This is a genomic window from Rhizobium leucaenae USDA 9039 (assembly GCF_000426285.1).
Lineage (GTDB): Bacteria > Pseudomonadota > Alphaproteobacteria > Rhizobiales > Rhizobiaceae > Rhizobium > Rhizobium leucaenae.
Genome location: NZ_AUFB01000031.1, coordinates 1 through 45440 on the forward strand (window position 1 = coordinate 1; position 45440 = coordinate 45440).

The following is a 45440-nucleotide window of genomic DNA, read 5'->3' on the forward strand; positions in this document are numbered from 1 at the left end:
GTCTCTGAATCGACGAGAACTCACACTCGTCTCTAAGTGCATCGCTGCACCAAAACGAGGTGTTCTCTTGATAAACGTGACCGTCAAAGTCTCTTTCAAAGGATCCAAATCTCTTCAGATCCCGCAAGCTCCGCCGCCCACGTTTCTCTTTCTTCCATTCTTCAATTGTCAAATAACAGACCAGTCATCCCGGTCGAATACCGCTCCCTCAAGCCCAAGCACCTAAGCTCAGAACCACCAATCAGCATCGCAGCCAATCCAGGAAACTCTAGAGCGAGAGACTTCGTCGCCAGCAGCGCCGCCGCCCTCGTCAGTGATCGGGCTTATAGACCCCACACCCGAACATAGTCAACAGAGGATTTTGAAAAAAATCAAAAAACATGCAAATGCTTGATTCTTATGAGAGTTTTGTGAAGGCCGTCAAAGATCGGCCAGACCGGGCCACAAAATCTCCCGGTATCGCCATTCGCGCGTGCCGGTGCGGCAGGAATACACGCAGAAAGTCAGAAAGATGACAGGTTCGGCTCTTGAACCCACGTCTATCGACACCAGATATCGCCCACCTCGGCTGCAAACAGGGCACTTATAGCAGTCAGACACCTCACAGGCGAAGTGCGCGCGATTTGACTCCCCCGTCATAAATATGCACATCTTCGCCCCCAGCCATACGGCTCGCATAAAGGAACCGGATCTCGATTGGCATGATGACGGACAAAATAATGCTCCGATCGCTCGGCAACGAGCCGCCAATCCTGGCCGACGGCAGGCGAGCGCCGGACCGGCGCGAAGTTTCCATCCGTTGGCTCTCGGGCACCTTCCTTACCGGTATCACCTCCAGCATCTTGATGGGCGTCGCCTTGTTTGCGGCCCTCGACGGACGCCAGCAGCTCGCCATTCCCGCCGAAGCCTATGCCATGTCCGACAGCGGCAAGCATGACAGCGCCGAGGATCAGGTGACGCGCGGCGGCCGCCTTGTGCCCACAGCGATCGCATCCAAGCCTTCCGACCGCAATGTCCTGGAAGTCTCGACCGTGGTGCGTGACGGCGACAAGGAAGTGGTCCGCCGCCAGCCCTTCGCACATGTGAAGATCGCACTCGCCACCAAGCGCGTCGCCACCGAGAGCTATCCCGCCTTCGATCCGCTGGCGATCTTTTCCGCCGACGAGAATATCCAGCCGGCGGCCAATCGCACCGGTGCGATCTATGGGTCCGACGTGGAATCCGAGGTCAGCCTGAAGACCGTGCCGTTTCCGGCCAAGGACGTGCCCTTCGCGCTTGCCGGTTCGATGTCGCTCGATGAAGTCGAGGCGAATGTTCGCTCCAACGGCTCCGTGCTGATTGACGGCAATACCCAGCTTTCCGCGCTCTATTATGTCGATCCGCGCCGTTTCGCGACCGATGACACCGATGTCGACCTGACGGCCGGGCTTGCCGCCCGCATCGTCGAGGAGAACATGTCGGTATCGGCTCCCGAAGCGGTCACGCCGCAGACGCAGGAATTCGCCGATGACATCATTCCGGTGCGCGAAGACACGCCGATCACGACGGCGCTCATCAATGCCGGGTATCTCAAAGCGGATGCCGGCGATATTGCGGCCAAGATCGAGCCGCTGTTCGGCTCTTCCGATCTTTCCGCCGGCGACGTGCTGCGCATCGGCATTCTGCAGAAGGGCGAGCAAGCAAAGATCATCCGCGCCAGCATCTACCGCGGCACCAAGCATGTGCTGACAGTCGCCGAAAACGACCATGGCGATTTCGTCGCCGGTAGCGAGCCTCCGATGCTCGACGCCATCGCCACCGCCTTTGACAATGACGCGCCTATAACAGCGGCCGGCCGCGATTTGCCGAGCGTTTATGACGGCATCTACCGGGCTGCCCTTTCCTACGGCATGACCCAGGAGATGGTGGCGCAGATCATCAAGCTGCTTGCCAGCAACGTCGATTTCCAGGCGCAGTTGAAGCCGACGGATTCTCTCGAAGCCTTCTTCTCCGTCGCGGACGAAAACGGCCAGGCGACGGCGGATTCCGAACTGCTCTACGTCAACGCCAAATTCGGCGACACCGTCACCCGTTTTTATCGTTTCGAAGATCCGGACGATCATTCGATCGATTACTTCGACGAAAGCGGCAAGAGCATCCGCCAGTTCCTGCTGCGCAATCCTGTTCCGACCGGCATCTTCAAATCCGGCTTCGGCATGCGCCGTCACCCGATCCTCGGATTTGCACGCATGCATACCGGCGTCGATTGGGCAGCCCCCCGCGGCACGCCGATCATTGCCGCCGGCAATGGCATCGTCGAAAAGGCCGGCTGGGATTCAGGCGGCTTCGGCAATCAGACATTGATCCGCCACGCCAATGGCTATGTCTCCTCCTACAATCACCAGAGCGCGATCGTCAAAGGCATCGTGCCTGGCGCGAAGGTGGTGCAGGGCCAAGTCATCGGCTTCATCGGCTCGACCGGTCTCGCAACCGGACCGCATCTGCATTACGAACTGATCGTCAACGGCACCAAGGTCGATCCCCTGCGCATCCGCCTGCCCGGCGGCAAGACGCTGGATGGCGACGCGCTCGCCAAATTCGAGGAGGAGCGCAAGCGTATCGACACGCTTCTGAGCGACGACAAGTCCAAGCAGGTCGCGAGCAAGGATTGATATCCTGACGAGGATTTTCTAGAGGACCTCGCGCTCCAGCAGAGCGACCAGCTCGGCAACGGCATCATCCGCGCTTTTGTAGGCGGTATCGACGACGATCTGTCGTCCGCCCCAATCCTCATAGGTTCGGTTGGCGATCTCATCCCAGGACGGCTTTACGAGACCTTCGACATCCGTCACGCGGGTTTCGGCACGTCGGCGATGCTCGACCTTGTCGGAACAGACAACCTCCACTTCGATCGCGCGCGTTCCGGCCCGTCTTGCGACCTGCAGCCAGGCATTGCGCGTTATGCCGATCGGATTGACCGAATCGGCGATCACCGTTCTTCCCAGACGCAGATTGTCTTCAGCGATCCCATAGGCCGCCATGTAACCCGCCGGCCCTACCTCGGCCTTTAGCATGTCCGAATCTCGCAATGCCTGCTCGATCGTGTCCACCCGAACATGCACGGCTTGCAGCCGCTTCGCGAGCGAGAGCGCCGTCGTGGTTTTCCCGCTGCCCGGCAAACCACCGAAGATGACGAGCATGATCCCTTCTCCGAACATCCTTTAACGTCTACCGCAACATCACAGAAGCGGACCGCCGCGGCAAGGCCGTTGCGAATAGGTCTGAAAAACGAAATGGCGGCCCGAAAGCCGCCATCTCATGGATCGCTGTGCTGGCCAGCCATTTATGCCGCTGCGCTGACCGGCTGGCGCGGGCGGAACAGCAGCCTGTCCGTACCGCTGGTGACCTTGACCACCGATCCATCCGGCACCTGACCGGAAAGAATCTGCTCGGCGAGCGGGTCCTGGACATATTTCTGGATCACCCGCTTCAGAGGCCGTGCGCCATAGACCGGATCGTAACCCTTGTTGGCGAGCCAGTTGCGGGCATCGTCGTCGAGCTCGAGCGTAATCTTGCGTTCGGACAACAGCTTCAACAGCCGCTCCAATTGGATGTCGACGATGGCACCCATCTCTTCGCGCTTCAGGCGATGGAACAGGATGATTTCGTCGACACGGTTCAGGAATTCCGGCCGGAAGTGCGACCGGACGACATCCATCACCTGCTCGCGCACCAGGTCACTGTCATCCCCTTCCTTCAATTGGGTCAGGTATTCGGCGCCCAAATTCGAGGTCATGATGATCATCGTGTTGCGGAAATCGACCGTGCGGCCCTGGCCGTCCGTCAAGCGCCCGTCATCCAGAACCTGGAGCAGGACGTTGAAGACATCGGGATGCGCCTTCTCGATCTCGTCGAACAGCACGACCTGATAAGGCCGGCGGCGGACGGCTTCGGTCAGCGCGCCGCCTTCCTCGTAGCCGACATAGCCGGGAGGAGCGCCGATCAGCCGGGCGACGGAGTGCTTCTCCATGTACTCAGACATGTCCATGCGCACCATCGCCGTCTCGTCGTCGAAGAGGAAGCGGGCGAGCGCCTTGGTGAGCTCCGTCTTGCCCACACCGGTCGGGCCGAGGAAGATGAACGAGCCGATCGGGCGGTTTGGATCCTGCAGACCTGCGCGCGAGCGGCGAACGGCGCGCGATACCGCCTGTACGGCATCGCCCTGTCCGACGACCCATTTCGCGAGTTCGTCCTCCATCCGGAGCAGCTTGTCGCGCTCGCCTTCCAGCATCTTGTCGACGGGAATCCCGGTCCAGCGGGAGACGACATGGGCGATATTGTCGGCGGTGACGACTTCCTGCACCATGGAATCGCGACCGCCATCCTGCTCCTCGGCAGCCTGGAGATCCTTCTCCAAATTCGGGATCACGCCATAGGCAAGTTCGCCGGCGCGCTGGAATTCACCCTTGCGCTGGGCGATCGCCAGTTCGTTGCGGGCTTCGTCTAGCTTTTTCTTCAGATCGGCGGCAAGGCCCAGCTTCTGCTTCTCGGCCTGCCAACGCGCGGTCAGCGCATCGGCTTCCTCTTCCAGTGCGGTAAGGTCGGTCTCCAGCCGCTTCAGCCGGTCGGCCGAGGACTGGTCGGTTTCCTTCTTCAGCGCTTCGCGTTCGATCTTGAGCTGGATAATGCGGCGATCGAGTTCGTCGAGTTCTTCCGGCTTCGAATCGACCTGCATGCGCAGACGTGCGGCGGCTTCGTCCATCAGGTCGATGGCCTTATCCGGCAGGAAGCGGTCGGTGATGTAGCGGTTCGACAAGGTCGCGGCGGCCACCAGGGCGGCATCGGCGATGCGGACCTTATGATGCTGCTCGTATTTTTCCTTCAAGCCGCGCAGGATCGAGATCGTGTCCTCGACCGTCGGCTCTTCGACCATGACCGGCTGGAAACGGCGGGCGAGCGCCGGATCCTTCTCGACATGCTTGCGGTATTCGTCGAGCGTGGTTGCGCCGACGCAATGCAGCTCGCCGCGGGCAAGCGCGGGCTTCAAAAGGTTCGAGGCATCCATGGCGCCATCGGCCTTGCCGGCGCCGACCAAGGTATGCATTTCGTCGATGAAGAGGATGATCTCGCCATTTTCCGACTGCACTTCGTTGAGCACGGCCTTCAGCCGCTCTTCGAACTCGCCGCGGAATTTCGCGCCGGCAATCAAGGCACCCATGTCGAGCGCCATCAGCTTCTTGTCCTTCAGCGATTCCGGCACGTCGCCATTGACGATGCGCAGCGCCAGACCTTCGACGATCGCCGTCTTGCCGACGCCGGGTTCACCAATCAGAACCGGATTGTTCTTCGTGCGGCGAGACAGAACCTGGATGGTGCGGCGGATTTCGTCGTCGCGGCCGATCACCGGATCGAGCTTGCCCTCGCGAGCCTCGGCGGTGAGGTCTCGGGCATATTTCTTCAAGGAGTCGAAGCCCTGTTCCGCATTGGCGGAATCAGCGGTGCGGCCCTTGCGAATGTCATTGATGACCTGATTGAGGGCAACAGGCGTGACGCCGGCCTTCTTCAAGGTGGCTGATGTCGATGCCGAGGGCTCCATCGCCAGGGCCTGCAGCAGGCGTTCGACAGTGACGAAGCTATCGCCGGCCTTTTTGGCGGCCTCTTCGGCCGTGGTAAACACCTTGGCGAGCGGCTGCGCAAGATAGACCTGGCCGTCACCCCCGGAGACTTTCGGCAACTTGGCAAGTACAGCGTCATTGGCAAGGCGTGCTGCCTTGGCATCGCCGCCGGCGCGTTCGATCAACGATGCCGCCATGCCCTGATCGTCATCCAGAAGCACCTTCAGCACATGCTCGGGAGTGAATTGCTGATGACCCTGCGCCAGCGCATTGGTCTGAGCGGATTGCAAAAAGCCGCGCACCCGCTCGGAGTATTTTTCAATATTCATATCGGACCTCCATGAATCGAACTGCCCATATTGGCGCAGACCGATGACTGAGATTGAGCCCCCTGAAAAGGCAGGCCCCGCCCGCCGCTTATGAGATTTGCGGCGAAGCAACTGGGGAGAATATGGGAGGAGTTTTGAAAAGTTTAAAGGGTCGCGAAAATGAAAAACCCCGGCGTCGTTCGTGCCGGGGTTTGCAGAAATTGTATTGATGCTCCGCATTACCGCGGCCACCCTTCACTCGAAGCAGTTCTTACTCCGAACCGGCTTCCGCCAAGGCGGGCGCTTCGCCCGATGCAGCCTCACCCTTGTCTTCGCCATCGGCATTGCGGCGCGGCTGGCGGCGGGGGCGGTTGCCGGCGTTGCGGCGGCGCGGCTGGCGCTCGGTCGCAGCGGCTGGCGTCTCTTCTTCGATCGCCACCTCGGCCGGAATACCCTCGATCACCGGCTGCGGGCCGGTGCCATCGATGACTTCCGGCTCCAGAGCGGGCGCTGCCGCGGCTACAGCAGGAGCGGGCTGCTGACGTGCCTGAGGCGCCGCCATCTGCGGCTGGTCGTCCATCTCGTTTGCATCGATATCATCGATGTCGCGATCGGCGTTGTCACGATCATTGTAGTTATGATGCTCGTCGCGCTGATAGCGTTCCTGCATCTGCGCCTGGGCGCTGGCAATGATCCGATTGTAGTGTTCAGCGTGCTGGAGATAGTTTTCCGCCATGACGCGGTCGCCGGAGCTTTGCGCGTCGCGGGCGAGAGCCGAATACTTCTCGGCAATATGCTGCGCGGTTCCGCGAATTTTCACATCCGGACCGGAGCTGTCGTAGGTCCTGGTCAGCGGGTTCGAGCCCTTGCGGTTAAAATTGTTGTTATTGTTATTTCCGCCGCCGCCGTTGTTGTTACCACGCCCCCGACCGCGCTTATTCTGCTGTCCTGGCCTCATAGATCCTTCACCTGAATTCTCTTAGTTGGGATGAAATTATGCACGGCACCTGCCGCCGTGGCCGGAACCTTCCAAGCCAGGGCCTGCGTGCCGCAAGCAAACAGCGCCTTAAGCGCCCGTCTGCCGCTCGACTACGTCAGATTAACTGATCACGCATTGGGTTATCTTCAACCTTTGTCACTCTTATCAGAGAGTGGTTCCCCGAGGCTGTCCAAGACAGGCGAATCGTCTCGCCTATTCCCAGCCGCCCAACGCGTGAGCGCAACCTATATTGCTTCCTCAGGAAATCCAAGCCTTTTCTTTGCGATAACAACAGCGTCCCTTGGACCTGCAGCAAATTGTCGCGTCAATCATGATGTTTAAACACGAGAACTCGGTCGTTATGGCCGTAGTCCCGAACTGCATCGATGAGAAAAAATCCTGCTCCTTCAAAAACCGAAGTCACCGTTTTGCGCTGATCATGGCCGATCTCCACTCCGACGATACCATCTCGGTGTAGAAATCGCGCCGCATCCTTTGCGATTGCTCTGTATGCATCCAGCCCATCTAGGCCACCGTCGAGAGCCGCCGGAGGATCGAAATTCTTTACTTCTGGAGCGAGGGTGGAAATGATCCTGGACTCAATATAGGGCGGATTTGAGACAATCACGTGAAATCGACCGTGGATGGCTTCAAACCAACTTCCCTGCACAGTTTCAAACCGTGCCGCCAAGCCATTGCGCACTGCATTCGCCCGCGCCGTTTCCAAAGCTTCGCCAGAAATATCGGAACCTATGCCTGTCGCTTGCGGACATTCGTGGAGCAAAGCAAGGCAGATGGCCCCTGTTCCGGTTCCGATATCGAGTATATGGATATTCCCGAACTCTAATACAAGACGTCGCGCATGCGGAAGTACGGTATCGACCAAGATTTCCGTATCCGGCCGCGGCTCCAGCGTCGCCGGCGAGAGCTTCAACGGCAAGCCGTAGAACTCACGCTCACCCAGGATACGATGCACCGGCTCGTGATTGAGCCGCCGTATCATCGCCGCACGGGCCGTTTCCACACGCTCCGGCGCCACCCTCTCGGAACCGCGGGTGACGAGCTCCGTCGAAGACAAATCGAGAAGGCGGCCGACGAGGATGCGGGCTTCGGTGGCCGGATCATCCAGATCGGCCTCGACAAAGCGGGCGCGCACCTCCTGGAAAAGCTCCGCAACGGTCGGCCCCTGCCCGCTCATAATGCCTGTTCGCCGAGTTGAGCGAGCTGGCTCGCCTGATAATCCGCCAGAAGCGCATCGACCACCTCGTCGATCTCGCCTTCCATCATCCGGTCGAGCTTATAGAGCGTCAGGTTGATGCGATGGTCGGTAATCCGGCCCTGCGGGAAATTGTAGGTGCGGATACGCTCGGAGCGGTCGCCGGAACCGACCTGGCTCTTGCGGTCGGCGGATCGTTCGCTGTCGGCGCGCTGGCGCTCCATGTCGAAGAGGCGCGATCGCAGCACCTGCATTGCCTTTGCGCGGTTTTGATGCTGCGATTTTTCCGAGCTCGTCACCACGATCCCCGATGGGAGATGGGTGATGCGTACGGCCGAGTCTGTTGTGTTGACGTGCTGGCCGCCGGCGCCGGAGGAGCGCATCGTATCGATGCGAATATCCTCGGGACGGATTTCGATATCGATTTCCTCGGCTTCCGGCAGCACGGCAACAGTCGCCGCCGAGGTGTGGATACGCCCGCCCGCTTCCGTTTCCGGCACGCGCTGGACGCGATGTACGCCGGATTCGAATTTCAGCCGCGAGAACACGCCCTTGCCGCTGATCGTCGCGATGATTTCCTTGTAGCCGCCTGCTTCACCGTCGCTCGCCGAGAGGATTTCGACCTTCCAGCCGTTGTTGGCCGCGAAGCGCTCATACATGCGGAAGAGATCGCCGGCGAAAAGCGCCGCTTCCGAACCGCCGGTGCCGGCGCGAATTTCCAGGATCGCGCTCTTCTCGTCGGCCGCATCCTTCGGCAGCAGCAGGATCTGGATATCCTTCTCCAGCGTCTCGATCCGCTCCTTGACCTCCGGCAATTCCATCTCGGCGAGATCCCGCATCTCGCGGTCGACCGACTTGTCGTTGAGCATGGTTTCTAGATCCGAAGCCTCGGCGATCGCCTTTTCATAGTCCCGGATCTTGGTGACGACGGGCTGCAGTTCGGAATATTCGGAAGCAAGCTTCACATAGACATCCGCCGACGGACCCGCCGACATACGCGCTTCGATCTCGCCGAACCGGCGCTCCAATTCGCGCATTTTTTCAATGGGAAGATTCGCCACCCCACGCTCCGATTCTTCTTATTCGTTCTGTTCTACAATGGAATATTGTGGCTTTCGGCGAAGCGGACAAGGATATCGCGCATCGAGGTCGTCGGGCGCGTGTCGTTCAGCGCTTCTTCCATGACCGCCGACAAAGCTTGCAGGTCAAGGCCCAGCAGCATCGCCTTGACCGGACCGATGGCGGCTGGCGACATCGACACCGAGCGGAAACCGACACCCAGCAGCGCCATGGCCGAAATCGTCTTGCCCGCAAGTTCGCCGCAAAGCGTCACCGGCGTCTTGTTGCGCTCGCCGGCGCGCACGATGTCCCTGAGGATACGCAGGAACGGCCGTCCGAGCGGATCGAAACGATCGGCGACGCGCGCATTGCCGCGATCGACCGCCATCGAAAACTGGAAGAGATCGTTGGAGCCGACCGAGACGAAGTCCACCGCCGCCATCAACTCATCCAACTGCCACAGCAATGCCGGCACCTCCAGCATCGCGCCGAACTGCAGCTTCCGCGGCAGGCTATGGCCGAAGCGCGACAGGTGCTGCACTTCCTTCTGGACGAGTTCGCGCACCGCCTCGATCTCGGAGACCTCCGTGACCATCGGTACCATCATCTTCAATTCGCTGTCCGCCGCGGCCTTCAGCATGGCGCGCAACTGCGTGCGCAGCAGGCCGGGCCGATCAAGCGATAGGCGAATGGCGCGCCAGCCGAGCGCCGGGTTTTCTTCCTCATGGGCGCGAAAATAGGGCACGACCTTGTCGCCGCCGATATCGAGCGTCCTGAAGGTCACGACGCGGCCACCCGCCTGCTTCATGACATTGCGGTAAAAGGCTTCCTGCTCTTCCGCCTTCGGCATGGTCGAGGCGATCATGAACTGCAGCTCGGTGCGGAACAGGCCGATGCCCTCCGCGCCGGATTCGGCAAGCTGCGGCAGATCGACCAACAGACCGGCATTCATCAGCAGTGAAATCCGCTGGCCATCCCTGGTGACGGGTTCGACGGAGCGCAGTGCCCGGAACTGTTCCTGCCGGCGGGCGCGAAAGCGCACCTTTTCCTCATAGGAACGCTGGTGATCGGCCATAGGCCGCAGATGCACATGGCCACCATCGCCATCGATGATCACGGGATCGCCGTTTTCAGCGAGCGCTACGATCCCCGCCGCCTGGCCGACGACCGGAATGCCCATGGCACGGGCAACGATAACGACATGGCTGGTGATTGCGCCTTCTTCCAGCACCAGACCGCGAATATTGGCGCGCGGATAATCGAGCAGCTCGGCAGCACCCATGGCGCGCGCAAAGATGATCGCATCGTTCGGGAAACCCTCGGCGGCGGTGCGGCCGGAATAGCCGATCAACTGCCGGAGCAGCCGGTTCGCCAAATCCTCGAAGTCATGCATGCGCTCGCGCAGATAAGGGTCGGTCAGGCGCATCATCCGCGCCTTCGTGTCGCTCTGCACCTTCTCGACCGCAGCTTCCGCGGTCAGGCCGTTGCGGACTGCCTCCTCCAGCTTGCGTACCCAGCCCTGGTCATGGGCGAACATGCGGTAGGTTTCCAGAACCTCGCGATGCTCGCCTTCCATGGAAACGTCGCGGCGCGACAGCATGTCATCGATGGAAATGCGGAGCGAACCCAGCGCATCGGCCAGCCGGCGGATTTCCTTCTCGGTATCCTCGTTCAGAAGATTGGTGACGACAATGCGAGGCTCGTGCAGCACGACGTAACCGAGGCCGATTCCTTCATTGTAGCTGTCGCCGTCGATGGTGACCGAGCGCGTAAGATCGAGTTCGAGGCCCGGCTTGGTGATCTTCTTCAGCTCACCGGTAGCGATCATCTCGGCCAGGACCATCGCCGTCGTTTCGAGCGCCTCCAGCTCCTCCTCGCGATAGTTGCGGCTCGCCTTGTTCTGTACGACGAGAACGCCGAGCGAGCGGCCGGTGCGCAGGATCGGCACGCCGAGGAAGGAGTGGTAGACCTCTTCACCGGTTTCCGGCAGGTAGCGGAAGGCGGGATGCGACTGCGCGTCGGAGAGATTGAGCGGCTGGGCGGAAGCGGCGATCGTGCCGACCAGGCCCTGGCCCATCTTCAGTTGCGACAGATGGACGGCTTCTTTTTTCAGACCTTCGGTGGCGTAGAGCTCGAGCACGCCGTCCGCGCGCAACACGTAGACCGAGCAAACTTCGGCGACCATATTGCTGGCGATCTGGCGGACGATCCGGTCAAGACGCTCTTGCGGCTCCAGCGGCTCCGCCATGAGTTCGCGCAGCCGCTTGAGCAGAACGCGTGGACCGCCGGATAGGTCTCTCATTGCGTCTCTAGCTCCCGAAATCAAGATATTACGCCAGTCTTGCCCGCGTCAGGGCCGGCCGAAACTCACCTCCGTCGCGGTCCGTCGCAAGCAGTCCTGAATCAACTCTTATCCAGACCGTAGCAGGAATGCAAAGTCCTGACTGCCAGTTCTGCATAAGGACCGTCGATCAGGATGGAAATCTTGATTTCCGACGTCGTAATAGCCTTGATGTTGATGCCTTTTTCGGCAAGTGCCCGGAAAGCAGTCGCAGCAACGCCGGCGTGCGAACGCATACCGATGCCGATGACGGAGACTTTGACGAGACCTGATTCGTTCTGGATGACGTCGTAACCGATCTTGTCCCTGTTTTCGCCGAGAACGCGCAGCGCCTTTTCGACATCGCCCGAAGGAACCGTGAAGGTCATATCGGTCTTGGAACCGTCCTCGGAAATGTTCTGGACGATCATGTCGACGTTGATGTGGCTTTCGGCCAACGGCCCGAAGATCGCAGCGGAGACGCCCGGCCGGTCGGCGAGACGGCGCAGCGAGATCTGGGCTTCATCCTTGGCATAGGCAATGCCGGTGACTACTTCCTGTTCCACGATTTCTTCCTCGTCACAAATCAGCGTTCCGGGCGGGTTGAGCAGATCGCCCATGCCCGGAGCATCGGGATCTTCGAAAGAGGAGCGCACGAAGGTGCGAACCTTAAAGACCATGGCCAACTCGACCGAGCGCACCTGCAGCACCTTGGCGCCGAGCGAAGCCATTTCCAGCATTTCTTCGAAGGCGATCTTCTTCAAACGCCGCGCCTTCGGCTCGATGCGCGGATCGGTCGTGTAGACGCCGTCGACGTCGGTATAGATATCGCAGCGATCAGCCTTCACGGCCGCGGCGATCGCCACTGCCGAAGTATCGGAACCACCGCGGCCGAGCGTCGACACGCGGTTGTCGGGGCCGAGGCCCTGGAAGCCGGCGATCACGGCCACCTGGCCCTCTTGCATGCGGCGGACCATTTCGCCGCCGTCGATTTCGAGAATGCGCGCCGCGCCATGGGCGTTGTCGGTTCTGATCGGAATCTGCCAGCCCTGCCAAGAGCGGGCGTTGATGCCCATCGCCTGCAGCGCGATCGCCAGCAATCCGGAGGTCACCTGCTCGCCGGAAGCGACGACGGCATCATATTCGCGGGCATCGTAAATCGAGTGATCGGCGCCGGCGACCTTCGGCGTGTTCTGCACCCAGCCGACCAGCTCGTTGGTCTTGCCGGACATGGCGGAGACGACGACTGCGACCTCATGGCCCGCGTCGACCTCGCGTTTCACATGGCGGGCGACATTCTTGATCCGGTCCAGATCCGCGACGGATGTCCCGCCGAATTTCATAACGATACGTGCCATGTGCCTCTACCAGTACCAGTACCAGCGCCGGGCGGCCGATACGCTACGAGCCCGGCATGCAAAATCGCCCCTCCGGTACATTAGCCGGAAAAGCTTGATCTCAATGGGGGCGTCTCTTAACGAGTTTGGAAGGCGGGTGCAATAGCAGGGTCAGTCGCCTTGCCGGCCTCCACTCCCAATACTCTACTTTCAGGCTCGGCCTGCGCCTGTTTCGGAGTGCGCTCTCGTTGGTAATCAAGGATAGCCGATCTACTTGCGATATTAGAGCGGATGCTCTATATCTTGTTTTGGAGCGAACGCTCCATAATTATTTGCCTCCGAGCAGGTTGCGAGAATTCTCCCATGGCAAGACCCCGGCAATTCGATGAGGACAGCGTTCTGGAAGCAGCGGGCGAGATATTCTGGTCAAAGGGTTATGAGGCAACCTCCACCCGTGATCTGACCGACCGTATGGGGCTGACGCATGCGAGCCTCTACAATGCTTTCGGTGACAAGCGCCGCCTCTATTTGAAGGTGCTGAAGCATTATCTCGACCGGAACCTGCGCAGCCGCATCGCGCGGATGGAGGCAGCCTATTCGCCGGGCCTCACCATTGTCGGCTACTTCCAGGAAGTTGTCGAGCGTTCCCTGGCCGATACCGAACATCGCGGCTGCATGCTGGTCAACACGGTCCTTGAGGCGCGTTCCGATGATCCGGAAATGCGGCGCGTCGTCGCTGACGAGACGGCCGAGATCGAGGCCTTTTTCCTTCGGTCGGTCGTTGCCGCTCAGGCAAGCGGTGAAATTCCGGCAAATCTGCCGCCTGACGACATCGCCAAATTGCTGCTCTCGGTACAGTTCGGTTTGCGCGCCCTTGTCCGCGTCCGTCCCGAGCGCGAATTGCTGAACGGTATCCTGCGACCGGCAATGGCCATGCTGACCTTGCCCTGGCCGCTGCCCGAAAGCAGGCCGGACGGGTAAGCCTCCGTCACAAAACCCTCTCTCCACGAAACACCGAGCCGGACGCGGCAAGCCCGCTCCGAACAGAGAAGCTGCACCATGTCTGCCCCTCTACGCCATTCGAACGCCTCTCATTCCGTTGCCGAACCGGCGCCGCTAAGCGCCGCCACCTGGTATGCCACCATCGCCGGTCTCTGCGGGAGCCTCGTCGCGATCGGTCTTGCCCGCTTCGCCTATACGCCGCTGATCCCGCCGCTCATCAGTGCGCACTGGTTTTCGGCTGGCGATACAGTGACGCTGGGTGCGGCCAATTTTGCCGGATATCTCGCCGGCGCGCTGCTCGGCCGGCCGCTGGCTGCGGGTCTCGGAAACCGTCTGGCATTACGGCTGCTGATGGTCGCCGCAACGGCCGCCTTCTTCGCCTGCGCCTTTCCGCTTTCTGTCACCTGGTTCTTTGTCTGGCGCTTCCTTTCCGGTCTTGCCGGCGGCTCGATCATGGTGCTCGTCGCGACCAGCATCTTGCCGCACATCCCCATCGCCCGCCGCGGCTTCGTCAGCGGCATGATTTTCCTCGGCCTCGGTCTCGGCATCGCCGCCTCGGGAACACTGGTGCCCGCACTTCTGCGCCTCGGTCTGCGTGAAACCTGGATTGGCCTGGGAGTCCTGTCGCTCATCCTGACTGCCGTCAGTTGGTTCGGCTGGCCGGCGGCCAATCCGCCGCCAGTGACACACACCGCCACCCACCACCTTCCCGCCACAAAGAGCGAATGGTCGCTGCGCATTCTCTATGGCCAATATGCCGCCAATGCCCTCGGCCTCGTGCCCGCCATGGTGCTGCTGGTCGACTACGTCGCCCGTGGTCTCGGCCGCGGCACCGACATCGGAGCGGCCTGCTGGGTGCTCTACGGTGTTGCCGCCATCACTGGTCCGGTGCTCACCGGCTATGCTGCCGACCGCATCGGCTTTGCCTCAGCATATCGCGGCGCCTTGCTGCTTCAGGCGGTCGCCGACGCCATTTTGGCCGCATCCGGCAATCCTTGGCTGATCGGCTTTGCCACGGTGCTGCTCGGCATTTTTACGCCAGGCATCGTGCCATTGGCGCTCGGTCGCATTCAGGAAATTCTGCCGCACAGCCACGTCGCTCAACGCGCCGCCTGGAGCCGGGCAACGACGGCCTTCGCTCTTTTCCAGGCGCTCGGCGGCTATGGCTATTCCTATCTCTTCATCCAAACCGGCGAAAACTACGGCATCATCTTCCTCTGCGGTGCGGTAGCGCTTGTCCTCGCTTTGCTGGCTGATGTCTTGAACAGCGTGAAACGTCCGAAACACCGGGCGTAGTGAAATTGAACCAGGCAATGCCTGCTTCAGGCCAATGTCAGATGCGGAAAGGATAGTCCGGGCACGTCAACTTCAAAGAGCGCTCCTCATGGCTTCAAACCGTACCCTTGGCTATTCCACCACCCAGATCTCCCTGCATTGGATCATTGCAGCGCTGGTTCTATTTCAGCTCCTGTTCGGGGAAAGCATGACGAGGGTGATCCGCGCGCAGGCAAGGGGAACCGCTGTCTCGTCGGCGGATGGTTCCATGGGGACGGCGCATTATTGGGTGGGGATCGCAGTCATGTTGCTCGTTCTTTTGCGCCTTGCCTTGCGCGTCGCGTTCGGAGCCCCCAGGCCAGCCGGGGCCTCCGCACTGTTGGTAAGACTTGCCGGCGCGGCACATTGGCTATTCTATGCGCTTTTGCTGCTCGTTCCCCTGACCGGCCTGCTCGCCTATTATTTCTCCGATCCCTTTGGCGATATTCATGACCTGGGCAAGCCCGCATTCATTATCCTCATCGGCCTGCATGCCGCCGGCGCCCTCTGCCATCAGTTCCTGTTGAAAGACGGAACGCTACGCCGGATGCTCGTTCCGGCGCGATGAACGCAGTGGCCTATAGCCGCTGAGAGGGGATCCGACCCTTGACATCGGCTTCCGATCGTCCGACTTCACACCTACCAGGGCGTCATCTGTCCAATCATACACGCGGGTGACGCAGCGTAGAGCAAGGAGCGAGACCATGACCGAAGCGGCGAAAAGCACGATCGACCAGAGCGAAGTGGATCGTTTCTCCGCAATGGCGGCGGAATGGTGGAGCCCGACCGGCAAGTTCAAGCCGCTGCACAAGTTCAATCCGGTGCGGCTTGCCTATATACGCGACCGTGCCTGCGAGAATTTTGGGCGCGACCCAAAGAGCGCACGGCCGCTGGACGGCCTGCGCGTACTCGATATCGGCTGCGGCGGCGGATTGCTGTCGGAGCCGGTGGCGCGGATGGGTGCCTCGGTCGTCGGCGCCGATCCTTCCGAAAAGAACATCGGCATCGCCTCGACACATTCGAAAGCCTCCGGCGTTCCTGTCGACTATCGAGCCGTCACCGCCGAGCAATTGGCGGAAGCCGGCGAAACCTTCGATATCGTGCTGAATATGGAAGTGGTCGAGCACGTTGCCGATGTCGAATTTTTCCTTTCGACCTGCGCCAAGATGGTGCGACCCGGCGGCCTGATGTTCGTCGCCACCATCAACCGGACGATGAAAGCCGCCGCGCTCGCCATCTTCGCCGCCGAAAACCTCCTGCGCTGGCTGCCGCGCGGCACGCATCAATATGAAAAGCTTGTCCGTCCGGAAGAGATCGAAAATCCGCTCGCCGCAAACGGCCTGGATATCATCGCCCGCACCGGCGTCTTCTATTCACCGCTGCAGGACCGATGGAACCTCTCGAAGGACATGGACGTGAACTATATGCTGCTGGCGAAACGGGCGGGATGAAATCTTCTTCGCCGGTGGCTGGAGGTGTCCGTTAGGCTTTCAGCGCCAGGACATGCGCCAGCAAATCGCTCTGGCCCGTCGCATTCAACGCCGCGATTTCCCTCACCCTGCCGCGATCAATCGTCGCCGGCTGGCCAGTGGCGGCATAGGGCTGCTTGAATGAAAACGCCGCCGCGCTCAGCCCCTCGTCGTGAAGCCGCTCCAGCCGATCGGCGCCGTCTTTCCATTCCGGAATGACATCGGCATCCACCCACCACAGAACGAGCGCCGGCCAACGTTGTTTCACGTTCCACTGCCGCGCATGCTTCAGCGCATCGGCATGAACACCATTATAGGTAAAGGCCATCAGCGATTCGATGTCGGTCCATAGCGACAAAGAAGACGGCGCTGTGGCAAAACCGCTGCCCTCGATGAAACGCGGGAAAACCTGTTTGCCCCAACATGCCGGTCCCGGATCGCCATCGTAACCGGAGCGGCCGATGAACCCATGGGCGCGGGCAGCAGCCTCGAAATTCGCCGCTTCCCGCAGGCGAAACCCTTCGACCGCAGGGCTATCATAGGGCGCGACATGCAGCCCGAAATTATACATTGCAAGATGCTTGCCGTTCCGCGGCATCAGTTGATATCGTCCGGCAATACCGGGATAGCTGCAATCTCGATGCCCTCTTCGACCAGCGCCTGCGCCTCGTCAGGCGTCGCCTTGCCGATGATGCCCCTCGCGTCCGCCTCGCCGTAGTGAATCTTGCGGGCCTCTTCCGGAAATTTCGTGCCGACGTCCTCAGTATTCGCCTTGATGGCGTCGACGGCTTCCTTGAGCTTATTCAAGGCTTCCTTGCGGGCGGTGTCCATGGCAAGCGTCTGCAACTCCTCCTTCTTGCGCCCGGTGGAAACCGACGGCGCCATCAGGAGTTTCGAGATCGCACCCGAATTGCAGACGGGGCAGGTCAGGAAACCGCTTGCGACCTGACGGTCGAAATCGGCGCTTTCCGAAAACCAGCCCTCGAACTCGTGGGCACTGTCACATCTCAGCGAATAGCGGATCAAGCAGCGACGCCTCCAGCCGCCGGCGTCGCGATCTTCTCCAGCGAAAACTCGCGCGCATTCTTAAGATTTGGGATCTTGTCGTGAGCGGATTTGACCGCTGCGACATCGATCTCGGCAATGACAACTGCTTCGCCCGTGCCGCCGGCCGATGCCAGGACCTTACCCCAGGGATCGATGATCATCGAATGGCCGAAAGTCTCGCGGCCGTCCTCGTGCCTGCCCGCCTGAGCAGCTGCGACGACGAACATGCCATTTTCGATGGCCCGTGCCCTGAGCAGGATTTCCCAATGCGCCTCGCCCGTCTGTCTTGTGAAGGCGGCCGGCACCGTCATCACCTCGGCGCCGGCAACGGCCTGGGCGCGGAAGAGCTGCGGAAAGCGCACGTCGTAGCAAATGGAAAAGCCAAGTTCGGCAAAGGGCAGCGACACGATGCGCGCCTCGGAGCCGGGACGATAAACCGCGCTTTCGCGCCAGCTCTCGCCATTGTCGAGATCGACGTCGAACATGTGGATCTTGTCGTAACGGCTGAGCAGCTTGCCGTCCGGGCCGAAGAGAAAGCCGCGATTGGCGATCTTGCCATCGTCAAGCGCGATCGCCGTCGAACCGACATGTACGTGGATGCCGAGCTCCTGAGCGAGCTCCGCTGCCGTCTTGACGACGACATCATTGGCTTCGTCGCGCAGCACCGCGCGCAGACCCGGCCGATCCTTCTGCACCGCTCCGGTCATTTCCGGCGTCTGCACATAGACCGCACCTTTTGCCGCTGCTTCGCGAACCAGCCGCGCCATGTCGGCGGCGTTCCTCACCGGATTGACACCGGAGCACATCTGAATGGCGGCGGCCTTGAAGGTCATTGTTCTCTCCCCATTTTGTCCGGCTCAGGCAGCAAGCAGCAGATCGAGCTTGCCCGCCTGGTCGAGCGCATGAATATCATCACATCCGCCGACATGCTCGCCATTGATGAAGATTTGCGGAAAGGTCGAACGACCCTTGGCCTTCGAAATCATCTCCTGGCGCAGCTCGGGCGAATAAGTGGCATTGTGCTCGACATACTCGACGCCCTTGGAGTCGAGCAGCGATTTTGCCCGGGTACAATAGCTGCAGAATTCACGCGTATAAATGACGACGGATGCCATGATCCACTCCGAAAAAAGACAGGTTTACTGTCATATAGGATCGCCGACAGCCCTTGCAAAGGTTAAAACGGTTACGTCCGCCACGCCGGCTTTTTTCAACACGCGTGTCGCCGCGGTAACCGTGGCGCCGGTCGTATAGACGTCATCGACCAGCACGATCCGACCGCCGAAGACATCGCCAGCCCTGCCTTCCGGGATCGCGAAAGCGCCGCGCACATTGTCCTCGCGCGCCCTTGCCCCGAGGCCGACCTGCTGGGTCGTCCGCTTGGTGCGCAGCAATGTCGCCGCCAGCAGCGGTTTGCCCGAAAGCCGCGCCAAGTGGCGGGCAAGTTCCGCCGCCTGATTGTATTTGCGCGAAAAGAGCCGCGTCCGGTGTAGCGGCACCGGAATGATGGCGTCGCAGGCGGCAATCGTGCCGTCGCTGGCGCGCAGCATCCAGCCGGCCATCATCGGCGCCAGATCGGTGCGGTCGCGATATTTCAATCCAAGCACGAGATCGCGGACTACCCCGTCGTGAATAGCCGCCGAGCGCAGCCGGTCGAAGACGGGCGGATCGGCGATCGCCTCGGCGCTCAAAATCCCCATGCCGAGATCATGGGAAAACGGGCTTCCCAGCACCTCGCAATAGGGCCGCTCGATGAACCGGATGCCGGACCAGCAGGCGGGGCAAAGGCTGCGATGCGCGCCCGTCCAGGTGCCGCAGCCGGCGCAAGCCGGCGGATAGATGAGATCGGCGAGCACAGACCACGGCTTTATCAAGCCGGCCCGCAGCATCGACATCGTGATTTCGCGTCCCATCATCCCCATATGATTGACACTAGCTTTTTCCTGGCGCCTTTGCGAAGGAAAACGCGCATGGCCGCTATGCCCCATTCAATGAAATAATGATCGCAGGAAACCGTTATGGAAATCGTCTTCGACCAATCGCTCCTCGCCGCCCGCAGGCACCGCGCGCTTGCCCAGGGAGACCACAAGGCAGCTTTCCTGCTGGAGATCGCCGCCCGCGAGTTGGCCGAACGGCTTGCCGTCATTGAGCGACATTTCGACGAGGCGGTTGAGCTGCACGGCGCCGCCGGGATCGCCGCGCGTGAAGCCTTCGCGACCGGAAAGATCGGCCATATCAGGCGCATCGAAAGCGAGGCCAGTTTCGCCGCGCCCGGCGAAGAGTTGATCGAAGCTCCATTGGAGGAGCTGCCGCTGGAAGCGGAATCGGTCAATCTCGTCCTGTCGCCGCTTAGCCTGCATCTCACCAACGACACGCCCGGCGTCTTCATCCAGATCCGCCGTGCCCTGAAGGCCGACGGTCTGTTTCTGGCCGCGATCCCCGGCTCCGGCACGCTGCAGGAATTGCGCGAGGTGCTGCTCGCAACAGAGATCGAGCTGACCGGCGGCGCCAGCCCGCGCGTCATTCCTTTTGCCGATGTTCGCGATGTCGGCGGGCTGCTCCAGCGTGCCGGCTTCACTTTGCCGGTGATCGACGCCGAGACATATACGGTGCGCTACGACAATCTCTTTGCACTGATGCGCGATCTGCGGGCCATGGGGATGACCAATCCGTTGGCCGACCGCAGCAGCAAGCCGCTGACGCGCACCTTCTTTCTGCGCGCCGCCGAACTTTATGCCGAACGCTATTCCGATCCCGACGGCAGAATAAGGGCGACCTTCTCGATCATTTACGCGTCCGGCTGGACGCCCCATGAAAGCCAGCAGAAACCGCTGCAGCCTGGCTCGGCCAAGGCACGGCTAGCCGATGCGCTGAAGGTCGAGGAGCACAAGCTGAAACAGTGAATGGATCGAATCTGGCTCACTCGCCTGGGCGAGCCGCGTCAATTGGCAGGCGAGTTGGTGACCGTGTTCGAGATGTAATTGAACATCGACGACAGGCTGTCGCCGAAAGCGCCGACGCCGCTGATGATCGCCACCGACATCAATGCGGCGATCAGGCCATATTCGATGACCGTGGCACCGGTCTTGTCACGAAAAAAACGCCGCACGGAACGCATACGCTTCAAACTCCCAACATCTGAAAACGAGCGTATCCGGCGCCTTCATGCACCCGATAGGCTTTACCTAAATGGTCAGCAGCCGCTGTCGGCGCCATAGCCTTGAACGATGCAGACCGAACCGGGCTCCTGCTGCAGCACGCTACGGCGGATCGTGTAACGCTTGCCGTTTTCCGTCTGCGGAATGGAGCCAGTCGTAATATTGTCGAAATCGGGTGCGCTGGCGAGCACACTGGACTTGGATTTGTCTGAAAGCATTGGCGTCAGGATAAGCGAAAGCGCGACCGCCGCCGTTCCGAACAGCAAGGCGATATTCAACGCGCCCGTCTTGCGCGACGAGGAATAGGACTGCTCTTTTTCCTGAACAGCTTTCCAGAAATCGTCGTCCATAATGTCAAGCCTTCTTTAACGCACACACCAACCGCTTGATTGAGATCATTCAATGCCAGAAGGTCATAAACGATCCCTTAATATCCACATGTAAATTAGATATGCGTTGAGTCGCAGGACAAGGCTTGACGGAAGATAAGTATTTGATATTATCAAATTAATTGCAATTAGCCACATTTAGCTGGTTGTGATTTCGCAAACGGCACCTGTAGTAACGATCCCGTTATGAGATGAGATACTGCACGGCCTACCCAGTACTCGCTTTGCGAGTGCCATGCGAGGGCTTTCGCTACCTCAGCTCACACAGCCCTTCAGATGCGGTTTGCCGTCGCCGAAATGCTCGGAGACATCAGCAACCGACGCGCCGATCGAAGAATGCTGAAGTCGCCACCGGCCAGCTTCGAAGGCATGTTCATTGGCAGAGGCCGTAGCCGCGCCATCGCTCAAGGATACCTCAGAGCAGATCCTGCAGGAATGGGATCAATGGCTCATCGGCCGGCGGCATTGGATAATCGCGCAGCGCCTGCGGCCGCACCCATTTGATTGCTTGGCCCTCACGGCCATGCGGAATGCCTTCATAGCGACGGCAGATATAAAGCGGCATCAGCAGGTGGAAGGTTTCGTAGGTATGGCTGGCGAATGTCAGCGGCGCCAAGCATGCGATCTTCGTCTGGATTCCAAGCTCTTCCTGAAGCTCGCGCACCAAAGTCTCTTCCGGCGTCTCGCCCGCCTCGACCTTGCCGCCGGGAAATTCCCAGAGGCCGGCAAGCGATTTGCCTTCCGGTCGCTGTGCCAGAAGAATGCGGCCATCGGCATCGATCAGCGCGCAGGCAGTAACGAGAATGATCTTGTGGCCGGTCTCGCTCATACTTCCCCCGGCGAGCGCCAGTAGCAATAACGATAAGCCTCGCCGAAACCGAAGCGGACATAGAGCGCCAGCGCCGGTTCGTTGACCGCGCCAACCTGAAGCCAGGCGGTCCGAGCGCTGCGCATGCGGGCCCAACGCAGCGCCGAGGTCAGGATCTCGATCGCCAATCCCTTACGCCGGTGCTCGGCCGCCACCGATACCGACATGATGCCGGCAAGGTCGTTATCCTGGACACAAAGCGTCGTCGCCACCGGTCCGGCTTCGTCATTCTCGATGACGAAAAGGCCCGACGGCGGCTTGATCCCGCTGACTACCTCCGCCAGGGCGGGCTTGAGAACGGGATCGGCCCCGTCCACCAAAAGGCTCGCGTCGACATAGCGGCCGACATCGTGGCTCGGCAGATGATCCAGCGTATCGGGGAGTTCGAGATCGATCAGATCGGCGGTCATGACGATGGTCTCTTCGAACCGTGTCCAGCCCTGGCGCTGCAACAGCTCGATCAGCATCGGCGAGGCCAGCGGCGTCTCGCGCACCACCATCGGGCGGCCATAAGCTTCGAATTTGCGCTGCGCCTTCGCCAGCCGAATCTCCAGATCGCGACGGTCGGAGGGATCGAGCGGCACGACGCAGTTCAGCCGCTTCGACGGATGGCCCGCCGTCAGCCGCACCTGCCAACTGCCATCATACTGCACGGACGAGGCAGGCCATGCCCGGAAGCCGACGGCTTCGAGCCTGCGCACCAAAGGCAGCTTGTTCATCGTGGACTGCGCATGCATCGGAAGAATATCAGCTCCGGTAGTCGCCATTGATGGCAACATATTCCTTGGTGAGGTCGCAGGTCCAGACCGTTGCCCGGCCATTGCCGAGCCCAAGGTCGACTTTCACAGGAATATCCTGCTGCTTCATCACGTTGGAGGCTGCTTCCTCGGAATAAGAGGCGTCGCGCTCACCGTTGACGGCGACGCGGACATCGCCGAACCAGATGGCGAGCCTGTCGCGATCGGCCATTTCGCCGGCCTTGCCGACGGCCATAACGACCCGACCCCAATTGGCATCCTCGCCGGCAGCAGCGGTCTTGACCAGCGGCGAATTGGCGATCGAGAGTGCAATGCGCTTGGCGGCGGCGTCATTCTCGGCGCCGGTCACGGTAATCTCGAGCATCTTGGTGGCGCCTTCGCCGTCGCGGACCACCTGAATGGCGAGATCCTTCAGGAGTTCGTTCAGCGCCGTACGGAAAGCGCCGAGCTTGGGATCGTCGGCGCGCTCGATATGCGCCTGACCGTCAGCGGCAGCGGCACCGGTCGCGAACAGCATCAGCGTATCCGATGTCGACGTATCGCTGTCGACCGTCATCGAATTGAAGCTGGGGCCGACGCCTTCGGAAAGCAGCGTCTGCAGCGCGGCAGAGGAGATATCGGCATCAGTGACGACGAAGGACAGCATGGTCGCCATGTCCGGCGCGATCATGCCGGCACCCTTGGCGATGCCGTTGATGGTGACTTTGACGCCGCCGATCTCTGCGCTGCGGGTCGCGACCTTCGGATAGGTGTCAGTCGTCATGATCGCCTTGGCGGCCTCGAACCAGAAATCGCTGGTCGCATCCTTCGCCATGGTATCGAGCACGCCGGCGAACTTGGTCGCGTCCAGCGGCTCGCCGATCACACCCGTCGAGGCGAGATAGACTTCGTTTTCGGCGCAACCAACGGCAGCGGCCGCCGACTTGGCGGTGAGTTCGGTCGCCTGACGACCCTTGAGGCCGGTAAAAGCATTGGCATTGCCGGAATTGACGACGACGGCGCTGGCGCTGCCGTGCGGCAGGTTCGACCGGCAGAAATCAACGGGAGCCGACGGGCACTTCGAGCGGGTGAAGACACCCGCGACGGCGGCCGGCCTATCGAAGACCATCAGCAGGACGTCGGTCCGGTTCTTGTATTTGATACCGGCGGATGCCGTGGTCATGCGCACGCCGCGCAAGGCCGGCATGGCAATGAAGGATTTGGGAGCGAGCGGGGAGACAGAACCGGACATGAGGCCACCTGAACGAGCATGATGCCGAAAAAATCATCCGGCTCCAGTTCAGGGCCCGGAAAAACCGGGCCCTGATGGTTTGACTGCTGCGACTTACTGCTGCTACTGAGCGTCAGGGGCAACCACGTCGTCTGCCGGCGCCTGATCCTGCTGCTTCTGCGCATCATCATAGGCCTTGCTCAGCGCCGGGTCATTGATGACGACCTTCGATTCCTGCTTGGCCTTGGCGAGGAGTTCAAGATACTTGTCGCGCATGACGAGCTGACGAACCTGATCCTTCACCTGATCGAACGGCGGCGGTGGAGCGACTCGCTTGTCTTCGACCTTGATGACGTGCCAGCCGAAGTCGGACTTGACGGGGGTCTTGGTGTAGGTGCCGACCGGCAGCGCGAAGGCCGCGTCTTCGAATTCCTTAACCATGCGGCCGCGGGCGAAATAGCCGAGATCGCCGCCGTCGCCCTTGTTCGGGTCGGTGGACTTTTCCTTGGCGAGTTCGGCAAAATCCTTGCCGGCGTCGAGTTCCTTGATGATTGCCTTGGCTTCATCCTCGGTCTTCACCAGGATGTGGCGTGCATGAACTTCTTCCTGCTTCGGCAGGGCAGCGACTTCCTTGTCGTAGCGGGCCTTGACCTCATCATCCTTGATCGCATCCGCGACATGCGCCTTGAAATAGGCATTGTGCAGCTCGCGGTCGCGCAGGTAAGCCATGTGCGATTGGAAGTCCGGCGTCTGGTCGAGCTTTTCGGCAGCCGCGTCCTTGGCGAGCAGCTTGACGTCGATCGACGCCGAAAGTGCCGCGACCTTCTTCTGGTCGTCGGGAAGCTGGCCGAGCTGCGGGTCGAGGTTGGCGATCGCGAGATCGAGTTCGGATTGATGGATTTCGACATCGCCGACCTTGGCGACAACGGGATCTTTGGCGTCAGCGGCAAAGACCGGCGCCTGCAAGGTGACGAATGTTGCGAACACAGCCGCAGCAAGTTTGTTGTAGTTCAACATAAAATAACCTTTCGGTGGTCTCGACCGGCTCGCAGTAATGAATCCGGTAGAAAAAGCCTTCAGCAGGAGAATGTGGCCTTTCTGTATCGGCCAATTCCCGTTGACATCAATCGACCCCCCTCTTATCTGTCACGCAACCTCGCGTCCAGAACAGTTTCCGGGCGTTTTGTGCTATACTCCCGATTTTTTCAGGGGCGGATGAAGCAGAAAACGACAGGATGAAATCTCAGAAAGGACCAGTCATATGGTCAGCCTAGGTGGAATTGCCCGCAAGTTGTTTGGCTCGTCCAACGACCGCCGCGTCAAGTCATTCCAGCCGAATGTCGTTGCGATCAACGCGCTCGAAGAAAAGATGCGCGCTTTGTCTGACGAAGCTTTGGCCGCCAAGACGGTCGAGTTCCGCCAGCAGCTTGCCGACGGCAAGACGCTGGACGACCTTCTTGTACCGGCATTTGCCGTGGTGCGCGAGGCTTCGCGGCGTGTTCTGGGCATGCGACCTTTTGACGTGCAGCTCATCGGCGGCATGATCCTGCATTCGAATGCGATCTCCGAGATGAAGACGGGCGAAGGCAAAACGCTGGTCGCGACCCTGCCTGTCTATCTCAACGCCCTTGCCGGCAAGGGCGTGCATGTCGTTACCGTCAACGACTACCTGGCGCAGCGCGACAGCGGCCACATGGGCCGCATTTACGGCTTCCTCGGCCTGAGCACCGGCGTGATCGTTCACGGCCTGTCGGACGAAGAACGCCGCGATGCCTATGCCTGCGACATCACTTACGCCACCAACAACGAGCTCGGCTTCGACTATCTGCGCGACAATATGAAATACGACCGCGGCCAGATGGTGCAGCGCGGTCACAATTTTGCGATCGTCGACGAAGTGGACTCGATCCTCGTCGACGAGGCGCGCACGCCGCTCATCATTTCCGGCCCGCTCGACGACCGTTCCGATCTCTATACCACGATCGACGCCTTCATTCCCCGTCTGTCGAAGGACGATTACGAGATCGACGAGAAGCAGCGCTCGGCCAACTTCTCCGAAGACGGCACCGAAAAGCTGGAAAACATGCTGCGCGATGCCGGCTTGCTGAAGGCTGAATCGCTCTACGACGTCGAAAACGTCGCGATCGTCCACCACGTCAACAACGCCCTGAAGGCGCACAAGCTCTTCCAGCGCGACAAGGACTATATCGTCCGCAACGGCGAAGTGGTCATCATCGACGAATTCACCGGCCGCATGATGCCGGGCCGCCGCTATTCGGACGGCCAGCACCAGGCGCTGGAAGCCAAGGAACGGGTGCAGATCCAGCCGGAAAACCAGACGCTGGCGCAGATCACCTTCCAGAACTATTTCCGCATGTACGGCAAGCTCGCCGGCATGACCGGCACGGCATCGACGGAAGCGGAAGAATTCGGCAACATCTACGGCCTCGACGTGGTTGAAGTGCCGACCAACCTGCCGATCCAGCGTATCGACGAGGACGACGAAGTCTACCGTACGCATGATGAGAAATATAACGCGATCATCACCGAGATTTTGGACGCCCACAAGCGCGGCCAGCCGGTGCTCGTCGGCACCACCTCGATCGAAAAGTCCGAACTTCTTGCCGACCGCATGCGCAAGCAGGGCTTCAGCAACTTCCAGGTTCTGAACGCCCGCTACCACGAGCAGGAAGCCTATATCGTCGCACAGGCCGGCGTTCCCGGCGCCGTGACGATCGCCACCAACATGGCCGGCCGCGGTACCGACATCCAGCTCGGCGGCAACCTCGATATGCGCGTCGAACGCGATTTGGACGGGATGGAGCCCGGGCCGGAGCGCGATGCGGCGATCGCCAAAATCGCGGAAGAGATCAAGGAGCTCAAGCAGCAGGCGCTCACCGCCGGTGGTCTCTATGTCATCGCCACCGAGCGCCATGAAAGCCGCCGCATCGACAATCAGTTGCGCGGCCGTTCCGGCCGTCAGGGCGACCCTGGCCGCTCGAAATTCTACCTGTCGCTCCAGGACGACCTGATGCGCATCTTCGGCTCCGACCGTATGGACGGCATGCTGCAGAAGCTCGGCCTCAAGGAAGGCGAAGCGATCGTCCATCCTTGGATCAACAAGGCGCTGGAACGCGCCCAGAAGAAGGTCGAAGCCCGCAACTTCGATATCCGCAAGAACGTCCTGAAGTACGACGACGTGCTGAACGATCAGCGCAAGGTCATCTTCGAACAGCGCGTCGAGCTGATGGACGCGACGGATCTTTCCGAAACCGTCGGCGACATGCGGCATGAGGTCATCGAAGATCTGGTTTCCAAGTACATTCCCGAGCGCGCCTACGCCGAGCAGTGGGATGCCGACGGTCTCAAGACCGCCGTCGCCAACTTCTTCGACATGGACCTGCCGGTGCATGACTGGGTCAAGGAAGAGGGTATCGCCGAAGACGATATCCGCACTCGCCTGACGGAAGCCGCAGATAAGGCCGCCACGGAGAAGGCCGAGCGCTTCGGCCCCGAGATCATGACCTATGTCGAGCGCTCCATCGTGCTGCAGACGCTGGACAATCTCTGGCGCGAGCACATCGTCAACCTCGACCATCTGCGCTCCGTCATCGGCTTCCGCGGTTATGCTCAGCGCGATCCGCTGCAGGAATACAAGGCAGAGGCCTTCGAACTCTTCCAGTCGCTCCTGAACAACCTGCGCCAGGCCGTGACCGCGCAGTTGTCGCGCGTCGAACTGGTGCAGCAGCCGGCCGAGCCGGAGACGCTGCCCATGCAGGCGCGCCATATCGATGCCACGACCGGTGAAGACGAGTTCGCGCCGCTCAGCCTCGTCAACGAAAATGTCGTCGCCCCGGAAAACCGCGATCCCCAGAATCCGGCAACCTGGGGCCGCATCGGCCGCAACGAGACTTGCCCCTGCGGCTCCGGCAAGAAGTACAAGCACTGCCACGGGGCTTTTGAAAGCAACGAAGTGGTTTGAGATTTCGCAATCTCTCAGCAATGATCAAAATGCCGCCTTCGAGCGGCATTTTTTATGCGCGATTTTTGCCGGATGCCGAGGCGATAATTATTCGGCAGGTGCGCCAAAGCGTTTCAGCAAGAAATCGATCATGCTGCGCAGTTTCGCAGTCGGCCGACGGTCCACTGCATATAACAGGTACATCGGCGAGGCGACGGGCGTCCATTCCGGCAGAACCTGCATAAGGCGACCTCTGGCAAGATCATCGGCGAGCATAACCTCCGGCTGAAGGACGATACCCGCGCCATTCAGGGCCGCGACGCGCAGCGCGTCACCATTGTCGGCAGACAATCGTCCGCTCACATCGGGCCGCCATTCGCCATCGGGGCCGAACAAATACCACTGGTCGCGGCGACGCCAATAGGAGAGGCCGAGGCAGTCATGCGCCGACAAATCCTTCGGGTGCACCGGCGTACCCCGCCGCTCCAGATAGGCCGCTGACGCAGCCATTATTCGTCGATACGGCTGCAAGGGGCGCGCCACCAGATCGACCTCGGCAACCTCGCCTATGCGAATTGCAAGTTCGCACCCCTCTCGCGACAGGTCCGGCACGCCGTTGTCCAGCATGACATCCACGCTCACGGCAGGATACATGGCGAGATAGTCGGCAAGTGCCGGCATCAGGCGATGACTTCCGAACGTGACGGGGGAGACGATGCGCAGCAAGCCGCGAGGCTCGGACTGCAATTCGCTCGCGCTGGCGTCAGCCAGTTGCACATCGGCCAGCACTTGCTTGCAGCGCTCGTAATATAGACGGCCGATTTCGGTCAGTTGCTGGCGCCGGGTGGTTCGATGCAGCAGGCGAGCTCCGAGGCGCGCTTCTATTGCCCGCACTTGCTTGCCCACCATGGTGGGAGACACGCCGGCAGCGTCGGCGGCTGCACTGAAGCTGCCCTGTTCAACCACCCGCACGAACATGGTCATCGCGGATAATTTATCCATATTATAAACCCTGAGGTTCTAAATGAATGAACATAGAGCACGTTTATTCCCGATAAGCCAGCGGCCATAGTTCCTCTGCCTTAGCCGTCTCAGTCCGGGACGGCAGCCAAACAGGAGCTTTCCAATGCCAACAATTCACCTCGAAATGCATCCAGGCCGAACGATCGAACAAAAGCGTGATTTCGTCCGCAAGGTCACCCAGGTAACCACCGAGACGCTTGCTTGCCCGACGGATAGCGTGGACGTGCTGATCAGCGAAATTCCTCGCGACCACTGGGCCAAGGGCGGACAGCTCGTAGCGGATAAGGATGCGCCTCAGAAAATCGCAAAATGAGACGGTGACGGTCCGAAGCAGACCTTTACCGACTCCGTCAACACGGCATAGGGCCGTTTAAGCCTTCGCATCCTATCGATCCATAAGTGTCGCCTTCAGGCGGCATTTTGTTGACACGCCGGCGCCGTCGTCGCACGCTTTTCGTGTATTCGAGGAACCGAATCTTAACCCCCCTCTGCGAAAACTATCGTTAGGTTAGATCATGTTTTAAGTATTGCGTATCGACATGGCGGTCTTTCAAACAGCAGAGAAAATGCTGCCGTCCGGGCTGCGGACCGCGCTGTCGCCATATTTGCGCAAACTCGCGCCGCTTTTCACCGGCAATGACGAAAAGGCCGTCTCGCAGCGCATGGCGCTGGTCGCTTTCGTCATCCGCATTGCCGGCGCCGCCCTTGCCTTCGTTTCACAGATCGTCCTTGCCCGGATGATGGGCCGTTTCGAATACGGTGTCTTCGTCTTCGTCTGGGTGCTGATGATCCTGTTCGGCAATCTCGCCTGCCTCGGCTTCCCGACCGCCATCATTCGTTTCCTGCCGCAATATGATGCGAGCGGCGATCACGATGCCATCCGTGGTGTGACAGCCACCGCGCGCCGCTTCGTCCTGGCGGTTGCCGGCGGATTGGCGCTGATCGGCATGGCGGCGCTTTATGCGTTCAGCGGCATGGTCGAACATTATTACGTCATGCCGATCTTTCTCGGCCTGATCGCGGTACCGATGATCGCGCTGGGCGACGTACTGGACGGCACGGCGCGCGCCAATCATTGGCCGGTCATGGCGCTGAGCCCGACCTTCCTCATCCGCCCGACGCTGATCCTGCTGTTCATGCTGGCCGCCGTCCTTTCCGGCGCTGCCCATAGCGCGGTAACGGCGATGGCTGCTGCCCTTGCGGCCGCTTTCTTCACCGTGTGCTGCCAATATCTCGCCGTCACCCTCCGCCTGCGCCGTCATTATCCCAACGGCCCGAAAAAGATCGAATTCAATGCTTGGTTTGCGGTCGCTTTTCCGGTCTTTCTCGTCGAGGGCGTCGGTTACCTCCTGACCAATTCCGATGTCGTCGTGGTCGGCATCTATCTCGATCCCGCAGAGGTCGCCGTCTATTTTGCCGCTGCCAAGATCATGGCGCTGGTGCATTTCATCTATTTCGCCGTCAAGGCCGCCATCGGTCCGCGTTTTGCCGCCATCATCGCCGAAAATGACCGGGAAAAACTCGCGGCCTTCGCCACGGAAGCCACGCGCTGGACCTTCTTCCCGGCCCTTGCCGTCGGTCTGGCCGTATTCGCGGCCGGGCAATTCCTGCTCTCGCTCTTCGGCGCGGCCTTTACCGAGGGCGAGGTGGTCATCGCCATCCTGCTCGCCGGCGTTCTCGCCAAGGCGCTCGTCGGTCCGGCCGAGGTTCTGCTGCTGATGGCGGATCGGCAAATGCTCTGCGTCTATCTCTATGCCGCGGCGCTGGTCGCCAATATCGGCCTCAACGTCGCTCTTATTCCACATTACGGCATCGAAGGCGCGGCCGTTGCTGCGGCCAGCGCCATGACGATCGAGGCCGTGTTGCTGCATATCGCCGTGCGCCGCGCGTTCGGCATCGTGCTCTTCGCCCTTAGCCGCCAGCCGGCAATGTTGGCAACGAAAGGGGCACTCTGATCATGGCACGCCCTCCTTTTACCGAAAGCACCGACAGCCAAGTGAATGCCCTGACGCACACACTCGCATCGCTGCATTTCGACCCACCCAAAGCCGAGGCGCGCGTCGAGGTTGGCCGGACAGGCCGCGAAGTCTGCCTCTATCCCGGCAAGCTCGGCTATGAGCTGCAGGACGAACTGGATTTTCTCTCCAATCGCGCCATGGAGCCGAATGTCTTCTTCTCCGGTCGCTTCCTCGCGCCTGCCATGCCGCGCCTGGAGGATCGGCAGATCCGCCTCGCGTTGATGCGCGACGACAACGGCGCCCGCAGCCGCATGCGCCTCCTGATGCCTTTTACCGTCGACAAGCCGGGTTTTGCGATCGGCCCTTCGATTATCCGTGTCTGGTCGAATTCCTTCGGTCCGCTCGGCACGCCGCTGGTGGATGCCGAAGAGGCCGGCGAGACGCTGGACAACCTCTTCGAGGCGCTGACCCGGCACGAACTGCACCTGCCGACGACGCTGGTGCTGCCAGATATCCGATTGAACGGCCGTTTCGCCCAGATGGCAAAGGCGGTCGCCATCGGCCGCAACCTGCCCCTCACCGTCGCCAATCCATATCAGCGGCCGATGCTCGACAGCAGCGAGGACGCGCTCGCCTATCTCAAGCGAACGATCTCGAACGCGCATCTGCGCGAAATGCGCCGGCAGTGGCGTCTCCTGGAAAATCACGGCGAGGTCGTCTACAGCGTCGCCCGCCAGCCCCGCGATATCCACCTGCGCATGGAAGAATTCATGGCGCTGGAGTCGAGCGGCTGGAAGGGCAAGAAACGTAGCGCCCTGGTCACGGACCGCCACCATGCGGCCTTCGCGCGCGAAGCCGTTTCCAATCTCGCTGCCGTCGATGCCGTGCGCATTCACACCATCGACCTCAACGGCAAGGCAATCGCCTCGATGATCGTGCTGATGATGGGCGGCGAAGCCTATACATGGAAGACGGCCTATAACGAGGACTACGCCCGCTATTCGCCCGGCAAGCTGCTGATGGGCGAGCTGACGGAGTGGCATCTCGACGACGCCAATATCGTCCGTTCCGATTCCTGCGCCGTGCCGGATCATCCGATCATGAGCCGCTTCTGGCAGGAGCGCGAAGACATGGGTACGCTGATCATCGGCCTAACGCAGAACGGCGACCGCGAGGTCCGGCAGGTGGCAACGCAACTGCATATGTACCGCAGCACCCGCAACATGGCGAAGCTGCTGCGCGAGAAGATATTGTCGCTTACGAAGCGCTAGACATCCGGTTTGATTCCAGAGCCTCGGCCACTGCGCGGTCGCGCAGCAGGCGGCGGATGACTTTGCCCGATGTCGTCAGCGGCAGGGCGTCGACAAACTCGATCTCGCGCGGATATTCATGCATCGAAAGCCGCGTTTTCACCCAGTCGCGGATTTCAGCCGCCAGCGCCTCGCTCGGCTCGAAGCCGGGCGTGAGTACCACATAGGCCTTGACGATCTCCGTGCGCACCGCATCCGGCTTGCCGACGGCGGCGGCCAGTTGCACGGCGGCATGACCGCCGAGACAGTCCTCGATCTCGCTGGGGCCGATGCGATAGCCCGACGAGGTGATGACATCATCGTCACGGCCAATAAAGGAAATGTAGCCTTCCGCATCCTGCCGGCCGAGATCGCCGGTCAACAGCCAGTCACCGGCGAATTTCGCCTCCGTCGCCTTATCGTCCTGCCAATAGCCGAGGAACATCACGGGATCCGGCCGTTGAATAGCGATCTGCCCGCTCTCGCCGACCGGCACCTCCCTGCCATCCGCATCGACAATCGCAACGCGGTGACCGGGCACCGGCTTGCCGGTCGACCCGCCGCGGCTGACGCCGAAGGCGGCGCTGGAGGACAGAACGAAATTGCACTCGGTCTGGCCGAAAAACTCGTTGACGGTGACCCCGAGGGCGGAACGCGCCCATTCATAGGTTTCGCGCCCGAGGGCCTCGCCGGCCGAGCCGACGGTGCGCAGCTTGAGATCATAAAGCGCCCGGGGATTGCTGACCGACTTCAGCAGCCGCAAGGCCGTCGGCGGAATGAAGGTATTGCGCACGCCCATCTCGGCCATGATGCGGAAAGCCATATGCGCATCGAATTTCTGCGCCGGCGAGGAGACGACGGGCACGCCAAGCATCAGGCTCGGCAGCAGCGCATTCAGCAGACCGCCCGCCCAGGCCCAATCCGACGGCGTCCAGAGTTTATCGCCCGCTTGCGGAAAACCTTCGTGGGCGAACTGCATGCCCGGAATATGCCCCGGCAAAACGCGATGCCCATGCAACGCACCCTTCGGCGGCCCGGTGGTCCCTGAAGTAAAGATCATCAGCGCCGGATCATCCGGCCCGGTATCGGCCGTTTCGAAAAGCGGCGGATGAGCCGCGATAAGCTCGGCAAAACCGGCAACACCCTCCTCGACGCCGTCGATGCTGATCACATGCGCGAGGGCTGGCAAGCGATCGCGGATCGGCCGCAGCCGCGTGAGGCCGAACTGATTAGTGACGATCGCCGAGGTTCCCGAAACTGTCAGCCGGTATTCCAATGCTTCCGCACCGAATAGCAGTGCCAGCGGCAGGGCAATCGCTCCCATCTTGTAGATGGCGACATGCGCAATGACCGTCTCGAAACTCTGCGGCAAAAGCAGCGCCACCCGATCGCCTGGTCGCACGCCGAGCGTCGTCAACGCATTGGCAAATGCGGCGGAACGGTCCCGCAGCTCGCCATAGGTCATCGTCAGATGGCTGCCGTCCGGGCTGAAATGCTCCAGACAGACTCGATCGGGCTCTCGCTCCGCCCAATCATCGCAAACCGCGCGCCCGATATTGAATTTCGCCGGAATGTCCCAGTGAAAATCGCGATAAAGGGCCTCATAGCTATTGCGCGGCGGCAGTTTCATATCAGAATCCAGGAAAAATGCTGCGGCGCAGCTAACACCTGTCGCTCCCGCGATTCAAGGAAACAATTGCAATTGTCGCCTCGGTCTCCGCGGAAATCGCCGTCGTTGTTTAGCCGCGCTTCAAAGCCTATTGCGAATTATTGCGCTAATCGGCGGAGCGGCGCTCCGCTAGTCTGCCTGCAATGACGCATCCACTCTGCCTCCAGTCCGGCGGCGGAGCGTTTCCGTATAAGACCCTAAATAGGATGGAGACTATCGATGGAATATGTGAAGCTTGGCAAAACTGGTCTTGAAGTGTCCCGCATCTGCCTTGGCTGCATGACCTATGGCGATCCCGGCAAGGGCACGCATGCCTGGTCGCTAAAGGAAGAAGAGAGCCGCCCACTGCTCAAGCAGGCGATCGAGGCCGGCATCAATTTCCTCGATACGGCGAACACCTATTCCAACGGCTCGTCGGAGGAGATCGTCGGCCGCGCCATCAAGGCTCTCGCCCGCCGCGAGGATATCGTCCTGGCAACGAAAGTGTTCAACCGCATGCGCCCCGGCCCGAACGGCGCCGGCCTGTCGCGCAAGGCGATTTTCGATGAGATCGAAAACAGCCTGCGCCGCCTCGGCACTGACTATGTCGATCTCTACCAGATCCATCGCTGGGACTATACCACGCCAATCGAGGAAACGCTGGAAGCGCTGCACGATGTCGTCAAGGCCGGCAAGGCCCGCTATATCGGCGCCTCCTCGATGTATTCCTGGCAATTCGCCAAGGCGATCTACACCTCGCGCCTCAACGGCTGGACCGAATTCGTCAGCATGCAGAACCACTTGAACCTGCTCTACCGCGAGGAAGAGCGCGAAATGCTGCCCTTCTGCGAAGACCAGAAGATCGCGGTCATCCCCTGGAGCCCGCTTGCCCGCGGCCGCCTCACCCGCGACTGGGACGAGGCGACGGCGCGCTCGCAAACCGACGAATTCGGCAAGACGCTTTACACCCAGGCAGTCGAGGCCGACCGTAGGGTTGTCGAAGCCCTCGGCGCCATCGCCAAGGCCCGCGGCGTCGCCCGCGCCCAGGTCGCCACCGCCTGGCTCTTGCAGAAGAGCGCCGTCACCGCCCCGATCATCGGCGCCTCCAAGCCCGGCCACATTGCCGACGCCGTTGGCTCGCTATCGGTGAAGCTAACGCCGCAGGAAATCGAAGCACTGGAATCCCCCTATATCCCGCATGGGGTTGCCGGATTTAAGTGATCGAGGATTTGGCGCTAGTCAGGTTGGGCCGACGATGCCGCACCTGCTTGCCAGCCTCTCATCCCGCCCATGCATCAGGGCAATCGCAGGTGCAGGATTATTGAAAAATAGAGCTGCGGCTCCTCCTTCTCCCCTCGGGGAGAAGGTGCCCGAAGGGCGGATGAGGGGGACGTGCGGCAAAGTAAGAATTCATTTAAAAACAATAGCATTTTTGCTCGGGGAGACACCCCCTATCCGACCCTTCGGGCCCGCTGGGGAGAAGGAGTAACCCTCGCGGCAAACCGGTTATCATTCGATTCTTCAACAATCTCGCATATACGATTTCCCTGCCCATGCAGGGAGCGAGCTAGGGTGCAGGGCAATCCCAAGCTCTGAAGCCAATTCCCTGAGTCCTTTAAAAACAAGCCACTCCGGCCTTGAGCCGCGGAGAATAACGATACCGCTGAATCCGCGGCAGATCGCGCAAAAGTTACTTCACGAGTGGGTCACAGTGAGGCTTAACAGGTCAAGATTCCCCCACCCCGAGGATGGCAATCCATGATCACAGTTCCCTTGGAAGCGCGGCGCTTTCAGTCGACCGCGGTTTACTACCTGCGCTACCGCATCCCCTATCCGGACAGTCTGATTGCCCGCGCCGCAGAGCGAAGCGGCCTGAAGGCCGGCGGTCATGTGCTGGACCTCGGCTGTGGCCCTGGCCAGCTCGGCATCGCCTTTGCGCGGCTTCAGGGTGCCGCCGTCACCGCCATGGACCCGGAGCCGGAAATGCTCGCCGCAGCCGAAGCCGGGGCGAAAGAAGCCGGTGTTGAGGTCACCCTGCGTCAGGGCTCCTCCTACGATCTCGGGCCGGATATCGGCAAGCTGCACCTCTGCGTCATGGGCCGCTCCTTCCACTGGATGGATCGCCCGGCGACGCTTACGGCCCTCGACACGTTGATCGAGCCCGGCGGCGCGGTCGTGCTGTTCGGCGACAGACACATAGAGGCGAGCCCGGATTGGCGCAGCATCGTTGATAAACTGACGGAAACTTTTTCGCCGGAGCGCCATGGGCAGCGCCTACTGCGCAAGAGCAAGGCCTGGGCGCCGCATGAGGCCATGCTGCTCGCCTCGCCCTTCAACAACCTCGAGCGCATCGGCATCATCAGCGAATATCAGAAAGACATCGAGGATATCGTCGGCCGCGTCTTCTCGATGTCCTCCACCTCGCCGCAGGCGCTGGGCGACAAGCTCGCCGATTTCGAGGCGGCACTGCGCGCCGAGCTACTGGAAGCGGCCCCCGACGGCAAAATCACGGAGATCGTCGAATCGAACGGTCTGCTCGCCTTCCGCGGCTGATCGTTACTCTTAACGCGAGGCGAGTTCCTGGCGGGTTGCGGCTAGAAGCTCCTCGGAAAGCGCCGGCGTATCCATGGCGCGGGCGAGAATGACCGCGCCGACCATGGTGGAGAGATCGGCAAGCGCCTTGCGCCGCCGCTCCTCCTGGGTTTCTCCGGGCGTGATTTCTTCCAGGATCGCCGCCATTCCCATCAGACCGTTGGTGAAGGTGGACTGCATTTCGGGACCGTAGCGGCTGACCTCCTGCGTCAGTGCCGCAAAGACGCAGCCGGTGCCATGCTCGACGACGTTGCGATGCGAGAGATAATGCGCGAGCAATGCGTCGCGCGGCGCTTCCGGCGCTGCCTCGACCACCTGCTGCCAGCGCTCCTGCGAGCGCGCCACCAGCGCCTTGCTCGCTTCGCAAGCCAGCTCGTCCTTTGATTCGAAATGGCCGTAGAAGCCGCCATGCGTCAGCCCGGCCGCCTTCATGATGTCGGCGACGCCGATGCCGTCGAAACCCTTCTCGCGAAAGAGCTCGCCTGCGACAGCAAGGATCTTCTCGCGATTCTCAGCGAATTTTTCCCGGCTCACTCTCATCAAAAAACTCCATCAGAGCATCAATAAATCTGTATTGACAATTTATATGATGATCATCATCAATATGCAACAAATATGACAGCAATCATGTAAATGCCTTTACACAAACGTTCAAGCCGGGAGAACGGCATGGCGCTAGAAGCGGACACGGTACCCCTGGACGTCCGCGATCGAGCGCTTTCGCCACCCTTCTGATCCAGACGTCAAGACACGCAACTTTATCGGAACGCACCTCATGGTTTCCACAGTCCTTGCTTCGACGCTTGCCCGGCGCAACATCCACTATGGATGGGTCGTCGTCGGCGCCACCTTCCTGACCATGCTGGTCACCGCCGGCGCCATGGGTGCGCCAGGCGTGCTCATCAAGCCGCTGGAAGACGAGTTCGGCTGGAGCACATCCTCCGTCTCCTCCGCTCTTGCCGTTCGCCTGCTGCTGTTCGGCCTGATGGGCCCGTTCGCCGCCGCCTTCATGAACCATTTCGGCGTCCGCAAGGTCATCGTCTTCGCGCTGATCACCATCTGCGCCGGCTTCATCGGCTCGCTGTTCATGACGCAGGTCTGGCAGTTGCTGCTCTGCTGGGGCATCGTCATCGGCTTCGGCACTGGCCTTACCGCGATGGTGCTGGCCGCAACGGTATCGACGCGCTGGTTCACCAAGCATCGCGGCCTCGTCGTCGGCATGCTCTCGGCAAGCTCGGCCACCGGCCAGCTTGTTTTCCTGCCGCTGATGGCGGAGCTGACGCAACGCTACGGCTGGCGCACCACCGTGCTCTTCGTCTGCGGCATGATCGTCATTGCCGCTCTAGTCGTGCTGCTGCTGATGCGCGACCGCCCGGCCGACGTCAATCTGCCGCTCGTCGGTGAACTCCATGTTTCGCCGACGCCGCCCGCCACCAAGAACCTCAAGGCCGCCTTGGCCTCGCCCCTCGTCATCCTGAAAGAAGCGTCCACGAGTTCCACCTTCTGGATTCTCGCCGCCACCTTCTTCATCTGCGGCCTTTCGACCAACGGCCTGATCCAGACGCATTTCGTCACACTCTGCGGCGATTTCGGCATCGTACCGGTGGCCGCCGCCAGCGTGCTGGCCGTCATGGGCATCTTCGATTTCTTCGGCACGATCGGCTCCGGCTGGCTGTCCGACCGCTTCGACAATCGCTGGCTGCTCTTCTGGTATTACGGCCTGCGTGGCCTGTCGCTGATCTACCTGCCCTTCAGCAATTTCACCTTCTACGGCCTGTCGATCTTCGCTGTTTTCTACGGCCTCGACTGGATCGCCACCGTGCCGCCGACCGTCAAGATCGCCGCCGACCGCTTCGGTCGCGAAAAAGCCGGCCTCGTCTTCGGCTGGGTCTTCGCCGCCCACCAGCTCGGCGCCGCCACAGCGGCTTATGGTGCAGGCCTGTCGCGCACCGAACTCAGCACCTACCTACCTGCCTTCTTCATCGCCGGCGCCTTCTGCGTGCTCGCCGCAATCCTGGCGCTAACGATCAGCCGCTCCGGCTCGACCGGCAAGGCCCCGGCAATGGCCCACTGAGGCCAGCGACTCAAGAGACAAAACGGCTCATGGCGCCCCCTGCCGCCATGGGCCGAATTGCAAGTCTCGGAAAACAAGACGCATTCCTTCGCAACCCGTCTTGCGCGCCCGGCCAATCACATGTTAGACACCCGCCTCGTTGCGATCCGTTGCCCCATTGGCGGAATTGGTAGACGCGCTCGACTCAAAATCGAGTTTCGAAAGAAGTGCTGGTTCGACTCCGGCATGGGGCACCAAAAATCTTCAAGTAAGTCAATTACTTGCTAGATTTCAATGACTTGATCTTCCATCTGCTACAGCAAACTGCTACAGCGCGAGGCATGGAAGACGTGACCACTTATCCTTGGATGACCCTTAGAGGCAGGACTTTCTATCTCCGGGCACCTGTGCCGAGCGATATTCAAAAGTCTTTAGGAAAGGTGGAAATCTGGAAGTCGCTGCGAACAGAGGACAGGCGCACCGCGATTGACCGACTGCGACAGGAAAGCGCCGCCATTACCTCGCTCTTCGAAGATCACAGGAGGAAGCAGGCGCGACTGCTGGAGCCTCCATTAGAGGAACTGACGGAAGGACAGATCAAAGTCATAGGTGACGTCTACTTCGCTCACCTGCTGGAAGAAGATGAAGAACGCCGCATTGACGGTCTTAAAGACGATGAGTTCGACGAAGCCGCAGACTGGCTGGAACTGTTGGACGCGGAGAACCGTAAGGAATTCGCCCGTGGTCGGGTCTCGGAGTTCATACTCGAAGAGGCACAAGACGTCCTCACCTGGGATGGCATAGACATACGTCTTGCAGACGGTTCGCCTAGCTGGCCGTTGGTCGTGAGGGCCATCTATGCCGCAACGATAAGAGCCGCTGAGGCCAAACGACAGCGGAATGCCGGTGACGTAGTCGAAACCCCGAAACCTATCCTCGTGGCCGCTGCTGCCCCTTCGAAGCCCACCCTTGAGGAGGCGAAGAAATTCTACATTGCGGAGCGGGTGTCTGGCAGCCCGTTCGCCCAAAAGAAACGAAAGACACGCCTTGAAGCCATGATGCGCACCGTAAAGGCGGCATTGGGGGAAATCCCCACGCTGCCCGACTGGACCGTTGAGGACGCATATAAGGTTCGTGACTACCTGCTGGGCAAGGGCAACTTGAAGCCCTCCTCGGTTCGCCGAGAACTCAATGACCTCAAAGGCATTTTTTCGCTATACCGTGACAAGAAGCTCAGGAGCATGGATAATCCGTTCACCGGTATTGAGCTTCCGAAGAGCGTCATCACAGACAAGGAGGCGCGGGAGCCGCTGCCAACCGATGTGATCGCGGCTACAAGATCGCTCATCATGACGAAGGCAAATCCAGACCTGAAGCTGATTTGGCGTCTCCTCGAAGGAACCGGCTGCCGTCTGGCAGAGGTGACCGGTCTTAGGGTCCAGGATATTGCCCTTGACGGTGAGACGCCGCACCTGCGGATTGTCAGTCACGATGCAAGGCGGCTGAAGAACGCTTCTTCGGAACGGGAGGTGCCGCTGGTGGGCGACACCTTGGAAGCGGCAAAGGAAAGCCTTAATGCGGTGCGAGGGGCCGTCTTTGCGTTCGCCCGATACGCTGGTCCCGTGGGGCCAAACACGGCCTCCCAGTCCTTGATGAAGTGGCTACGGAAGGCCACAGACAACCCACTCCATACCGTCCATTCACTACGTCACAACATGGCGGATCGCTGTGACCTTGCGGGCGTACACCCGACTGACAAGGCCGCAATCCTCGGCCATCTGAACGCGGGAGCCAGCGAGAAGCACTACGGCTCCAAGGCGGTAAAACGTGTTGTCCTGGGGCGAGCAATGAAGCGTGCGTTTGGAATTGCAGCACCGCCAGCCTCCCATGAGCCATCAGCGGTGCCGGTGTCATTCGGTTAATGTGGCTCTCGCCTCAGTGCATCGTCTCCTCAGCCCGGCCAGCGAATGCGGCAAGGCGCTCAAGCCCCTCCGCGTGGCGCTCAAGCTCGTCCGCTTGGTCCAACCGTCCTTTAAGTGCGGTGAGCATTGCCTCGGCCATCATCTTGTATTCGCACGTCAGCCGGCGGTGCTCTGGAGCCCTGCCGGTCGCGTATGCTGCCTCCTGCTCCTCCAAGGTGATGCCGTGGCAACAGTACCTTGCCTGAAGATGACTACGGCTTCGCTACGCTTCATCCACACGAGAGCGTCCATCAATCAACAGGTGAGCGCGATGGGCTGAGGAATTCAACAAGACGTGAGACCAACGCCTCGCGATCTCGGAGTTGACACTCCCACACAATGAGAACATCCCAACCCGCCAATCTCAACATTTCTTCATTCGCACTATCCCGCTCCCTATTACGCGCAAGCTTAGGCCCCCAGTAGTCGATCCTGGATTTCGGCGGTCGTGAGAGTTTGCAGTGATGGTCGGCGTGACCATGCCAGAAGCAGCCGTGTACGAAGACAACCTTCGTTGTGCGTGTAAAATTCATACGCAGCAGAGCATGCGAATCGCAGTAGCCCCACGGTTGCCTACGGTCTGTGTCTATCCCGTTGAGGGAAACGCTGGCAGAATGTCATCTCGGGTCATGCCAATTGAAACGCGCCTTGGGGCGAATAGATCTTGACGGGGCCACGGGGGTAGATTGCCATATCCATCTTCAATGATGCCGCCTGAGGTTTTTGTGGTGCAAACATCTGGGGCCAAACGAAAGGCCACCGAGCAAATAGCTGTGGAATTCGGGATCAGCTTTTCGAACGTGTTAGGGCGTTTCTGCCGAAATAATCTCGATTGCGTTCGTCGCGGGCACTTGTGCGTTTTCGAGGCACCCAAGCCGGTGCACTTACTGCGCGTTGAGTACTACGCTGTCAAAAGTTCGAAACTCTTTGCCTCAGTTAACGCGCGGGGTTGCCGTCCCTGCCGAAGAACACCCGTTACTCGCACATAAGCACCAGCTGACATATGAGCCTTATCGGCTTTGAAATAGGCATCGGCGTCCAGTACGGTGCGAGCGCGGACGATTTCCCCTTCAGGGAGTAACAACGCGAGTACGACCGGACCTGACCTTCTCCCATCCTCACCCATCTCACCTTCGAGACGTTCGACGGTGCCGATGTAAGAGTCCATCTCGTCCTTTTCCTGAGCGATTAGCTCTCGACGGACCTCCTCGACACGGGAGAAATAGTCACGTTGGAAGCGAAGGCGTGGAAGGTTGTGTAACTTCGGGGCCTCACGCAGAGAGGACCATTCAAAGCCTATGTCCAAGGAATTGTCGACATGCTCATCATGCATACCCAGAAGGGCGTCACACAGATTAGATGAAATGAGAGGCGCATCCGACGCCTTCAGATCATCAACCAGCGTTTCGAGCGCATCCCCTTCTATCGCGGTCACCAACTCCCCCAGTGCCTTTTGAAGGGAGAGTGTCACCTTTCTCACGAACGGCGCATCATCAGCGTCAAACTCGATCCGACTTTGCGCATCCATCGAGTTGACCGGGCACGAAACACTAAGAATGAAGCTACCTTCCTCCGTCTGATTGAACCGAGACTTCTCCACGAATTGATTGGCCTCGGTCAGGTTCAGGCGGGGATGATTGGTGCGGGGTATCACTACAGTGCACGCTGAAGCCTTAAGCAGCTTCTCGGTGCTGGCAACGAGCGTCGAGGCATACGACAGTGGTAGAGACCTATCGTCGCCGTCGAAGAACACGCGGAAGCGCAGAACGTCATCACGCACGGTCGCCAGCTCAGACCATATGGCCTGCCATTTCGTCGATGTAATGTCAGCGAATTTCCCAATAACTTGTCTCAGCGTTTCATCGTAGTCCGCGGTGATATCCATCGGGAATACGAGCTGGCGGCGAGGATACTGAGCGCTGGACATTGCATAATAACGATGCTGTAAAGCTTCCTTCTGCAGAAACCAGCCCCGAGCCTTTAGGAAGTCGCGCAGGTCCATTGGGGTGATCAATGATCTTTCGCTCAAGGCTCGCTTCCCTTGTAGGTCGGCAGTTCGAATCTCGACAACGAGGTCATCAGCCCGGCCAATCCGACTGGGTTAAACTTCTGAACCCTCGGCAGATACACTGTCTGAGAGGTCGCGTTAGAAGAGGATTCCGCACCACGCAGACTAACCCAGTAGGCGCAATTTCTCAGCAGCAGAGCATCATCCGAATGGGATAGCCAATCCTCAGCGTGAGCAGGTAGAAACAACACCACCAGTATTCGAGGGGTGGCGACTTCAACCGACCGCAGATCATCATACCGTGCGATGCCGGCGAGGCTATAAGAAAAACTGCTGCCGACAATGGAAGGCGGCTTGACAGTAGCCTTGAGCTGGACCTTCAAGTCAACTTCCTGAAGAACGCCTCCCGAAAACGGCCCCCAAGCTGTTATCTTCGCGTCGATCCCCGCACCATCGTCATGCCTGCCGGCGACCTCGCATCCCATGCTGGCACTGGCCGCCACTGCGTGGATGTAAGCATAGCTCAATTCTGATTCGACATTCTGAGAGGTGAGCGGACGCATAATAATCCCACATCTGAGGCCTTAATGCTACTCGAAAACCTTTAAACGATTTGTTGACTTAAGCCATACTCCAGCGTGCAAACCAAACATATCGGCAGCGAGCGCCGGCAATGACCCATTGCCCCAATCTTTGGACGCTCAGCCGTCTGTCAGGACGAAGAACAAAATTGCGATACCTGCCTGCACAACGCTACCTGCAGCGATCCGTGTGGGCTCGCCGGCACGGCATGGCATGGGAATTCCCGATAATCTATAAGTTGCAGCGGCATGCCGGCGATGTTACTGTTGGGCAGACGAATGTTGGAACGAGGGGCCAATGCGAGGCAATCTGGTCGCACTCTTTCTGTTACCCTCGCTAGCTATCCACACCGCCGTGTGTAAAGCAGACGACGAAGTCGTAACCACCATTGATGCCCAGGCTCTTTTGGCTAAAAACTTTGGAATTACCTTAGGTAAGGCTGGACGCAAAGAAGAATGCCTGCCCCTGGAAGAACACAGCGGATTTCAGGCGAAGAAAGTGCCGTGCGAGATATTTACCGTAATGAAGAATATCAAGATCGATCAGTTGTTTAGCATTAAGCGCGATCAACCAAAAATCGATGATATCGATGCTAAGAATGAGAGTCGCGTCTACACGCTCAAAAATTGCCTTTCGAAAGATTCAGTATTTGACCGGACTGTTAAGATTCACACTGATGAACATCTCAAATTTACAACAAACACGGTCGTTACCAACGTGTCGGAAGCGTCGATGAGCTTTAGTGTTGACGCGTCTTTTTTTAAATTGATCGGCGGAAAGTATGGCGAAGGCGTAAAGGAGACGGTGACTCACTCGTTAAACGAAGGGCAGGAATACTATAAGGACCTAGGGCGGGATATAGACGAACCACTTCATTACCAGATCCCCTCGCACAAGAAATATATCATCTCAATTCGCGACGTTGAGAAGGGCGTGACCATTCCAATACACATCTCTGCCGTCCTCACCGCTGAGGTTTACCAAGAGATCAGGGCGCTCAATGGAAACGTGATACGCTCGACAAAAATTCGTACGATAGCTGAGTCTGATGCGGACAAAAGAACTGTTACCGTGGACGGGAAGCTCTATTATCAAGGCTCAACCTATGAGACCGACAGGGCTGAGTATGAGAGCGAAGTTAGCAAGGATGAGTGCATCCCACCCGAAGGAACCTCACTGAACTGAATCAGCTGGTACACTGACGATTACACATATTCACCTTCAGTGTGGAGGGAGTGCAGATGAGCACATGGCAAACGGTAAGGGCGATTTCTGTTGTAATAGCGCTAATGACCGTACCCAACGCCGCGTTGGCTCAAGATGCGCCTTCCCCGACGCAAAGAGATGAAACCCCGATCCCCATGGGACCTGGACAAATGGCGAAACAGCCGGGCGACATGTGCTACACCGGTCATTGCAAGTTATGCAAGATCGACTCTGACGGCGCGTGCACAGACTGCTCGCCCGATCCCGTGTGTGAAGAGCCCTCAAGCAGCAGCCGAAGCGAACACAGTGACTCTAACCAGGAAAGCCCTAGCCCCAGCGAAGATCAGAACTGATCGGGCGTAATGCTTGGCCCTTCCGCCTCGATTCCTTCGGACGCTCAACTACCATTCCTAGCATCAGCCCTGTCGTCGGTCTGAAGTGCAGAATTAAGGTTTCATTCGATATCAAATTAGTTCGATTTCAATCCGTGTTTTTTGGTGCTCCATCGAGCTTGTGCCGTCCCATATAGGCGCCCATGGTCTGCTGCAGTCCCGTTGGCGACTGTACCCTCGGATTAGGCAAAGCGATACGACGGCGTCACGAGGGGAAGCACGGCGCAACCTTCATGGTGTATCCTGAGATTCTCTTTTGGCAAAAATATGCAGCCTGTTGAGCACGAAGTTGCATCTGTTACAGTAAATTGCTACAGAAACAGCCGCAGTCGAGAAGCTAAGCATTTGAAATTGCAGGAGGCAAGCGCATGCTTCGATTCCGGCATGGGGCACCATTTCAGAGTAAGCGCGATTTTCCCCGCACCTTCTGCAATTGAGTGAGCTTTGGCATGAGGTGTCCACCAAAATAGGTGGACACCAAGTGATGGAAGAAGGTCAAAAACTTGCCGTGCGGCTGGTCGGTAGGAATGGGAGACGCCGTTTCGATCAAAGTTCGAAAGACCGCCTTATTGCGGCCTGCCTTGAACCTGGCGCATCGGTATCGAAACTCGCGCGCGATCACGGGGTGAACGCGAACCTCGTTTGGAAATGGATACGGAAACATACCCAGCCCCTTGCGTCGCCGCCGTCTTCGACATCGTCTTTTATTCCGGTGCAAATCACCGCGGCCAGCGACGAG

General features: G+C 59.9%; 39 protein-coding genes and 1 tRNA gene. 17 read left to right on the forward strand and 23 right to left on the reverse strand.

Annotated elements, in window-relative coordinates:
• Nucleotides 1-701: 701 nt before the first annotated feature.
• On the forward strand, nt 702-2651 hold the full coding sequence (locus K290_RS0128285) for a M23 family metallopeptidase (RefSeq protein WP_028754925.1): 1950 nt from the start codon (nt 702-704) through the stop codon (nt 2649-2651).
• Nucleotides 2652-2669: 18 nt separating this feature from the next.
• On the opposite strand, the gene K290_RS0128290 is transcribed toward K290_RS0128285, so the two are convergent.
• The 7 genes from K290_RS0128290 to K290_RS0128320 form a co-directional block, all read right to left on the reverse strand.
• A complete protein-coding gene (locus tag K290_RS0128290; RefSeq protein WP_028754926.1) occupies nt 2670-3179 on the reverse strand; it encodes a P-loop nucleotide/nucleoside kinase family protein in 510 nt (169 codons plus the stop codon).
• Nucleotides 3180-3322: 143 nt separating this feature from the next.
• Entirely contained in the window at nt 3323-5923 is a 2601-nt protein-coding gene (clpB, locus tag K290_RS0128295; protein ID WP_028754927.1) for an ATP-dependent chaperone ClpB, read from the reverse strand.
• A 250-nt stretch (nt 5924-6173) separates the two neighbouring features.
• Nucleotides 6174-6860 carry a DUF4167 domain-containing protein gene (locus K290_RS0128300; RefSeq protein ID WP_028754928.1) on the reverse strand — a complete coding sequence of 229 codons (687 nt, stop codon included), beginning with the start codon at nt 6858-6860 and terminating at the stop codon, nt 6174-6176.
• 346 nt (nt 6861-7206) lie between these two features.
• Entirely contained in the window at nt 7207-8079 is an 873-nt protein-coding gene (prmC, locus tag K290_RS0128305; protein WP_028754929.1) for a peptide chain release factor N(5)-glutamine methyltransferase, read from the reverse strand.
• On the reverse strand, nt 8076-9158 hold the full coding sequence (gene prfA, locus K290_RS0128310) for a peptide chain release factor 1 (RefSeq protein ID WP_028754930.1): 1083 nt from the start codon (nt 9156-9158) through the stop codon (nt 8076-8078). The genes prmC and prfA overlap by 4 nt, the downstream gene beginning before the upstream one ends.
• 32 nt (nt 9159-9190) lie before the next feature.
• Complete coding sequence (gene ptsP, locus K290_RS0128315) at nt 9191-11458, reverse strand: phosphoenolpyruvate--protein phosphotransferase (protein ID WP_028754931.1); 2268 nt, start codon at nt 11456-11458, stop codon at nt 9191-9193.
• A 101-nt stretch (nt 11459-11559) separates the two neighbouring features.
• The gene (locus K290_RS0128320; protein ID WP_028754932.1) at nt 11560-12834 is read right to left on the reverse strand and encodes an aspartate kinase; all 1275 of its coding nucleotides are present in this window, start codon (nt 12832-12834) and stop codon (nt 11560-11562) included.
• A gap of 342 nt (nt 12835-13176) precedes the next feature.
• On the opposite strand from K290_RS0128320, the gene K290_RS0128325 reads away from it, so the two are divergent.
• The 4 genes from K290_RS0128325 to ubiG all read left to right on the forward strand — a co-directional run bounded on the left by K290_RS0128325 (nt 13177) and on the right by ubiG (nt 16580).
• On the forward strand, nt 13177-13794 hold the full coding sequence (locus K290_RS0128325; protein WP_028754933.1) for a TetR/AcrR family transcriptional regulator: 618 nt from the start codon (nt 13177-13179) through the stop codon (nt 13792-13794).
• 78 nt (nt 13795-13872) lie between these two features.
• Nucleotides 13873-15111, forward strand: a complete 1239-nt coding sequence (locus tag K290_RS0128330; protein WP_028754934.1) for a YbfB/YjiJ family MFS transporter — start codon at nt 13873-13875, stop codon at nt 15109-15111.
• Nucleotides 15112-15199: 88 nt separating this feature from the next.
• Nucleotides 15200-15697, forward strand: coding sequence for a cytochrome b (locus K290_RS0128335; RefSeq protein ID WP_028754935.1), 498 nt, complete (start codon nt 15200-15202; stop codon nt 15695-15697).
• 136 nt (nt 15698-15833) lie between these two features.
• Nucleotides 15834-16580 carry a bifunctional 2-polyprenyl-6-hydroxyphenol methylase/3-demethylubiquinol 3-O-methyltransferase UbiG gene (gene ubiG, locus K290_RS0128340; protein ID WP_028754936.1) on the forward strand — a complete coding sequence of 249 codons (747 nt, stop codon included), beginning with the start codon at nt 15834-15836 and terminating at the stop codon, nt 16578-16580.
• Nucleotides 16581-16611: 31 nt separating this feature from the next.
• Here ubiG and K290_RS0128345 read toward each other — a convergent pair whose 3' ends face one another.
• The 5 genes from K290_RS0128345 to K290_RS0128365 are packed head-to-tail and all read right to left on the reverse strand — an operon-like array spanning nt 16612 to nt 19567.
• The gene (locus K290_RS0128345; protein ID WP_028754937.1) at nt 16612-17196 is read right to left on the reverse strand and encodes a DUF3291 domain-containing protein; all 585 of its coding nucleotides are present in this window, start codon (nt 17194-17196) and stop codon (nt 16612-16614) included.
• Nucleotides 17196-17624, reverse strand: a complete 429-nt coding sequence (locus K290_RS0128350) for a DUF1178 family protein (protein ID WP_028754938.1) — start codon at nt 17622-17624, stop codon at nt 17196-17198. The genes K290_RS0128345 and K290_RS0128350 overlap by 1 nt, the downstream gene beginning before the upstream one ends.
• Nucleotides 17621-18478: a carbon-nitrogen hydrolase family protein gene (locus tag K290_RS0128355; protein ID WP_028754939.1), complete on the reverse strand. Its 858-nt coding sequence runs from the start codon at nt 18476-18478 to the stop codon at nt 17621-17623. The genes K290_RS0128350 and K290_RS0128355 overlap by 4 nt, the downstream gene beginning before the upstream one ends.
• Before the next feature lie 24 nt (nt 18479-18502).
• Nucleotides 18503-18760 carry a glutaredoxin 3 gene (gene grxC / locus K290_RS0128360; RefSeq protein WP_028754940.1) on the reverse strand — a complete coding sequence of 86 codons (258 nt, stop codon included), beginning with the start codon at nt 18758-18760 and terminating at the stop codon, nt 18503-18505.
• Between the two features lie 30 nt (nt 18761-18790).
• Nucleotides 18791-19567 carry a ComF family protein gene (locus K290_RS0128365; protein WP_028754941.1) on the reverse strand — a complete coding sequence of 259 codons (777 nt, stop codon included), beginning with the start codon at nt 19565-19567 and terminating at the stop codon, nt 18791-18793.
• A gap of 96 nt (nt 19568-19663) precedes the next feature.
• Between K290_RS0128365 and K290_RS0128370 the strand changes: the two genes are divergently transcribed.
• Nucleotides 19664-20548 (forward strand): class I SAM-dependent methyltransferase, encoded by an 885-nt coding sequence (locus tag K290_RS0128370; protein WP_028754942.1) that lies wholly within the window; start codon nt 19664-19666, stop codon nt 20546-20548.
• A 38-nt stretch (nt 20549-20586) separates the two neighbouring features.
• Here K290_RS0128370 and K290_RS0128375 read toward each other — a convergent pair whose 3' ends face one another.
• From K290_RS0128375 to K290_RS0128405, 6 genes are all read right to left on the reverse strand, one after another.
• On the reverse strand, nt 20587-20763 hold the full coding sequence (locus K290_RS0128375) for a Flp family type IVb pilin (RefSeq protein WP_028754943.1): 177 nt from the start codon (nt 20761-20763) through the stop codon (nt 20587-20589).
• 75 nt (nt 20764-20838) lie between these two features.
• On the reverse strand, nt 20839-21153 hold the full coding sequence (locus tag K290_RS0128380) for a hypothetical protein (protein WP_028754944.1): 315 nt from the start codon (nt 21151-21153) through the stop codon (nt 20839-20841).
• A 454-nt stretch (nt 21154-21607) separates the two neighbouring features.
• Nucleotides 21608-22021 (reverse strand): 8-oxo-dGTP diphosphatase MutT, encoded by a 414-nt coding sequence (gene mutT, locus K290_RS0128390; RefSeq protein ID WP_028754945.1) that lies wholly within the window; start codon nt 22019-22021, stop codon nt 21608-21610.
• Nucleotides 22018-22827: a GNAT family N-acetyltransferase gene (locus K290_RS0128395; RefSeq protein WP_028754946.1), complete on the reverse strand. Its 810-nt coding sequence runs from the start codon at nt 22825-22827 to the stop codon at nt 22018-22020. The genes mutT and K290_RS0128395 overlap by 4 nt, the downstream gene beginning before the upstream one ends.
• A complete protein-coding gene (gene argJ, locus K290_RS0128400; protein ID WP_028754947.1) occupies nt 22808-24049 on the reverse strand; it encodes a bifunctional glutamate N-acetyltransferase/amino-acid acetyltransferase ArgJ in 1242 nt (413 codons plus the stop codon). Before argJ ends, K290_RS0128395 begins: the two co-directional genes overlap by 20 nt.
• Before the next feature lie 102 nt (nt 24050-24151).
• A complete protein-coding gene (locus tag K290_RS0128405) occupies nt 24152-25045 on the reverse strand; it encodes a peptidylprolyl isomerase (RefSeq protein WP_028754948.1) in 894 nt (297 codons plus the stop codon).
• Nucleotides 25046-25289: 244 nt separating this feature from the next.
• On the opposite strand from K290_RS0128405, the gene secA reads away from it, so the two are divergent.
• Nucleotides 25290-28010, forward strand: coding sequence for a preprotein translocase subunit SecA (gene secA, locus K290_RS0128410; protein ID WP_028754949.1), 2721 nt, complete (start codon nt 25290-25292; stop codon nt 28008-28010).
• 87 nt (nt 28011-28097) lie between these two features.
• Here secA and K290_RS0128415 read toward each other — a convergent pair whose 3' ends face one another.
• The gene (locus K290_RS0128415; RefSeq protein WP_037136490.1) at nt 28098-28991 is read right to left on the reverse strand and encodes a LysR family transcriptional regulator; all 894 of its coding nucleotides are present in this window, start codon (nt 28989-28991) and stop codon (nt 28098-28100) included.
• Between the two features lie 124 nt (nt 28992-29115).
• On the opposite strand from K290_RS0128415, the gene K290_RS0128420 reads away from it, so the two are divergent.
• The 3 genes from K290_RS0128420 (at nt 29116) to K290_RS0128430 (ending at nt 32241) form a co-directional block, all read left to right on the forward strand.
• Nucleotides 29116-29325 carry a 4-oxalocrotonate tautomerase gene (locus tag K290_RS0128420; RefSeq protein ID WP_028754951.1) on the forward strand — a complete coding sequence of 70 codons (210 nt, stop codon included), beginning with the start codon at nt 29116-29118 and terminating at the stop codon, nt 29323-29325.
• A gap of 226 nt (nt 29326-29551) precedes the next feature.
• Nucleotides 29552-30967, forward strand: coding sequence for a lipopolysaccharide biosynthesis protein (locus tag K290_RS0128425; protein ID WP_028754952.1), 1416 nt, complete (start codon nt 29552-29554; stop codon nt 30965-30967).
• Between the two features lie 2 nt (nt 30968-30969).
• Complete coding sequence (locus tag K290_RS0128430; protein ID WP_028754953.1) at nt 30970-32241, forward strand: GNAT family N-acetyltransferase; 1272 nt, start codon at nt 30970-30972, stop codon at nt 32239-32241.
• On the opposite strand, the gene K290_RS0128435 is transcribed toward K290_RS0128430, so the two are convergent.
• On the reverse strand, nt 32228-33889 hold the full coding sequence (locus tag K290_RS0128435; RefSeq protein WP_028754954.1) for an AMP-binding protein: 1662 nt from the start codon (nt 33887-33889) through the stop codon (nt 32228-32230). The two genes, K290_RS0128430 and K290_RS0128435, sit on opposite strands and share 14 nt — an antisense overlap.
• 258 nt (nt 33890-34147) lie before the next feature.
• Here K290_RS0128435 and K290_RS0128440 point away from each other — a divergent pair, with 258 nt between their 5' ends.
• Both K290_RS0128440 and K290_RS0128445 read left to right on the forward strand, forming a co-directional pair.
• Nucleotides 34148-35128, forward strand: a complete 981-nt coding sequence (locus K290_RS0128440; protein WP_028754955.1) for an aldo/keto reductase — start codon at nt 34148-34150, stop codon at nt 35126-35128.
• 537 nt (nt 35129-35665) lie between these two features.
• The gene (locus K290_RS0128445) at nt 35666-36460 is read left to right on the forward strand and encodes a class I SAM-dependent methyltransferase (RefSeq protein WP_028754956.1); all 795 of its coding nucleotides are present in this window, start codon (nt 35666-35668) and stop codon (nt 36458-36460) included.
• A gap of 9 nt (nt 36461-36469) precedes the next feature.
• On the opposite strand, the gene K290_RS0128450 is transcribed toward K290_RS0128445, so the two are convergent.
• A complete protein-coding gene (locus tag K290_RS0128450; RefSeq protein WP_028754957.1) occupies nt 36470-37039 on the reverse strand; it encodes a TetR/AcrR family transcriptional regulator in 570 nt (189 codons plus the stop codon).
• Between the two features lie 235 nt (nt 37040-37274).
• Between K290_RS0128450 and K290_RS0128455 the strand changes: the two genes are divergently transcribed.
• The 3 genes from K290_RS0128455 (at nt 37275) to K290_RS35960 (ending at nt 40474) form a co-directional block, all read left to right on the forward strand.
• Entirely contained in the window at nt 37275-38573 is a 1299-nt protein-coding gene (locus K290_RS0128455; protein ID WP_028754958.1) for an MFS transporter, read from the forward strand.
• Nucleotides 38574-38724: 151 nt separating this feature from the next.
• Nucleotides 38725-38809, forward strand: a tRNA-Leu gene (locus tag K290_RS0128460).
• An 84-nt stretch (nt 38810-38893) separates the two neighbouring features.
• Nucleotides 38894-40474, forward strand: a complete 1581-nt coding sequence (locus K290_RS35960; RefSeq protein ID WP_081670458.1) for a DUF6538 domain-containing protein — start codon at nt 38894-38896, stop codon at nt 40472-40474.
• Nucleotides 40475-41414: 940 nt separating this feature from the next.
• Here K290_RS35960 and K290_RS0128475 read toward each other — a convergent pair.
• Nucleotides 41415-42542, reverse strand: coding sequence for a hypothetical protein (locus tag K290_RS0128475; protein ID WP_154668692.1), 1128 nt, complete (start codon nt 42540-42542; stop codon nt 41415-41417).
• Entirely contained in the window at nt 42539-43084 is a 546-nt protein-coding gene (locus K290_RS35240) for a DUF4365 domain-containing protein (protein ID WP_051264247.1), read from the reverse strand. The genes K290_RS0128475 and K290_RS35240 overlap by 4 nt, the downstream gene beginning before the upstream one ends.
• 316 nt (nt 43085-43400) lie before the next feature.
• On the opposite strand from K290_RS35240, the gene K290_RS0128485 reads away from it, so the two are divergent.
• Nucleotides 43401-44288, forward strand: coding sequence for a hypothetical protein (locus tag K290_RS0128485; protein WP_028754961.1), 888 nt, complete (start codon nt 43401-43403; stop codon nt 44286-44288).
• An 894-nt stretch (nt 44289-45182) separates the two neighbouring features.
• A partial coding sequence (gene tnpA / locus K290_RS36600; protein ID WP_154668693.1) for an IS66-like element accessory protein TnpA occupies nt 45183-45440 on the forward strand: 258 nt, incomplete at its 3' end.

What these genes read in the sequence shown, in the direction of transcription:
- K290_RS0128455 (WP_028754958.1), top strand. Translation starts at nt 37,275, where the DNA reads ATGGTTTCCACAGTCCTTGCTTCGACGCTTGCCCGGCGCAACATCCAC.
- K290_RS0128450 (WP_028754957.1), bottom strand. Translation starts at nt 37,039, where the DNA reads ATGAGAGTGAGCCGGGAAAAATTCGCTGAGAATCGCGAGAAGATCCTT.
- argJ (WP_028754947.1), bottom strand. Translation starts at nt 24,049, where the DNA reads ATGTCCGGTTCTGTCTCCCCGCTCGCTCCCAAATCCTTCATTGCCATG.
- ubiG (WP_028754936.1), top strand. Translation starts at nt 15,834, where the DNA reads ATGACCGAAGCGGCGAAAAGCACGATCGACCAGAGCGAAGTGGATCGT.
- K290_RS0128335 (WP_028754935.1), top strand. Translation starts at nt 15,200, where the DNA reads ATGGCTTCAAACCGTACCCTTGGCTATTCCACCACCCAGATCTCCCTG.
- K290_RS0128435 (WP_028754954.1), bottom strand. Translation starts at nt 33,889, where the DNA reads ATGAAACTGCCGCCGCGCAATAGCTATGAGGCCCTTTATCGCGATTTT.
- ptsP (WP_028754931.1), bottom strand. Translation starts at nt 11,458, where the DNA reads ATGAGAGACCTATCCGGCGGTCCACGCGTTCTGCTCAAGCGGCTGCGC.
- K290_RS0128440 (WP_028754955.1), top strand. Translation starts at nt 34,148, where the DNA reads ATGGAATATGTGAAGCTTGGCAAAACTGGTCTTGAAGTGTCCCGCATC.
- K290_RS0128325 (WP_028754933.1), top strand. Translation starts at nt 13,177, where the DNA reads ATGGCAAGACCCCGGCAATTCGATGAGGACAGCGTTCTGGAAGCAGCG.
- K290_RS0128290 (WP_028754926.1), bottom strand. Translation starts at nt 3,179, where the DNA reads ATGCTCGTCATCTTCGGTGGTTTGCCGGGCAGCGGGAAAACCACGACG.
- K290_RS0128425 (WP_028754952.1), top strand. Translation starts at nt 29,552, where the DNA reads ATGGCGGTCTTTCAAACAGCAGAGAAAATGCTGCCGTCCGGGCTGCGG.
- K290_RS0128380 (WP_028754944.1), bottom strand. Translation starts at nt 21,153, where the DNA reads ATGGACGACGATTTCTGGAAAGCTGTTCAGGAAAAAGAGCAGTCCTAT.
- K290_RS35960 (WP_081670458.1), top strand. Translation starts at nt 38,894, where the DNA reads ATGGAAGACGTGACCACTTATCCTTGGATGACCCTTAGAGGCAGGACT.
- K290_RS0128370 (WP_028754942.1), top strand. Translation starts at nt 19,664, where the DNA reads ATGGAAATCGTCTTCGACCAATCGCTCCTCGCCGCCCGCAGGCACCGC.
- K290_RS0128345 (WP_028754937.1), bottom strand. Translation starts at nt 17,196, where the DNA reads ATGCCGCGGAACGGCAAGCATCTTGCAATGTATAATTTCGGGCTGCAT.
- K290_RS0128405 (WP_028754948.1), bottom strand. Translation starts at nt 25,045, where the DNA reads ATGTTGAACTACAACAAACTTGCTGCGGCTGTGTTCGCAACATTCGTC.
- prmC (WP_028754929.1), bottom strand. Translation starts at nt 8,079, where the DNA reads ATGAGCGGGCAGGGGCCGACCGTTGCGGAGCTTTTCCAGGAGGTGCGC.
- clpB (WP_028754927.1), bottom strand. Translation starts at nt 5,923, where the DNA reads ATGAATATTGAAAAATACTCCGAGCGGGTGCGCGGCTTTTTGCAATCC.
- K290_RS0128365 (WP_028754941.1), bottom strand. Translation starts at nt 19,567, where the DNA reads ATGGGGATGATGGGACGCGAAATCACGATGTCGATGCTGCGGGCCGGC.
- K290_RS0128355 (WP_028754939.1), bottom strand. Translation starts at nt 18,478, where the DNA reads ATGACCTTCAAGGCCGCCGCCATTCAGATGTGCTCCGGTGTCAATCCG.
- K290_RS0128330 (WP_028754934.1), top strand. Translation starts at nt 13,873, where the DNA reads ATGTCTGCCCCTCTACGCCATTCGAACGCCTCTCATTCCGTTGCCGAA.
- grxC (WP_028754940.1), bottom strand. Translation starts at nt 18,760, where the DNA reads ATGGCATCCGTCGTCATTTATACGCGTGAATTCTGCAGCTATTGTACC.
- K290_RS0128415 (WP_037136490.1), bottom strand. Translation starts at nt 28,991, where the DNA reads ATGGATAAATTATCCGCGATGACCATGTTCGTGCGGGTGGTTGAACAG.
- mutT (WP_028754945.1), bottom strand. Translation starts at nt 22,021, where the DNA reads ATGAGCGAGACCGGCCACAAGATCATTCTCGTTACTGCCTGCGCGCTG.
- K290_RS0128420 (WP_028754951.1), top strand. Translation starts at nt 29,116, where the DNA reads ATGCCAACAATTCACCTCGAAATGCATCCAGGCCGAACGATCGAACAA.
- K290_RS0128445 (WP_028754956.1), top strand. Translation starts at nt 35,666, where the DNA reads ATGATCACAGTTCCCTTGGAAGCGCGGCGCTTTCAGTCGACCGCGGTT.
- K290_RS0128485 (WP_028754961.1), top strand. Translation starts at nt 43,401, where the DNA reads ATGCGAGGCAATCTGGTCGCACTCTTTCTGTTACCCTCGCTAGCTATC.
- secA (WP_028754949.1), top strand. Translation starts at nt 25,290, where the DNA reads ATGGTCAGCCTAGGTGGAATTGCCCGCAAGTTGTTTGGCTCGTCCAAC.
- K290_RS0128430 (WP_028754953.1), top strand. Translation starts at nt 30,970, where the DNA reads ATGGCACGCCCTCCTTTTACCGAAAGCACCGACAGCCAAGTGAATGCC.
- K290_RS35240 (WP_051264247.1), bottom strand. Translation starts at nt 43,084, where the DNA reads ATGCGTCCGCTCACCTCTCAGAATGTCGAATCAGAATTGAGCTATGCT.
- K290_RS0128395 (WP_028754946.1), bottom strand. Translation starts at nt 22,827, where the DNA reads ATGGCGACTACCGGAGCTGATATTCTTCCGATGCATGCGCAGTCCACG.
- K290_RS0128300 (WP_028754928.1), bottom strand. Translation starts at nt 6,860, where the DNA reads ATGAGGCCAGGACAGCAGAATAAGCGCGGTCGGGGGCGTGGTAACAAC.
- K290_RS0128285 (WP_028754925.1), top strand. Translation starts at nt 702, where the DNA reads ATGATGACGGACAAAATAATGCTCCGATCGCTCGGCAACGAGCCGCCA.
- K290_RS0128375 (WP_028754943.1), bottom strand. Translation starts at nt 20,763, where the DNA reads ATGCGTTCCGTGCGGCGTTTTTTTCGTGACAAGACCGGTGCCACGGTC.
- K290_RS0128320 (WP_028754932.1), bottom strand. Translation starts at nt 12,834, where the DNA reads ATGGCACGTATCGTTATGAAATTCGGCGGGACATCCGTCGCGGATCTG.